Genomic DNA, 55,703 nt, shown 5'->3' on the forward strand with positions numbered 1-55,703 from the left:
ACGTGGCCGTGGACGCGGTCCTTGTGGCCGGGATGGCCGATGCCCAACCGCACCCGCCAGAACTCCGGCGAGCCGAAGGCGCGCTGCATGTCGCGCAACCCGTTATGGCCCGCGGCACCCCCGCCCTTCTTCACGCGCACCTTGCCGGGCGCGAGGTCGAGCTCATCATGGAAGGCCCAGACGCCGTCGGGCGGGATCTTGTGGAAGGCGGCCGCCGGCTGCACCGAGGAACCGCTGTCGTTCATGTAAGTCTGGGGCTTCAGGAGCGTGACGCGCTGGCCGCCGAGGCTGCCCTCGCTGATCTCGCCCTTGAAGCGGTTCCGCCACGGTCCGAAGCCGTGGCGGCGCGCGATGGCGTCGAGTGCCATGAAGCCGATGTTATGGCGCTGCCGCGCATGTTCCCGGCCAGGATTGCCCAGGCCCACCCACAGCAGCACCAGCAGCGGCTCCTTACTATCTTACTATCTTACTATCTTACTTCTTGCCGCCCTTCTTGGCGGGCGCGGCAGGGGCGGGCGCCGGGGCGGCGACCACGACCTCTTCCTCGACCGTCGGCGCGGCCACCGTGGCCACCACGAAGTCGCGGCCCAGCACCGCCTCGGTGCCGAAGCTGTCCTTCACGTTGCTCCAGCGGAAGGTGTCGCCGATCGTGCCGGCGGCCACGTCGATCTCGAAGGCGTCCGGCACCTGGTCCGGGTCGGACAGGACCTCGATCTCACGGCGCACGACGTTCAGCGTGCCGCCTTCCTTGATGCCGGGCGCGTCGGCCTCGTTCAGGAAGTGAGCCGGCACCAGCACGCGGATCTTCTGACCCGGGGCGAGGCGCTGGAAGTCCACGTGCAGCGGCTGATCCGTCACCGGGTGGAACTGGATCTCGCGCATCAGGGTGCGCACCGGCGCGGCATCGCCCACCACGACCTCGTAGAGGTGCGAGCGCCAGCCGCCCTTCTGCAGTTCCTTGATGATGACGCGCGGGTCGAGGCTGAGAAGCGTCGCCTCCTGCTTGGCGCCGTAGATCACGGCGGGAACCTGTCCCGCCCGGCGGGTCGCGCGTGCTGCCCCCTTACCTGCCTGCTCGCGCGCCGCGCCTTCGATCCGGATGGTCTGGACCATGGCCGTGTTTCCTTGACATGAGAAAGGCCCGGCGGAACCGGGCGCAAATAACAGCGCGCCGGCCTCCAGGGGTGCCAGCGTGCGGAGCGGTGCTTAGCGCGCCGCGACGGCTTGGCGCAACCGCTGATCCGGCAGGTCCGATACGCGGCCGGCTTGACCGCACCCCGGCGGCGGCCCCAAGCCGTTTCGCATGGATGACGTCTTCCTGCTGCTCCTGCTCGTGCCGGTCGTGCTGCTGGTGCTCTCGATCGTGGCGATCGCGATGGCGGCCAGGGCGCTGAGCCAGGGGCGGCGGCTGGAGCTGGCGGTGCTGGGGCTGCAGGCGGAGCTGTCGCGGCGCAGCCAGGCCGGCATGGAGAAAGCGGCCGCACCGGCGGCGCCCCGTCCCTGGGAACGGGTTTCTGCGGCAACGTTGCCCGGCACCGGCGCGGGGGATGCGGCCACCCTCCCCGGAGCGGAGGGTGCGACCGGGACGATCCCGCCCGCTGCGGCCCTGGCAATCCCCCGTCCGGCGGAGGCCGTAGAAGGCAGCCACGGCCGGAGCGACTCCGCCGGGGAACGGGGCGCCGGGGACGACGCCCTCCTCGCGGCCCGCGCGGCGCCGGACGGCGGCGACCCGGCCGCCCCGGGCGAGGCGCCCTCACCCGCCGGCGCCGTCCCGCCGCGGCGCGGGCTGGAAGAAGCGATCCTCCTGCGCTGGGGCGTCTGGCTCGGCGCGGCCGCGCTGGCGCTGGCGGCGGTGTTCCTGGTCCGCACGGCGCTGGACGAGGGCTGGCTCGGCCCCGAGGCACGCTGCGCGCTCGCGGCGCTCGGCGGCCTCGCGCTGGTCGGCGGGGCGGAATGGCTGGCGCGCCGCCCGGCGAAGGGCGCCCTGCCGGACTTCGCCCCGGCCGGGCTGGCGGCGGGCGGCGTGGCGACGCTGTTCGCGGCGGGCTACGCCGCCACCGCGCTCTACGGGTTGCTGGGGCCGCTCACCGGGTTCGGGGCGATGTCGGCGGTAGGCGTCGCGGGCATCCTGCTCGCGCTGCGCTTCGGCCCGGCGGTCGGCCTTCTGGGGCTGGCGGGCGCCTTCGTGACGCCGATCCTGGTGCAGACCGAGGCGCCCTCGCTGCCCGGGCTGTTCGGCTACCTGCTGGTGGTGGTGGCGGCCGCGATGGCCGTGGTGCGGCGCACCGCCTGGGCCTGGCTCGGCTGGTGCGCCGTGGCCGGCGGCGCCGCCTGGGTGCTGATCGGCAACGCCCTCGCCGCCGACGAGGCGGGCGGCATGGCCCCCGACACCTGGGCCATCGCCCTCTTCGTGCCGGCCGCCGCGGCGCTGCACCTGTGGAGCCTGCCCGGCGTGGCGCTGGATCGCCCGCTCGGCCGGCGGCTCTCGGTGGTGCCGGTGCTGGCGCTGGGCCTGGCCGCCGGGTTCTTCGCGGTGGACACCGCCTCTGTCTGGCCGGCCGTGGCGATCCTGACCCTGGCGGCGGTGGCGATCGCGCGCGCAGTCGTGGAGCCGAGGCTGATCCTGGCACCCGCCGCCGGGGCGCTGCTGGGGCTTCTGCTGCTGGGCTGGTGGGCCTTGCCCTGGCCGGGCGCGTTCCAGCCTGTCCCGGAAGCGGTGATCGAGCCGGTGGTGCCGTTCCCCGTCATCCCGGAGGCGCTGGATGGCTACGTCGCGGTGGCGGCGATCCTGGCGGCGATGTTCCTGATCTCCGGCACGTGGCTGGAGGGACGTGGCGGCGCGCTGTTCGCAGCGCAGCGCGGCGGTGTGGGCTCGCTGGAGGCTGGTCCGACCCGCGCGGGTGAGGTCACCGAGCAGGCTGGGCGGAACAGCGCCCCTGGGAATGCTGCCGAACCGAGCGGGCCAGCGGTGTCCGAACTACCCGATGCCGGGCCAACGGTTCTCGGGCCACCCGATGCCGGGCCGGCCGCGGAAGCCGCCGCAGGACGACCCGTGCCGGGCGGCGCGGGGGACAGCGGGGCTGTCGCCCACCGTGCGGCCATCGCCTGGGCCGGGCTGGCCGCGGCGGTGCCGGTGCTGGTGCTGCTGATCGCCTATGCGCGCATCGGCGGCTTCGTGGCGGATGGCCGCTGGGCCCTGGGGGCCCTGGCGCTGGCCGCCCTGTCGGTGGGGATGACGGCGCGCGCGATGCGGGCGGGGCGAGAACCCGCGGCCGGCGCCCATGCCGCAGCGGCGGTGGCGGCGGTGGCGCTGGGCTGCGCCATGATCCTGCGCGACCAGTGGCTCAGCGTCGCGGTCTCGCTGACGCTGCCGCCGCTGGCCCTGATCGCCGGGCGCACCGGCCTGCGGGCGCTGCGCGGCGTGGCGGCGGTGGTGGCGGCTGTGGTGCTGGTGCGGCTGCTGCTGAACCCCTCGGTGCTGGACTACGCGCTGGGCGGCCAGGTGGTGCTGAACGGGCTGCTGCCGGCCTACGGCCTGCCGGCGCTGGCCTGCCTGCTGGCCGCTTGGTGGTTCCGGCGCGACGGCGACGACGGCGCGGTGGCGCTGCTGGAGGCCGGCGGGGCGGCGCTGCTCTCGGCGCTGGTGCTGCTGGAGGTCCATCACGGCTTCGACCCCGGCTTCTGGCTGGACGAGGGCGCCTTCCGCTTCCGCGAGCTGGCGATCCACGTGGCGGCGCTGTCGGCCATGGCGCTGGTGGCCTTGTACGTTGCGCGGCGCACGGGCCGCATCGTGGCGTGCTGGGCCTGGCGGCTGCTGGGCGGGGCGGCGGTGCTGCTGGAGGTCTGGCTGATCGTGCTCAACCCCGGCGTCACCGGCGAGGCCGTCGGCGCGACCGCGGTCGCCAACGCGCTGCTGCCCGCCTTTCTCCTGCCCGCGCTGGCCGCTGCCGCGGCGCTGGGGGCACGCGAAACCGCGCGTCCCGCGGCACTGCGGCCGGTGCTCGGCGTGCTGGTGCTGGTGGCGACCCTGGTGTGGAGCACGCTGGAGGTCCGGCACGGTTTTCACGGCGACGCGCTGGAACTCCTGTCCGGCGAGGTGCCGGTGGAGGAAGCGGAGCTCTGGGTCTGGAGCGGCGCCTGGGCGGCGCTGGGCGTGGCGGCGCTGCTGGCCGGGCTGCGGCTCGCGATGCCGGCGCTGCGCTGGGCCGGACTGGCGCTGGTGGCTCTGACGGCGGCCAAGGCCTTCCTGGTGGACATCGCGGCGCTGGGCGGGCTTTGGCGCGTGCTGTCCTTCCTGGGGTTGGGCCTGGTGCTGATCGGGCTGGGCGCGGCCTATCGCCGGCTGCTGCCCGCCGCGCGCGGGGGCGCGGAAGCGGGGGAATGACGCCACCGCGCGGGACTGGTGCGGTGGCCGCGCGGAAGACGGGCTGCGCTTCCGCCGATCGGTCTGACCGGCCGGGCGGCGGCGGCCGTGTCTCCGGCGAAGCACGCCCCGGGCCGCCGGCGTGGCGGCCCAGTCACGGCCCTCCGGCGATGAGGCGCGCCCCGGCGGGTGCCGGGGCGGCCGGGGGGCCTCACAGGAAGGGCGTGCCGCCGGTCACCGGGATGATGGCGCCGGAGATGTAGCTCGCACCCTCGGAGGCCAGCAGCACGTAGGCCGCGGCGAGTTCCGCCGGCTGGCCGGCCCGCTTCATCGGCACCTGCTGGCCGAACTCCTTCACCCGCTCCGGCGGCATGGTGGAGGGGATCAGCGGCGTCCAGATCGGCCCCGGCGCCACGGCGTTCACGCGGATGCCCTTTTCCGCCACCAGCTGCGCCAGCCCTGCGGTGAAGTTGGCGATGGCGCCCTTGGTGGTGGCGTAGGCCAGCAGCGAGGGCGAAGGCTTGTCGGCGTTGATCGAGGTCGTGTTGATGATCGAGGCGCCGGACTGCATGTGCTTCATCGCCGCGCGGGTGATGCGGAACATCGCGAAAACGTTGGTGTCGAAGGTGCGCTGCCAGTCCTCGTCCGAGATGTCGTCGATGCTCTCGTAGGTCTTCTGGAAGGCGGCGTTGTTGACCAGGATGTCGATGCCGCCGAGCTGGGCGACAGCTTCGTCCACGATGCGCTGGCACTGCGCGGCGCCGGTGATATCGCCCGACACCAGCACCGCCTTGCGCCCGGCGGCCTCCACCAGCCTGGCGGTTTCGCGCGCGTCCTCGTCCTCGTTGAGGTAGGCGATCAGCACGTCGGCGCCCTCACGCGCGAAGGCGATGGCGACCGCGCGGCCGATGCCGCTGTCGGCGCCGGTGATGATGGCCCGCTTGCCCTTCAGGCGGTCCGAGCCGCGGTAGCTGTCCTCGCCGTGGTCGGGCTTCGGGGTCATGGCGCCGGTGGTGCCCGGAATCGGCTGCTGCTGCTCGGGCTGGGGCGGCTTGGGACGGTCGGACATGCTGGGTTTTCCCGGTTGCTGGCGGATCGGCGCCCCGCGCTGCCCCGGAGGGTGGCGAGTGCGCAGCTCAACAACGGCGGGAACCCCCAGGGGGTTTACCGAGGGTTCAGCCGGGAGGGGTTCAACCGGACAGGTTCAAAAGGGGGAGGCGAAACGGCGGCGGGATGGACCCCGCCGGCGTCAGCCGCCCAGTTCGGCCGGGGTGAAGCGCCAGGACCGGCCGCCGCCCACCGGGGGCTCGACCCAGAGTGGCAGGGCGTTGGGCGTGCGGACATTGGCCGGCAGTCCCGCCGCCTGGCGGAAGGCGCGCCACAGGGCACCGTGCGCGACCACCAGCACCGGGCCCGGCAGCGCCAGGGCGCGGTCGATGGCGCGGACGGTGCGGCGGCGCAGCTCGGGGAAGCTTTCGGCACCCTCGGGCGTCACGCGGCCCTCGACCCAGTCGTCGAACCATTCCGCCATCGGCTTGCCTTCCTGCACGCCGAAGGACACCTCGCGCAGGTCCGGGTCGGTGGCGAAGGGCAGGTCCAGCGCCTCGGCCACGATGCGGGCGGTGTGCTGGGCGCGGCCCAGTGGCGAGGCCACGACCGTCGCGATGCGCTGCGGACCGCGCAGCGCGCGCAGGGCGGCGGCGGCGCGGTGCGCCTGCTCCACGCCCACGGCGTTGAGCGGGATGTCCACGTTGCCCTGGCTCAGCCCGCGGGCGTTCCAGTCGGTTTCGCCGTGGCGCAGGAACCAGAAGGCCACCTGGCGGGCGGGGACGGAATGGTCCTCGCGCGGCGGGCCCTCGGGGCCGACCGGCGCGGGCTCATTTCCCGTGGCAGGCGGGGCCTTGCCCGCCGGTGCCGCGCCGGCCCCGTTCGGGCCGGCGGACAGGTCATCGGTCACGGGCGGCGCCAGCCGGTCCGCTTCGCCGCCCGCGCCGCTCAAGCCTCCAGGCCTTCGGCCTTCAGGGCGCGCTGCACGGCGGGGCGTGCCAGCATCCGCTCGTAATGCGCGGCGAGCTTCGGCGGCAGCTGGTGGCCCATGCGCTTCACCCACCAGAACTCCACGAAGAAGAGCGCCGCGTCGGCGACGGAATAGCCGCTGGGCAGGACCCAGTCGCCGCCCTTCCAGCCCTTCTCGATCGTGGCGAAGTACTTCTCGGCGTTGCTCTTGCCGACCTCCAACACCTTCGGGTGGTCACCCTCGCTCGGCGCGAAGCGGCCGGGGGCGAAGAGGCGCGAGAAGGCCTGGGGATGCACGGTGCCGATCACGTAGTCGGTCATCTCGAGGCAGCGGACCTGGTCCTCGACCGCCGTGGGCCAGAGCTTCGCCTCGGGCGCGGTGCCGGCCAGCGCGAGCGCGATGGCCGGCCATTCCGTCACCACCGTGCCGTCGTCGCGCTGCAGCGTCGGCACCTTGTGCTTGGGGTTCACCTCGAGGAACTCGGGCCGCAGCTGCGCCTGCTCCTTCAGCGACACCACCACGCCCTCGTAGGGCTTGCCGGTTTCCTCGAGGATCACGTGGATGCCGAGACTGCAGGCACCGGGCGAGTAGAAGAGCTTCACGTCAGGGAACTCCCTCGAGGAACAGGTGGGTCAGTTGAACAGCGTGGAGACCGAGGCTTCCTCGCTGATGCGGCGCATCGCCTCGGCCAGCAGCGGCGCGATGGTGAGCTGGCGGATGTTGGAGCTCACCCGCACGGCCTCGGTGGCCTGGATGCTGTCGGTGATCACCATCTTCTCGATGGGCGAGGCGCCGATGCGCGCCACGGCCCCGCCCGAGAGCACGCCGTGGGTGACGTAGACCGAGGCCGAGCGGGCGCCCATCTTCATCAGCGCTTCCGCCGCGTTGCAGTGCGTGCCGCCGGAATCCACGATGTCGTCGACGATGATGCAGTCGCGCCCGTCCACGTCGCCGATCACGTTCATCACTTCCGACACGCCGGCGCGGGGGCGGCGCTTGTCCACGATCGCGAGGTCGGTGTGCAGCCGGGTCGCGATGGCGCGCGCGCGCACCACGCCGCCGACGTCGGGCGAGACCACCATCAGGTCGCGGCCCTTGAAGCGCTCCATGATGTCGCGGGCGAAGAGCGGGGCGGCGAAAAGGTTGTCGACGGGGATGTCGAAGAAGCCCTGGATCTGCCCGGCGTGCAGGTCCATCGTCAGCACGCGGTTGGCGCCGGCCTCGGTGATGAGGTTGGCGACGAGCTTGGCCGAGATCGGCGTGCGCGAGCCGGACTTACGATCCTGCCGGGCATAGCCGAAATACGGGATCACCGCGGTGATGCGGCGCGCCGAGGCCCGGCGCAGCGCGTCGAGCGTGATCAGCAGCTCCATCAGGTTGTCGTTCGTGGGGTAGCAGGTGGACTGCACCACGAAGACATCCTCGCCACGAACGTTCTCGTGGATCTCGACGAAGATTTCCATGTCGGCGAAGCGCCGCACGGAGGCCTGCGTCAGCGGGAGGTTGAGGGAAGCAGCCACCGCCTCGGCGAGGGGACGGTTGCTGTTGCAGGCGAGGATCTTCATGGGAAAATGCCCTGGTGGGAGGCGCGCTGCGGGATAGCAACCGCGCGCAGTTGTGTCCATGCGAAGCAAGCAGGGCTGAGGCGATGGGCGGTGTTTCAGGTGCCCCTGTGGGGGATTCGCACCGGATGAGGCCCGGACGCCGATCATGGCTTGAGTTATGTTATAACGTACTTGTAGATTGCCCGGCTGAGGCGGGAGTTTTCCGCCCCATGCGGAGGCACCGAGGCTTGGGCAACGACATCTCACCACGCGACGACATCTGGCGCCGCTTCCCGGGCGACGAGTGGGACAGCTTCGACGCCCTGCCCGCCGCCATCCGCCGGCGCCTGCAGCAGCACGCCTACGATGCGTGGAGCAGCAATGCCCTGCTCTTGTGGAGGACCCTGCGTCGTCGCCACGCCTCTTCCGCCCGGGCGGAAACGCTGCTGCTCCGTCACATCGACCATTGCGAGCGGCTGGAGCGCGAGGCTTTCGCCGCGATCTGGCAGGCGCGGCGGGGCACCGTGCTGCCGCACCTCGCGGCCGCGGCCTCGGTGCTGCGCGACAGGTTGCCGGGGGCAGCGCAGGATGGCGGCGCGGCGGCGCGTGATGCTTCCGCCCCTTCCGCCATGGTGCCGGCCCCGCGCGGAGGGCGCCGGCGGGCTCGTTCCTCCCCCCGCCGTGGCGCGACACCGGCGGCGCCCCGGTCCGCTTTCGGACAGAGCGCCGCCACGGTTCTGGCCGCCGCGATGCTGGCGCTGGCGGGCGCGGTGCTTCCCGCCTCCGGCGCATGGGCGCAGGACGACAGTCCGGCGCGCGGCGACCAGCCCTGCGACGAGGGGATCGCGGTCAACACCGGCAGTTGCCTGTCGGGCGAGGTGCTGGCGGACGGCTTCGCCAACACGCGCGGCGGCGTCCATCGCGGCGTGGCAGCGCTGACGCAGCTCAAGCTCGGACTGGGCGTGGACCTCGGCGCGCTGGCGGGCCTCGATGGCTGGAGCTTCCAGTTCTCGGGCTTCGCGATCTACGGGCGGCAGCCGACGCCGACGCTGGTGGGTAGCCTCAGCGCGCTGAGCAATGCCGAGGCGCTGTCCACCGTGCGGCTGGGCGAGCTGTGGCTGCAGCGGACGGTGGACGGCGTGGGCTCCGTGCGCTTCGGGCAGCTGACCGCGGATTCGGAGTTCTTCACGGCGCAGAGCGCGGGCGGCCTCATCAACGGCACCTTCGGCTGGCCGCTGGCGACCTCCACCGCCCTGCCCTCCGGCGGGCCGGGCTATCCCTTCGCGACGCCGGGCGTACGGCTGGCGATCGGCGACCCGGATGACGGCACGGGGCTGCGCGCCGCGATCTTCGCGGGCGATCCGGCAGGCCGGCCGGGCGAGAGCGACCCGCAGCGGCACAATCGCTTCGGCACCAATTTCAGCCTCCAGGGCGGTTCCTTCACCATCGCCGAGGCGGTGACCGGCGGCACCGCGCCGAAGGAAGGGGCGCTGCGCCCCTGGGTGCTCAAGGCCGGTGGCTGGTTCCACAATGGCGGGTTCAGCAGCCAGCGCGGTGATCCCACGATCTACAACAGCGACCCGGCCTCGGCGGGCATCCTTCCCGACACGGAGGGTCCGGCCCCGCGGCTGCGCAACGACTACGGGCTCTACGGCGTGGGCGAGGCGGTGCTCTGGCGCGGCGAGCACGGCAGCCTGGCCACCTTCGCGCGCGGCTCGCTGACGCCGGCCAGCCGCAACCTGCTCGGCGCCTACGTCGATGGCGGCCTGGCCTGGGCGGGTCCCTTCGGGCGGGAAGCGGACACGATCTCGCTCGGCGCCGCCTGGGCGCGCACCGGCTCGGACGGGCGGGCGCTGGACCGGGCGCTGCGGGCGCGGGGCGTGGCCGTGCCGCTGCGCGACCGCGAAATCACGGTGGAAGCGAACTACAATTATGCCGTGGTGGCGGAGCACCTCTCGGTGCAGCCGGTGGTGCAGTACATCTCGCACCCGGGCGCCGGCATCCCGGACGGGCGCGTCAGCACCGGGCGCGGGTTGCGCGACGCTGTGGTGGTGGGACTGCGGCTGCGGGCGACGCTGTAGCGCGCCGCCGCACCCTCAGACCGGCGGCCGTCCCGCCAGGGCCGCGGGCACCGGCAGGCTGTTATCCGGAACCGCCGCGGGGGTCGCGGCACCGGCCACGCCCTTGCCGGCCGGCGCGGCCGGGGTGCTCGCCTCCTCGCGCGCCGGCTTCTTCGCCTCGGCCGGGCCGAAGCCGCCGGCATTGGCGATGATGTCGCGCACGCCCTGCGCCGCTTCCTGCGCCACCACGTAGGCGACGTCGCCCCACTGCCGGTCGAGCGAGTGCGGGGCGATTTCGTTGATCTGCACCGCGCGGCCGAGCTCCTGCCCGTCCTTGCGCTTGACGATCCACTGGATCTCGATGCGCTGCGTGCCGTTGGCGCCCGGGGCCACGGTGACCTCGCCCTGCAGGCTGAACACCGCGCCCTCGGAGCGGTCCTGGATCACGAAGCCCTTGTTGCCCAGGAAGTCCGTCATGCGGTCCGTCAGGGCGCGGTTGCCGTCGCCCGGCGCGCCGGTGACGGGGATGAAGCGCAGCGGCGGCGGGCCGCTGGCCACCAGCGTGGCCGGGTCGGCGGCACGGCGGGCGGCGTCGACGCGGCGCAGCAGGGTGGCCACCGTCTCGGCATCGGCCTGGGCGGAGCGGCGCAGCGTGGCGGGGGATTCGTTGCTCCATGCCTCGATCGGCACCGGCTTGCCGCGCGCCTCGGCCTCGGTCTTGCCGTCGGCATTCTGCAGGGCATAGCGCGGCACGACGTTGCGCCCTTCCGGCTCCGCCCGCACCACCAGCCGCCAGTCGAGCGGCAGCGGCGCGCCGGAGACCGCCGGGATCTCGGCCGCCACGAGCGCCTCGGCCAGGTCGTCGGCGAAGAGGCGGCTGGCGCGGTCGGTCAGCAGCGCGGCACCCGGCGGCGGCACGGCGATGCGGTAGGCCGGCGGCTGCGTCAGCTGCGCCGCCAGCCCGCCCGGCTGGCCGCGATAGGGCTGCGGAAAGTCGCCGCAGCCGGCGAGCGGGAACAGCAGCGCCAGGACGGCCGCGAAGGGGAAGCCGCGCATGGTCAGCCGATCACGCAGGAAGCAAGCAGCGTCAGGAACATCAGGATCACGAAGAGCACCATGTAGGGCATCGCGGCCGCTTATCGCGGGCCAGGGCCTCCGCGTCGAGCACGCAGTTCGTGGCGCGGGCCGGCGAAGACGGCTCCGGGCCGGGGTGTCCGGTTCGAGACGCCCGGTTCAGGGTAGCTGGTTCCGGGCCGCCGGGCGGGGCGCGGTCTGCCGGTAGGGTGCCCCGGCATTGGTTTCCGGCACGGGGCGGCGGCCCAGGGAAAGGGCGACAGGCAACGGCACGAGACCACGGCCGCGCCCCGGCGGCGGAGGCCGTAGCACCGGCCTGCCGCCGGCTGCCCCGCCCCCCCCACAGTCAGCGGCAGGCCGCATCCCTTTCCTGGCGGCCAGCGTGGCAGGGTATGGGGAACGGCCTTGCTGCCGACACGTGGCATGGCGGAACATCGTGCTGCCGCCCGCGGCAAGTTTGGAAAACCCATCCATTCCACCGGCCGCGAGGGGGCCTCATATTCGGAAGCCCTGCCGCACCGGTCACCCTGGTTCGCCCCCTGCGGGCGCCCGCGGCCATGACTTGCCTTGTTCTGGATTGCTGAGAAGGAGTTGCCCCGATGCCCGATGGCCTGATCGCCCGGAAGCCCGACGCGCCGGAAGCCGGCGCCAAGAAGGATTGGCGCAACGAGGGCATCAAGGTGGTGCGCGCCGGCGCCCGCTCCTGCGACACGCCGGAAACCCTGGGCATGAACCGCGAGGTGGCACTCAGCGGCGGCCGCACCGGTTCCACGAAGCTTTGGGCCGGCACCAACCTCCTCAAGCCGGGCCACCCGACCGGGCCGCACCACCACGGTGCGCTGGAAAGCGTGATCTACGTGGTGCACGGCCATGCGATCATGCGCTGGGGCGACCGGCTGGAGTTCATCACCGAGGCCCGCGCCGGCGACTTCCTGCAGGTGCCGCCCTTCATGCCGCACCAGGAGCTCAACGGTTCCGACACCGAGGACCTCCACTGCGTGCTGGTGCGCTCGGGCACGGAGGAGGTGATCGTCAACCTCGACGACCTCGACATCGAGCCGAACCCGGAGTGGATCCGCTTCTGAGCTAACCTCCGCCAGGCAGCCCCCTTCCAATCCGGGGGCTGCCCGCGGGAGGCGCCGCGCCGGTTCCGCGGCCGCGTCGCGAGGCCGCCCGCCCCGCCGCTCAGCGCGGCAGGGCGATGGCCGAGAGCTGGTGGCCGATCGGCCCTTCGCCGCGCAGCGTGCGGCGGCGGTACGAGAAGAACCGGGCCTCGTCGGCGCAGGTATCGGCCTCGATCACCCGCACCAGGCCGGTGCCCGCCCGCTCCAGCCGGGCCGCGATGTAGCCCGCCATGTCGAACTGCCAGTGCGCCGGGCGGTGGCCCGGGGCGAAGAAGGCTTCCGCTTCCTCCAGGCTCGGCAGCACGGCGTCGCGCAGGTCGTCGCCGACCTCGTAGGAGAGTTGGCGGATGCAGGGGCCCAGCACGGCGGTGACCCGTTCGCGCCGAGCGCCGATCCGTTCCATCGCGTCGAGCACCGCTTCGCAGACCCCGGCCACCGCGCCGCGCCAGCCAGCATGGCAGGCGCCGACCACGCCAGCCTCGGCATCCGCGAACAGGACCGGGCCGCAATCGGCGGTGATGATGCCCAGCGCCAGCCCGGGTCGGTCGGTGACCATGCCGTCGGCCTTGGGGCGGTCACCGGTTGTCAGCGGCCCGCGCAGCGTGACCACCGCCGCGCCGTGCACCTGGTGCAGGCCCACCAGCGATGCCGGCTCCAGCCCGATCGCCTGCATGGCGAGGGCGCGGTTCTCTGCCACGTCACCCGGGTCGTCGGCGCCCGAGAGCGCGCAGTTCAGCGAGGCGAAGCCCCCCTGCGAGACCCCGCCGCGCCGGGTGAAGAAGCCGTGCGGCAGGCCGGCCAGCGCGGGCGAGACGAGGAATTCGGCGGTGCTCATGCGTTGGCGAATCCGGGTGGCAGGGGAAAGCCGGGATGGCTGATGGCCAGGACCTGGAACAGCTCGCCCATCGCCTCGGAGGCGGTCAGGCGGTGCAGCGCGGCCATGTGCGCCGCCCCCTGGCGCGGGTTGGCCTGGGCCAGCATCGCCGCGCGCTGCCCGATGCCGATGCGGCGCAGGAACATGCCCTGCGAGAGCGGCCCGTGCGTCGCGGCGCCGGCTGCGGCCGCGGCATGCGCGACGGCGGCGAAATCCACGTGGGCGGTGAGGTCGGCCTCGCCGGGGTCGCGCAGCGGGTCCACCGGGGCGTGCCGTCGCACGGCCTGCAGGCTGTCGCCCGTGCCGCCCTGCGCGGTGCCGTAATCGATGAACAGTGCGACGCCCCCCTCCCCGGCCAGCCGGCGCGCCAGGGCGGCGGTGATCGCCAGGGCGGGTTCGCAGCGTTCCTGCACCGTGCCGTCGGGGAGCGAGGCGTCCTCCGGCGGCGCGTCCTCGGCGTCGCGCAAGAGGAAGCGGCCATCCTCCACCCAGCGTTCGCGCCAGCGCCCGCCCGCCCGCTCGAACTGCCGGATCGGCAGGGCGTCGAGGAACTCGTTGGCCAGGAGGATCGCCGGGCCCGGTGGCAGCGTGTCGATCCCGTCGTGCCAACAGGTGTCCGCGGCTGCGGCGCCCAGCGAGCGCCGCTGCGCCGCGCGCAGGGTGGGCGAGGTTTCCACCAGCTGCAGCCGGGCGGCGGCGGCGAAGGCTGGGATGACCTCGCGGATCGCGCGCAGGGCGTCGGCCATCAGCGTGCCGCGCCCGGGGCCGAGCTCCACCAGCAGCACCGGGTCCGGTGCGCCCATCATCTGCCAGCACACGGCGGCCCAGAGGCCCAGGCACTCGCCGAAGCTCTGGCTGATCTCGGGGGCGGTGGTGAAGTCGCCGGCGCGGCCGAAGGGATCGCGGCCGCCGTAGTAGCGCGCGGTGGCGCGGGCCATGAAGCGGTCGAGGCGCTCGGCCCCCGCCGGTGCGGGCACGGGCGGCGGGGGCAAGGGCGGATGGGCTGCGGCCGTCCCGGCTGGAACAGCCCCGGTTGCGAGCGACCCGGCTAGGCCTGGGCGGGACGGGTCCGGGTGGGGCGGGTCGTCGCTGCTGGGGTGGCCGGGCGGGGTCATCGCGGGTTCAGGCGCGTTCCTGAAGGGGCAGCCCCGTCGCGACCGTGGCGGGGCGGGCACGCAGCATCAGCCACAGCCCGAACAGCACCATCGGCACCGACAGGATCTGCCCCATGGTCACGCCGCCGAGCAGGAAGCCCAGCTGCACGTCGGGCTGGCGGAAGAACTCCGCCGCGATGCGCGCCACGCCGTAGCCCGCCAGGAAGGCGCCCGAGATGAAGCCCTGCCGCGCCCGCAGCGAGGGGACGCGCACCAGCAGCTGCAGCACGGCGAACAGCACCAGCCCTTCCAGCAGCGCCTCGTAGATCTGCGAGGGGTGGCGCGGCTCCGGCCCGGCATTGGGGAAGATCATGCCCCAGGGCACGTCGGTGGCGCGGCCCCAGAGCTCGCCGTTGATGAAGTTGGCGATGCGGCCGAGCAGCAGGCCGATCGGCACCACCGAGGTCACGCGGTCGGAAAAGCCCAGGAAGCTGAGGCCGTTGCGCCAGGTGAACAGCAGCAGCGCCACGATCACGCCGGCGGCCCCGCCGTGGAAGCTCATTCCGCCTTCCCAGAGGTAGAGGGCGCGGATCGGGTTCGCGAGGTAGTGGTCGGGCTGGTAGAACAAGACGTAGCCAATGCGCCCGCCCAGCACGATGCCCAGCGTGGCCCAGGTTACGAAGTCGTCCACCTGCTCGCGCGTCGCGACCTCGGGCGCCAGGCGCACCAGCCGGCGCACCAGCTGCCAGCCGATCACGATGCCCACGATATAGGCCAGCGCGTACCAGCGGATCACGAAGGGGCCGAGCTGCACCGCCACCGGGTCGAAGGCGGGAAAGAGAAGGGCTGGGATCATGCGTCGTCCGGCTGGCTGAGGAGGTGGTGGACGTAGCGGGCCACGCCGTCCTCCAGCGCTGTGGCGGGATGGGGGAAGCCGGCTGCGCGCAGGCGGTCCATCCGGGCCTCGGTGAAGTACTGGTACTTGCCCTTCAGGTCGTCGGGCATGGGAATGTAGCGGATCGCGGGGGCGCGGTTCAGCGCGGCATAGACCGCGAGCACGAGGTCCTCGAAGCTTCGCGCCGTGCCGGAGCCGCAGTTGAACAGGCCGGACACGTGCGGCTGTTCCATCAGCCACAGCATCGCCGCCACGCAGTCGTCCACGTGGACGAAGTCGCGCCGCTGGCCGCCGTCGGGGATGCCGGCGCGGTCGGAGGCGAAAAGGGTGGCGGCCTCGCCCGCGATGATCTGGCGGAACTTGTGCAGCGCCACCGAGGCCATGCGGCCCTTGTGGCCCTCACCGGGCCCGTAAACGTTGAAGAACTTAAGGCCTGCCCAATGCGGCGGCCGGGCCCGCCCGCGGGCCAGCAGGTCCACCACGCGGCGGTCGGTGGCGTGCTTGCTCCAGCCATACAGGTTCAGCGGATGGAGCTTCGCCAGCGCCGCGGGGTCCATGTCGTCATCGAAGCCCTCCGACCCGTCGCCGTAGGTCGCGGCGGAGGAAGCGTAAACCAGCGGCACGCGGTACTCGGCGCACCAGTCCCACAGGCGGAGTGTGAGCGTGAGGTTGCTGCGCGCCACCAGGTCCCCGTCGCGCACCGTGGTGGCGCTGACCGCGCCCAGGTGGAACACGCCCTCGACGTCGGAAGCGTCCGTCAGCCAGCGCTCCAGATCCTCAGGGGGAAGAACACCCGCGATCGGGCAGTCGGCGATGTTGCGCCACTTGCCCCCGTCGCGGAGCCGGTCGCAGACCAGCACCTCGGCGCCCCGGGCGCAAAGGGCGCGGACGAGGTTGGAGCCGATGAAGCCGGCGCCGCCGGTGACCAGGAACATCGCGGAATTGTCCCCATCGATTGCGGGCGGGATTGTGCGAAGCGGCACGGTCATCCCCATATGCCCCGCGTGATGGCAGTGCGCGCGTCGCACGGCAAGGGAGAGTGCTCGATGGATCAGGATCGCGGTTTCGGCAGTGGCTTCGGCGGGTTCGGTGGCGGGCCGCGGGAAGGTGCTGGCACCGGTTCCGGCGCTGGCGGGGGCTTCGGCGGCGGCTTCGGGCGGGGCAGCAAGCTGTTCGACGACCTGGCGGGCGTTGCGGGCGGCGCCTTCTCGGCGCTGACCGGCATCCGCAACGAGGCCGAGGCCGCCTTCCGCGCCCAGGCCGAGGGGGTGCTGCAGCGCCTCGACCTCGTGCGGCGGGAGGATCTGGACGCGGCGATGGAGCTGGCCCGCCGGGCGCGCGAGGAGAACGAGGGCCTGGCCATGCGCGTGGCGGTGCTGGAGAAGCTGGTGGCGACCATGGTGACGACGCCCGCCCCGACGGGTTCCGGCACGACGGGCCCCGCCCCCGCGCAGCCGGCCGAGCCCGTGCCCGGCAAGCCCGCGCCCGGCGCCTCGGTGGCCGATCCGGACACCCTCGGCGGCAGCGGCGGCAGCAGCGAGACCGAGGCGCGGCCGAACCCCACGCCCTGATCCACACCCCCGTCCGGGGCCGGTTGGACCGCGCCCGCCCCGGATTTCGGGCGGACGCCGCGCACGGGCCGGGGCTCGGCCGGGCCTGAAGGGTGCCGGGGCACAGCGGCGGGAGGCCCGATTCCGCCGCCCCCCTTTCCGCGAGCCCGGGTTCAGGGATCGGGCCGGCGCCACAGGCTCGAGCACGGGCTATCGAGCCTGCGGTCCTGGGAGGCCGGGTTCTCGCGGGCGGGGAGGCAGACCGGCCGCGTTTCGCGCCCGCTGACCTGATCTTTCCGGCCGATCCGGCACGGGCAAGGCCGAATCCACGCATGCTAACCGGATTGCAATGTTTTGGGGATCGAAATGGCGGTGGAGAGCGGCCGCCAACCCGCATGATCGTGACGTCGCCGGCTGGTTCTCCGTTTCTTCGCGCAGTTGAGCCTCTGGAGAGCCGCCTTGACGATCAGTCCCATGCTGACCGGAATCGTGCTGAACGATGACCTGAACACCAACGCCGATCAGGTGCAGTTCACCGTCACCTTCTCGGAACACGTCACCGGCCTGTCGGCTGCAAACTTCGCCGTGGCCACGGGGAGCGGCCTTTCAGGGGCGGCGGTCGTCGATGTCGTGTCGCTCGCGGGCGGTGAAGGCGACGGAACCAGCCAGAACAACGGCGAGCAGTTCCTCGTCACCGTCAGCACCGGGACCGGCCAGGGCAGCCTGCAGCTGATGTTCAACGGTGCTGGCGTGCACAACGCCGACGGCGTCCCGCTCGCGGGGTACGAGACCGGGTTCTCCGCGCCGGTCGCCGTCGGCGACGCGACCGGGGACTCGATGTGGGGCGCGGCCATCGGGGACTTCAACGGTGACGGCTTCGGGGACCTCGTTCTCAGCACCGGCCCGAAGGGCGCGGAAGTGTTGCTGAACGATGGACACGGCGGCTTCACCTCCTCCGGCCGCACCATCTGGCCGAGCATGGTTTACACGACCCTGGCCGTTGACGTGAACAATGACGGCTATGCCGACCTGGTGGGCGGCACGGGGCCGGAAGGCACGAACGGGATCACCGTGCTGTTGAGCAACGGGGATGGTACCTTCGCCGAGCCTGCATCCTACGCGGGCGTGAACACCGTGCCGAACCCGGTCGCCATAGCCAGCGGGGACCTGAACAAGGATGGCTACGTCGACGTCGTCGCCACGAACTACGACTCAGCGAGCGTCACGGTTTACCTGAACAAGGGAGACGGGACCTTTGCCGCCGGGGTGAACTACGAGGGGGGGGCCAGTCTTTCCTCCCTCGTGGCCGACTTCGATGGCGACGGCAATCTCGACGTCGCGACGACGTCGAACGGCCAGCTGGTGGTGCTGCACGGCAATGGTGACGGCACCCTGGGCAACGTGACCCAGACCAATCTGGGCGTCCAGCAACTCAACCTCCTGGCCGCGGCGGATCTCAACCATGATGGTGCTGCCGACCTCGTGGTCAGCCTGGGAAACACGTCTGGTGTCGCCGTGGTGATGAGTGACCACCACGGAGGCTTTTCCTCGGTGTCCTCCTACAAGTTGAGCAGCGATGCCGGCTACTTTCAAAGCGCAGCGCTCGCCGACGTTGACGGCGATGGCGTGCTCGACATCGTGGCCAACAGCGGCACGTCGGTCTCGGTGTTGAAAGGCCTGGGCAACGGCAGTTTCGCGCCGCCGGTCAGTTACTCGACGGGCGCCAGCTCCATCCAGATCGCGGCGGGCGACCTGAACAACGACGGCGTCGCGGACATCGTGTCGAGCAACGCCACCGGAGGCCCCGCCAATCTGCTGTTCAGCAACTCGACGCCGACCTTCAGCGATGCTTACGCCATCGACCACGTGGCTCCGTCCGGCAATGTCGTGCCCGACGACGCGGGCAGCGACGCCACGACGATGACCTTTCAGGTCAGCTTCAGCGAGGCCGTGACGGCGCTGAGCGAGAAGAGCTTTTCGCTGTCGGGCACCGGCTCCGCCCGCGGCGTCATCGAGAGCGTCACCGGCTCGGGCAGCAGCTACGTGGTCACCGTCAGCTCGATGGGCGGCTACGGCACGCTCAAGCTGGACCTCGCGCAGGATGCCAAGGTCACCGACACCGCTGGCAATCCCGCCGTCTTCCAGGCCGGCACCCACGAGGTTGCCATCAACTCGGGCTATACCGGCACCGTCACCGTGAAGGGTGATCTTGTGGCGGGCAGCGTTCTGTCGGCCGACAGCACGCTGGCGGATCCCGACGGCATGGGCCCGCTCCATTATCGCTGGGAACGCTTCGAAGGCGAAGGCGTCACCATCGTTGGCGAGGACAAGACCTACACGCTGACCGCCGACGACGTGGGCCACCACATGCGGCTCGTGGTGGCCTACGAAGATGGCCACAACAACATCGAGACCTACCGTACCGAGCAGACGGACACCGTTGCCGCGGACAATGCCGCGCCGGTCGGCGATGTCACGGCAGCGGGCGACCTGGTGCGGGGCGCGGAGCTGAGCGCGAGCAACACGCTCACCGATGCTGACGGCCTGGGGGAGGTCAGCTACCAGTGGCAGCGCGACGATGGCCAGGGGCAGTATGCCGACATCGAGGGCGCGGACGGCGGCACCTACCTGCTGACGCGCGACGACATCGGCCACAGCCTGCGACTGGTGGCGAGCTACACCGATGGCCACGGCGTCGCGGAAAACGTGATCGGCACGCCCACGGGCATCGTGACGGCGCGCGCCATCGCGGTGACGCCGGTGGATGACACGGTGTCGCAGCCCACGGAGGTCCTGACCTCCACCGAGGTGGCGGCGCGGCTGGCGGACGGCGATACCCTCGCCCCTGCCGCCGGCACCACGCAGGTTCACCTCGTGGACGGCACGATCAGCTATGCCGACGACAGCGACGCGGCCTACCTGACCCGCCTTTACGGCGCCGTGCTGGGACGCCAGGGCGAAGCGACGGGCCTGAGCTACTGGGCGCACGCCAGCGATGGCGGGCTCGACAAGCTTCAGGTCGCCGCGGCTTTCCTTGACAGCCCCGAGTACCGGGCGGGTCACGCCGACGAAACCGACGAGCAGTTCGTGGACGACCTGTATCACGACCTGCTGGGCCGTCCGGCCGATGCCGAAGGCGCGGCCTTCTTCAACGGGCTGCTCGCGAACGGCACCTCGCGCGCGCAGGTACTGGCCACGGTGGCGGACTCGTCCGAGGCGCAGAAGCAGTGGAGCGGGGTGACCTCGTCGGGCGTCTTCGTGCCGGACGAGAATATCGGCCTGGTCCGCGCCACCTACGAAACCGCTTTCGGCCGCGACGCCGAGGCCGGCGGGCTCAGCTACCACAGCGCGAACCTGCGGGCCGGGGAAACCCTGAGCCAGCTGGGTGACTCGTTCGAAATCTCGCCCGAGTTCCAGACCATGTACGGCACGCAGAACGATCACGACTACGTGGCAAGCCTGTACGAGCATGGGCTGGGGCGCAGCGGCAGTGAGGCGGAGATCGGCTACTACACCGCCATGCTGGACAGCCACGCCGCCGACCGGGGCGACGTCCTGATGGTCATTGCCACCTCGGCGGAGGCTCAGGCCCACCTGCACTGGAGCCTGTAGCCGCGAAGCACCCGCCGGTCCGGCAGCATCGTCATGCTTCCGGACCGGCCGAAACACCGTGCCCGGCGCGACGAAGGCCGGGCTGCCGTGATCCAGGGCAGCACCCTGTTTTCCGGTCGGCGTGGCGCGCGAAGCGCCACGCCGGCCGGGCCCGCACATCCCGCCTATCGATGGTCCTGCACACGCGCGGGTGATGCCGCCGAATCGCCGGGGGCCTTGCGGTTGCCGCCCGTTTGGCAGCGCAGTATCAACCTGTAGGGGTTACCCCCGCCGAGTCCCGCAAGACCCGGTGGCCATGCCCCCATATCAGGACGGGAAGGACGAGCCACATGACCGCTCCACTCGCCCTCGGACGCCGGGAAAAGGCGTCTAACCCCCTCGACGTGGTGGAACAGATCGTCGCGGCCAATGACTGGGCCTTCGACCGACGTTCCCCCCGCGAAATGGCCGCGGAGGCCCCGGGGAAGTGGTGCGACTACGGGTTGCACTTCGCCTGGTCCAACGAGATCAGCGCCATGCACTTCACCTGCACCTTCGACATGAAGGTGCCGCCCGAAGCGCGGCCCAAGCTGCATGAGTTGCTGGCGCTGGCCAACGAGAAGCTCTGGATCGGCCATTTCGGCCTCGATGCCGAGGACGGCGTGCCGGTATTCCGCCACGCGGTGCTGCTGCGCGGTGCGCCCGGCGCCTCGGCCGAAAGCCTGGAGGACATGGTGGACATCGCCATCACCGAGTGCGAGCGCTTCTTTCCCGCCTTCCAGTTCGTCCTTTGGGGCGGCCGCACGGCCGAGGACGCCCTGCAGGCCTCGCTGCTCGACTGCGCGGGCGAGGCCTGATGACGCGCCTCCCGCCCGTGTTGCTCGTCGGCTGCGGCAAGATGGGCGGGGCCATGCTCGCGGGCTGGCTGGCGCACGGGGTCGAGGCCGCGTTCGCGGTGGACCCCCAGGCCAGCACCGTGCCCGAGGGCGCCCGGCTGGTGCCCGATGCCGCGGCGTTGCCGGCGGAGTTCCGCCCCGCCGCCGTGGTGCTGGCGGTGAAGCCGCAGATGGCGGCCGAAACGCTGCCGCTCTACCGCCGCTTCGCCTCGGATGCGGTGTTCGTGTCGATCATGGCGGGGCAGACCACGGCCGGCATCGCCTCGCTGCTGGGCAGCGGGGCGGCGGTGGTGCGTGCCATGCCCAATACCCCGGCCGCGATCGGGCGCGGCTTCACCGCCGCCTTCGCCGCGCCCGCCGTATCGGAGGCGCAGCGTAGCCTGAGCGGCACGCTGCTGGGCGCGGTGGGCGAGGTCGCCTGGTTGCCGGAAGAAGGGATGCTCGACGCGGTCACCGCCGTGTCCGGCGGCGGCCCTGCCTACGTTTTCCTGCTGGCCGAGCTGCTGGAGGCCGCGGCGGTGGACCAGGGCATCCCGCCCGACCTCGCCCGGCGCATGGCCCGCGCCACGGTGGCGGGCTCCGGCGCCCTGCTGGAACGCAGCCCCGAGGATGCCGCCGTGCTCCGCCGCAACGTCACCAGCCCCAAGGGCACCACGGAACGGGCGCTGGCGGTGCTGATGGCCGACGAAGCCTGGCCGGCGCTGGTGCGGCGCGCGATCGCCGACGCGACGGCGCGGTCAAGGGAACTGGCGTCCTGAGCGCCGCCTCGCCGCATCCCCTCCGTATCGTGATCTTGGCGGAACGGCGGATCACGCCGACATGGGGCGCATGACCGATAAGACCGACGCCGATCCGGCGTTTCTGGATGCATCCGCCGGAACGGCGGTTCTGGATGCCCTGTGGCGCGTGGTGGCTGAGCGCGGCTGGCACGGCGTGACCTTCCGGCTGATCGCCGAGGAGAGCGGCCAGCCGCTGGACGCGCTGCGCACCCGCTACCCCACGCCGCACGCGCTGCTGGCGGCCCATGCCCGGGCGGTGGACGCCGCGGTGCTGACGGGCACCATGGCAAACCAGGGTGGCACGGCGCGCGACCGCATCTTCGACCTGCTGATGCGACGCTTCGACGCGCTGGCCCCGCACCGCGAGGGCATCGTGCGCTTCCAGCGCGACCTGCGGCAGCACCCGATGCTGGCGCTGTCGCTGTCGCCGATGCTGATGGCCTCGATGGCCTGGATGCTGGAAGGGGCGGAGGTCGATACCTCCGGCCTGAAGGGCGCCATGCGCGTGCAGGGCCTGGCCGGGGTGTGGATCGCGGCCTCGCGCGCCTGGGCGGACGACACCACGGTGGACCTGGGGCCCACCATGGCGGCGCTGGACCGGGCGCTGGACCGGGCCGAGCAGGTGGCGCGCACGCTGCGCCTCGACGACGGCGACCTGGGCACCGCGCCGGCGATGGACGAGCCGCTGGCCGATCCCTTTGACGCGCCGCCGGAGGATGGACCCCTATCGGGTGGGCCGCTGGCTGGCGGGCCGGCCGGGGGGGCTTCCGCCGTGCCGCCTTCGGGCCCATCCTCGTCCCCGTCCGAGACGGAGCCGCCGATCATCCCGATCAACCCGGTGGATCCGAAGCACGGACAATAAGGACGGGAAACAGCAAACGGGGATCCCCGCCGCTGTGACGCGACGCCGCTTCCTGCGTTGAACTCCCGCAAGGAAAAACGTTCCGGAGGAAGAACTGTGTCCGACACCCCATTCAACAATCCCGCCAGCGGTACCTCCGGCAGCGGTGGTTCCGACAGCGGCAGTTCCGCCACGTCGGCGGTCAGCGCGGTCATGGACCCGCTGCGGCTCTTCAAGGATATGCGAATGCCCGCCATGCCGGACCTCGAAGCCCTCGCCTCGGCGCAGCGGCGCAACCTCGAGGCACTGAGCGCCGCCAACCGCGTGGCGCTGGAAGGCGCGCAGGCCGTGGCCAAGCGCCACATGGAGATCCTGCAGCAGTCCATGTCGGAAATGACCGACGCCATGCGCTCGGTGGGCGACCTCAGCGACCCGCAGAACAAGGCCAGCAAGCAGGCCGAGGTCCTCAAGAACAGCTATGAGCGCGCGGTGGGCAACATGCGCGAGATCGCCGACCTTATCCAGCGCAGCAACACCGAGGCGATGGGGCTGCTGAACCGCCGCTTCACCGAGGCGATGGAAGAGGTCCGCACCCTGGTGGCACGCAAGGACGGCCAGGGCTGAAGGGCAGGCGCCGAAACCGACGGCGCTGAAGTGGCGGCTGCAGGACGGGGCCGGGCGGCCTCAGCGCTTCGGCGGCTCCCCGGGCTCCAGCCGGGCGCCGTCGAGCAGCGCCTGCCGCTGCTGCTCGACGGCGCGGTCGGCCTTCTTCTGCGCGCCGGTGCGCCCGAAGCTGGCCCGGTTCGCAGCCGCCTGCCGGTCGTGTTCCGCGGCCTTCTTCGCCTTGCGGACGCGGGCGAGATTAATGACTTCCACCATGGCCGCAGGATAGGATGGTGGCAGGGGTTCAGGGAGCCGCTTTCATGCAGATCGAGCTCGAGGCCAGCGACGGCCACAGGTTCGGTGCCTATCGCGTCGGACCGGCCGACGCCACGCGCGGGTTGGTGGTGGTGCAGGAAATCTTCGGGGTGAACCCGCATATGCGCCGAGTCTGCGACCATTACGCCGCCATGGGCTTCGCGGTGGTCTGCCCCGCCCTGTTCGACCGGGCCGAGCGCGGTGTCGAGCTGGGCTACGGCGCCCAGGACCGGCAGCGCGGCATGGCGCTGCGCGCCAAGGTGCCCGATGCCGGCGCGATGGCCGACATCGCCGCCGCGGCCGCGGCCCTGCCCACCGGTGCGCGGCGCGGGATCGTCGGCTACTGCTGGGGGGGCACGATCGCCTGGTGGGGCGCGACGCGGCTGCATGACTTCGCGGCGGCGGTCGGCTACTACGGCGGCGGCATCGCGGCCACGCGCAACGAGGTGCCGAACTGCCCGGTGCAGCTGCATTTCGGGGAAAAGGATGGCGGCATCCCCTTGAGCGACGTGGAGCTGATCCGCGCTGCCCAGCCGGAGGCGGAGATCTACGTGTATGACGGCGCCGGCCACGGTTTCGCCTGCGAGGACCGCGACTCCTACGACCCGCCCTCGACCTCGGTGGCGGAACATCGGACCCGCCTCTTCCTGGACCGGGTGATGCCCGCATGATCAAGCGACTGATCCTCTTCGCCTTCCTGCTGGGCCTGCTGGTCTGGATCCCGATGGTGGCGCCGCACGGCTTCGGGGCGCCGCCGCTGCTGGTGGTGGGCCTGCTCGGCGTGGCGGTGCTGCTGACCTTCTGGCGCCGCACCCAGTACGACGACTGAAGGGCATCGGGCGCGGTTCTGCGGGGCTGACCCCCGGCGAGGTCGCATCGCGGCACTTCGCGAATCGCGCACCGGCAACCATCTCTCCCCCATCCGGTCCCATCGGGGTGCCTGCGCGGTCGCCATCGCACGGGCGCCTCGTCGCCCGGGCCACGAACGGAGAACACGCATGTCCGGCACGATCCCGCGGCTGACCGAACTGGCGCATGGCGGCGGCTGCGGCTGCAAGCTGGCGCCCGCGGTGCTGCAGCAGCTCCTGGCCGACCAGCCGGCGGCGCAGGGCTTCAGCCAGCTCCTGGTGGGCACGGAAACGGCCGACGACGCCGCGGTGTGGCAGGTGGACGAGAACCTCGCGGTGATGGCCACCACCGACTTCTTCATGCCGATGGTGGACGATCCGCGCGACTTCGGCCGGATCGCGGCGACCAATGCCATCTCCGACATCTACGCCATGGGCGGGCGGCCGATCATGGCGCTGGCGATCCTGGGCATGCCGGTGAGCAAGCTGCCGCCCGAGACCGTGCGGGCGATCCTGCAGGGCGGCGCCTCGATCTGCGCCGAGGCCGGCATTCCGGTGGCCGGCGGCCACTCGATCGACGCGCCGGAGCCGATCTACGGGCTGGCGGTGATCGGGCTGATCCGGCCCGACCAGGTGCGGCGCAACGCCGGCGCGCGCGCGGGCGACGCGCTGATCCTGACCAAGGGAATCGGGGTCGGCATCTATTCCGCCGCGATCAAGCGGCAGGCACTGCCCGACGGCGCCTACGGGGAGATGATCGCCTCCACCACCCTGCTCAACCGCGTGGGGGCGGAGCTCGCGGGGGATGCGGCGGTGCACGGCATCACCGACGTCACCGGCTTCGGGCTGCTGGGCCATGCGCTGGAGATGGCGCGGGGCTCAGGCCTGTCGCTGCGCATCCGGCGCGACCGGGTGCCGGTGCTGCAGCAGGCGGCGGCGCTGGCGGAGGCCGGTTTCGTGACCGGCGCTTCGCACCGCAACTGGGCCAGCTACGGCAGCGGCGTGGAACTGCCGGAAGGCTGCCCCGACTGGCAGCGCGCGCTGTTGACCGATCCGCAGACCTCGGGCGGGCTGCTGATCGCCTGCGCCCCCGAAGCGGCCGAGGCGGTGGTGGAGCGAATCCGCGCCGCGGGCTATCCGCTGGTGCGCCAGATCGGCACCGCGGAGGCCGGGCCGGCGCGCGTGGTGGTGACCTGAGGTCGCCCAACGCGTTGAATGGGGGCGCGTTGAGGGATCAGGCGGGCCCGCCGTGACGGCGCCCCGCGGCCGGGTCCGTTCCGCCGGGCTGGATCACCGGGCTGGCGCCGGCGGAACACAGGCCGGCGCGACACAACAGGATAAACGGCGCGGCCGCGTAGCCGGCCGCCGCGAGGAACAACGAGATGCGTTTCCAGGCCAAGATCACGGTTCTGCTGCTGGCGCTGACCGCCGCGCCGCTCCTCCCCGCGCTGGCGGTGGCGCAGGACCATCCGCCCTCGGGGCAGTCCCTCCAGGGACCGGGCGACTGCGGCGGCAGCAACCGGGCACAGCCCGCGACCAACCCGGCGCGCGAGAGCCGCGACGGTACGGCGCCGGGCAATGCCGGCTCCACGGGCTGGACCGGCGGCACCGGCGGCTCGCATATCGGCACCAACACCAACGGCGCGCTGCCCAGCTCGCCCACCTGGCAGCCGCCCACCGCGCGCGGGTTGGACCCGATCGCGGCGCGTCCCCGCGCGGCCTGCTGAGGCCGCCCGGCCGCCTCAGTGCGGCTTGCGCTCCTCGAGGCGCAGCCGCAGCCCGTCGGCGTTGAAGAACTCGCCGTCGCGGATCAGCGAGCGGTCCTCGTGCAGCTTGCGGGTCAGGGCGGCGAGGCGGGCCTTCGCTTCGTCGTCGCGCACCAGCCCTTCGCGCCCGGCGCGGAAGAACACCACGGCCGACCAGTCCACCCGCGCTCCGGCGAAGAGCGACAGCATCTCGGGCCAGCGCGTCTCGTCGCCCACCACGTGCAGGTAGGCGGAGCGCAGCGGCTCCACCGTAGCCTCGGTGATCCGCAGCAGCACGAAGAGCACGGTGAAGGAGCCGGTCTCGGCGTAGGTGTCGGCGAGCCACTCGTCGAAATCGGTGGCGATGGGCGGCGTCACGGCGTGCTCCGGCTCGGCGGGGTGGAGGATGGCTCGCCCCCGGCGGGCGCGGAGGCCGGCTGCCCTGGCTGGGGCGCCTCCCCTTCCCCCGGCGTGCCGAACAGGTCGGCCCGGTGCGGGTTGATGCGGCGCAGGTCGCCGCGCCGCAGCGTCACGCCGAGGCGATCGAAGAAATCGAGGATCTGGATCGCGACCTTGCGGCCGTTGTCCATGCGGTCGCGGAAGCTGGCGGCGGTGAAGATGCCGTCCTCCGCGTGGCGGGCGACGTCGCGGGCGATCTCCACCATCTCGGCGGTGGTGGCGCGCAGGAAGAAGTGGTCGTGCGCCACCTGGTCCACCCGCCCCAGTCGGGCGCAGGCCTTGAGCACGCGCCGGACCTCCGTTTCCGCAACCCCGAACTCGTTGGCGATGTCGCGCACGCGCGGCGGGCGGAAGCGGGCTTCCCCGCCCAGCAGCGGCACGATGCGGCTGAACAGCGCCTCGTCCGCCGGGTCGAGCCGGACCTCGTGCGTCGGCAGGCGCAGGAAGGCACCCTCGGGCACCACGGCGCCGTCGCGCGCCAGCCCGTCCAGCGCGGCGCGAAAGGCCGGCGCCGGCAGGCGGGGCTGCACCAGCAGGCGCAGGCGTTCGCGCCCGATGCCCTGTAGGTCCGGGTTTTCCTCGTGGAAGCGGGCGATCTCGCCGAGGAGGCTGCTGCGGAAGCCTTCCCAATGCGCAAGCGAGAGCGCGACGGGGGTGTCGGCCCCGATCAGCACGGCCCCGGCAGCGGCGGCCATGCGCCGCGCCTCATCGGCGCGCAGGGCGTGGTCGCGCGCGAAGTTGTTGAGCTCCACCTGGAAGGGCGCGACCTCCAGCAGCCGCGCGAAGGCGTCGGCCGGGGTCGGCTGCTGGAGGGCTTCGAGCTGTGCCAGGCGCTCGGGCGCGCGTCGCCGGCGTGCCGGGGGGCGCAGGTCGAGGAACCGGCCGCCGCCGACCGTCCGCTGCGCCGACACGTCGCGCAGGATGAAGCGGTCGCCCGCCGCCGCGGCGATGGGGTGGTCGAGCGCCAGCTGCACGAGGCCCTCCGCACCAAGCTCCAGCGGTCCCGCCAGCGGCATCACCCGCACGCCCACCTCGGCGCTGCCGTGATGGAGGTGCGCCGGAAAGGCGTTGCTCAGCGGGCGCGCCTCGCTGGCGAGGACGCGGAAAACGGCGTCAATGCGGTCGGTCGGCGCGTGCAGCGCCGGGTCGAGCACGGTGTCGCCGCGGCCCACGGCCTCGCGGCTGATGCCGTCGCCCACGAGGTTGAGGGCGCAGCGCTGGCCGGCCACGCCGCGGGTGGCGGGCCGGTTCTGCGCGTGGATGGAGCGGACCCGGGCGGTCAGGCCGCCGGGGCTGACCACCACGTTGTCGCCCACCGCGACGGCACCGGACAGCACCGTGCCGGTGACCACGGTGCCCGCGCCGGCCAGCGTGAAGGAGCGGTCGACCGACAGGCGGAAGGCGCCGCTCTCGCCCGGCGGCGGGGTCGCGGCTTCCGCCTCGGCCAGGGCCTGGCGCAGCGCCTCGATCCCCTCCCCGCTGCGCACCGAAACCGGCACGATCGGCGCATCCGCCAGCCCCGTGCCGCGCAGCAGGGCGCGAAGTTCCACGCTGACGGCCGCGCGCCGGTCCCGGTCCGCGAGGTCGGCCTTGCTCAGCGCCACGATGCCGCGCCGGATGCCGAGCAGGTCCAGGATCGCCAGGTGCTCGCGGGTCTGGGGCATCACGCCGTCATCGGCCGCCACCACCAGCAGGGCGAAGTCGATGCCGCCGGCGCCGGCCAGCATGGTGTGGACGAAGCGCTCATGCCCCGGCACGTCCACGAAGCCCGTGACCTCGCCAGCCTCGCCGGGCAGGTAGGCGAAGCCGAGGTCGATGGTGATGCCGCGCGCCTTTTCTTCCTTCAGGCGGTCGGTATCGACGCCGGTCAGCGCCCGCACCAGCGCGGTCTTGCCGTGGTCGATGTGCCCGGCGGTGCCGACGATCATGCGCCCGCCGCCTCCCGCTGCGCGGTTGGGGCGGCGTCCAGGGGCAGCGCCGCGCGCCGTGCGGCCTCGGCCTGGCCGGCCTCGTCCAGCGTGGCGCGGACGGGGCCGAGAAAGGGGCGCGCCAGCTTGCTGTTGCCGGCCTGGGCGCGCAGCAGCCAGTGCAGCGCTTCCACCGGATCGGCCGCGACGCCGGCGCCCATGTGCAGGGCGGCGCCCAGCATCGCCTGCCCGTCCGCCTCGCCCAGCGCCGCCGCCCGGCGCCACCAGCGCGCGGCCTCGGCCACGTCGCGCTCCACGCCGAGCGCGTGGTGGTGCAGCAGGCCCATCCGCGTCATGGAAGCGGCGATCCCCTGCGCCGCCGCGAGGCCCGCCCAGCGTCGTGCTTCGGTCGGGTCGGAAGGGATCACCTCACCCTCGAGCAGCATCCAGCTCAGCATGTCCTGCGCCAGCGCGTCGCCGGCCTCGGCGGCCTGGCGGTAGAGCGCGGCGGCGCGGGCGGGGTCGGGATCGATGCCCTGCCCCTCGGCGCCGCGCAGCAGGAAGTCGGCCAGGTTGCGCTGCCCGGGGGCGTAGCCAGCCTCCGCCGATAGCGTCAGCCAGCGCAGCGCCAGCGTGGCGTCCACGGGAACGCCGAACCCTTGCGCGAAGCAGGTGCCGATATTGGTCTGCGCCCGCGGGTTGCCGGCGCGGGCCAGCGGTTCCCACAGCCCCAGCGCCGTGGCGTAGTCCCCCTGGCGGAAGGCGGCCAGCGCCTCGGCCATGGGGTCCGGCGCCGGGGTTGGCGCGGGCGGCGCGGCGCGGCGGAAGCGGTCAAGCCAGCGCAAGGCTGGGGTCCCGGGGCAGCGCGGCCACGGTGTCGAGGAGGCCCTCCTCGTCCTCCAGGCAGCGCAGGTCGAGGATCAGTGCGCCGTCATGCACCCGCCCGATCACCGGGCGCGGCAGGGCACGCAGGGCGGCCGCCAGCGCCTCGAGATCGCGCCCGCGCGGCACGGTGAAGCGCAGCGCGAAGCTCGGCAGCGTGTCGGTCGGCAGGGCGCCGGAGCCGACCTGGCTCCGGCAGGCGCAGGGTTCCACCGTGAGGCCGGGCGGCAGGATCGCGGCGACCCGGGGCAGGAGGCGGCGGGACTGCGCCTCGATTTCCGCCGCCGATCGACGCAGCAGCCGCAGCGTCGGCAGGCGGTCGGCCAGCCGGTCCGGGTCGCGGTACAGGCGCAGCGTGGCTTCCAGCGCGGCAAGGCGGATCTTGTCCACCCGCAGCGCCCGCTTCATCGGGTTGCGGTTCACGGCGGCGATCAGGTCGCGCCGCCCGACGATGAAGCCCGCCTGCGGTCCGCCCAGCAGCTTGTCGCCGGAAAAGGTCACGAGGTCCGCGCCCTCGGCCACCGTGTCGCGCACCGTGGGTTCCCGCCGCAGTCCCCAGCGTGACAGGTCCACCAGCGTGCCCGAGCCCAGGTCGTTGAGCAGCGGCACGCCCGCCTCGCGCGCGATGGCGGCCAGGGCGCCGCCGTCCACCTCGGCGGTGAAGCCCTCGATCCGGTAGTTCGAGGTATGCACCTTGAGCACCAGGCCGGTCTCGGGCCCGAGGGCGTTGCGGTAGTCCTTCGGGTGCGTGCGGTTCGTGGTGCCGACCTCGACCAGCCGGACGCCGGCGCGGGCCATGATGTCGGGCATGCGGAAGGCGCCGCCGATCTCGATCAGCTCGCCACGCGACACCACCGCGTCGCGCCCCTGCCCCAGCGTGTTCAGCGCGATCAGCACGGCGGCGGCGTTGTTGTTGACCACCGTGGCGTCCTCCGCCCCGGTCAGTTCGCACAGGAGGGCGCGGAGGTGGTCGTCGCGCTCGCCGCGCCGGCCGGTGTCGAGGTCGAACTCCAGCGCCACCGCGTCGCGCATCGCGGCGGTGGCGGCTTCCACCGCCGCTTCCGCCAGGAGGGCGCGGCCCAGGTTGGTGTGCAGCACCGTGCCGGTGAGGTTAAACAGCGGGCGCAGGTTGGAACGGTCTCGCGCTTCCAGCCGCTCGGTGGCGCGGCGCAGGATCGTGGCGAGGTCGGGCAGCGGACCGGCCAGCGCGGCCCCGGCGCGGAGTTCCGCCAGCACCGCGCGCACCGCGGCGGTCAGTTCCGTGCGACCGAAGCGATCCGCCGCCGCCAGGGCATCCGGCGCGCCCAGAACGCGGTCCACCGAGGGAAGCGCGCGCAGCGCCGCCTTGTCCCCCATCTGGTCGGGCACGGCGTTAGTAGCCGATCAGGAAGGGATCGAAGCCGGCGCGGCGGTACTCGGTTTCGCGCATCAGCAGGTCGAGGCCCAGGCTGCCCACGTCGTCGGCGACGGGCTCCAGCGACGGGTTCCTGTTGGCATAGAAGATCTTCACCCAGCTGTGGCAGGTGTCGCAGGTTTCCGCCTTGACCGTCGGCTCCTCGGGCTTGCCGTTCGCCCCGGGCTCGGCCTCCGGCGCCTTGTAGCCGACGCCCTTGGTGGAGCCGCAGGCGAGGCACTTCACCCGGACCTCGTTCCACTGCGTGCCGCAGAAGGCGCAGGCGGCGTAGCGGGCATTCTCCGCACCCTGCCAGCCGACCACGCGCGAGGACACCGGCGGCCCGCCGCAGCAGGGACACAGCCCCGTTTCCACCGGCACGAGCCGCGCCGCGTCCAGCGTCGCCGCCAGCCGTGCGGCATGGACCTGGATCGCGGCCGACAGGAAAAGGTGCTCCGGCAGCGCCTCGAAGGGCGTGGCATCGGCCATGACGTTGTCGATCATCTCGCGCAGCGCGGCAGGCGCCGCGGCGCGCAGCGTGGCCAAGCCGGCGGCGGCCTGGGCCGGCATCTCGATCGCCGCCGCGGCGTCGAGGAAGCGCGCCACCGTCTCGTGCAGCGCGGGCGAGCCCGCCAGCGCGTTGCGGTCGAGCGGCGGCATGGTGGCGGCGCGGGCGCGCTCCACCTGCGCCGGGTCGATCGGCTCAATGGTCGGGAGAGCGGCCGCGAGCGCCGCCTGCGCCTCGCAGAGCCGGGCCAGGAAACGCAGGTAGGGCGCCAGCGGGTTGCTTTCCGCCAGCAGCGCGAAACGCTCCGCCCGCGTGCGGAACAGCGGCGCGGGGTCGGGCAGGATCGCGAAGGCGGGCTTGATCATGCGCCCGATCATCGAGGGATCGGGCTGGAGGCTGTTGGTGCCGGACATTGATAACCTTTCGGGCCGGACCGGCCACGACGTCTCGGGGGATGACCCGGCCTACTCGGCCGGGCCCACCTTGCGACGCCCGTTCAGTTCACGCAGCCACTTGCGGTGGTGCCGCCAGGCCCAGCCGGCGGTCACGTCGCCGCGCGTCATGGCCCGCAGCGTGCCACGCGTCCAGATGGCGGCGTAGACGTGCAGAATAAAGACGCAGATCGCCAGCACCGCCGAGATGGAATGCACCAGGATCGCGACGCGCTTGGTGGGGACGCTGAAGTACTCGCCGAAATACTGGTCCCAGACCACGATGCCGGTGGCGATCAGCAGCAGGATGAGGCCCGCCATGCTCCAGAAGATGAACTTCTGGCCGGCATTGTACTTGCCGAGCTCCGGCAGGCGTTCCTCGTTGCCCGAGATCAGGTCGCGGAAGCGCGACAGCCACACGATGTCCACCCGCTGCGGCAGGTTGGCCCGCCACAGCTGCAGGAAGAAGACGTAGAAGCTGACGAACAGCACCACGCCGATCCAGGGATGGAAGGCGCGCGTGTTCTGCCCGCCCCCGAACAGGTCGGTCAGGAAGTAGAGCGCCGGCGTGAACAGCGCCAGGCCCGAGATCGCCAGCAGCATCAGGCTTGCCGCCGTGATCCAGTGGTTGAGGCGCGCCAGCGGGCCGTAGCGGCCCACCGTGCTCGGCCGCCCGGGGCGGATCACGTCCCCGGGCTGGATCCGCTCGACCATCAGGTGCGCTCCCCGGGCTCAGCGACGGTGGCGTCGTTGGGCGGCGGCACGGGCTTGCCGGCCACCAGGTCCTCACCGTGCTCGTCATCCTCGTGCGTCACGCGGTTCGGCTTGGCGAAGACGCCGTGCACGATGCTGCCGATCGCCAGCATGCCCATCGCGGCCATGCCGACATACTTGGTGACGCCCTTCCAGCTCTGCACCAGCGGCGAGATCCGGGGGTTGTCGGGCAGCCCGGCATAGATGCTCGGCTTGTCGGCGTGGTGCAGCACGTACATCACGTGCGTGCCGCCGACGCCCGGCGGGTCGTAGAGGCCGGCGTTGCTGTAGCCGCGCGACTTCAGGTCCTCGATCCGCTCCGCCGCGTGCTTCTTCATGTCCTCCTTGGTGCCGAACACGATGGCCTGGGTCGGGCAGGCCTTGGCGCAGGCCGGGCCCTGGCCCACCGCCACGCGGTCGGAGCAGAGGGTGCACTTGTAGGAACGGTGGTCCGTCTTGGACACGCGGGGGATGTTGAAGGGGCAACCCTTCACGCAGTAGCCGCAACCGATGCAGTTCTCGTGGATGAAGTCCACGATGCCGTTGGAATACTGCACGATCGCGCCCGGCGCCGGGCAGGCCTTGAGGCAGCCCGGGTCGGAGCAGTGCATGCAGCCATCCTTGCGGATGAGCCATTCCAGGCTGTCGGTGTCGGGGTTCACCCATTCGGTGAACCGCATCAGCGTGAACATGTTCTCCGTGAGGTCGTGGGGGTTGGTGTAGACCCCCACGTTCTCGCCTACCTCGGGGTTGGTGTCGTTCCACTCGATGCAGGCCGACTGGCAGGCCTTGCAGCCGATGCACTTCGACACGTCGATCAGCTTGGCCACCGGCGTCAGCTGCCGCGTCGGCGGCGGCAGGTCCGCCGTCGCCGAGCGCCGGATCAGGTCCCCATGACCGAGATTGCTGGCCATGGGCTGGGACGGCGGGTTGCTGACCGCCGTGCGTGGACTGTCCATCATGCTGCCACCCTCACGACACCGCCTCGGGCGACGTGGTCGGTTCGATGTTCACCAGGAACGCCTTGGAGCTCGGCGTCTCGATGTTGGCGTCGCCCACGAAGGGCACGAGCGAGTTCGGGCCCCAGCCCTTCTTCGCCGAGCCCGTGAAGCCCCAGTGCAGGGGGATGCCGACCACGTGCACGTCCCGGCCGTCGCAGTGCAACGGGCGGATGCGCTTGGTCACCACCGCCTTGGCCTTGATCGAGCCGCGCTTGTTCCACACGCGCACCCAGCCGCCGGCCTCGATGTTGCGCAGCTTCGCGAGCTCCTCCGAGATCTCGACGAAGAACTCGGGCTGCAGCGCGGAATTCACCCGGTTGTGCTTCGTCCAGTAATGGAAGTGCTCGGTCAGCCGGTACGAGGTCGCCGCGAAGGGGAACTCGGCCGCATTGCCGAAATCCTTCACGTCATTCTGGAAGACGCGGGCGACGGGGTTGCCGCGCATCTTCCGGTTGAAGACGTTCTCGACCGGGCTCTCGAAGGGCTCCATATGCGCCGGGAAGGGTCCGTCGCGCATCATGCCGCGGGCAAAGAGCCGCGACACGCCTTCCTGGTTCATGATGAAGGGACCGACGTCGCCAGGCTTCGCGTTGGGCGCGATGTCCGGCACGTCGTAGCCCGCCCACTTCGCACCGTCCCACTCGATGATCTTGCGGGACGGGTCCCACGGCTTGCCGTTCAGGTCCGCCGAGGCACGGTTGTAGAGCGTTCGGCGGTTGAGCGGCCAGGCGAAGGTCCAGTTGAGATAGGCACCGGTGTTGTCCGGGTCGTGGTTGTCCCGGCGCGCCATGTTGTTGCCCGCCTCGTTGAAGCAGCCGGAATAGATCCAGCAGCCGCTCATGGTCGAACCGTCGTCCGCGAGCTGCGAGAAGTTCAACACCTGCTTGCCGGCCGGCACGAGCACCTTGCCCGGGTTCGCAGGGTCCATGACGTCGGTGAGCGCCCGCCCGTTGATCTCCTTCGCCAGTTCCTCCGGCGTCGGCTCCTCGGGCTCCTTGTACTCCCAGCTCAGGTGCAGGATCGGGTCGGGGAAAGCGCCCCCTTCCGTCTCGTAGAGCTTGCGCATGCGCAGGAAGATCTGCGCCATGATCCAGGTGTCGTGCTGCGCCTCGCCCGGAGGCGAGCCGCCGGCCCAGTGCCACTGCAGCCAGCGACCGGAGTTGACGAGCGAACCCTCCTCCTCCGCGAAGCAGGTGGTGGGCAGCTGGAACACCTCGGTCTGGATGCTCTTGGGATCCACGTCGTTGTAAACGCCGTGGTTTTCCCAGAAGCGCGACGTTTCCGTCTCCAGCGGGTCCATGGTGACGAGGAACTTCAGCTTGCTCAGCGAAGCGGTGATCTTGGCCCGGTTCGGGAAGGCCAGGATCGGGTTGAAGCCCTGGCAGATGTAGCCGTTGACGCGCCCGTCGTTCATCAGCTCGAACATGCGCAGGATGTCGTAGGCCGGCACGTCGAGCTTGGAGAGATAGTCGTAGCCCCAGCCGTTCTCGGCCGTGGCGTGCTCACCCCACATCGCCTTCTGGAAGCTCACCATGAACTTCCGGTAGTTCTGCCAGTAGCTGGTCTGGCCAGGGCGAAGCGGCTTGAACTGCCGCGACTTCATGTAGGTCTCGAAGTCGGGCTCGGTTTCCGTCGGCTGGTTCAGGTAGCCGGGCAGCAGGTGCGACATCAGCCCCAGGTCCGTCAGGCCCTGGATGTTGGAATGCCCGCGAAGCGCGTTCATGCCGCCGCCGCGCACGCCGATATTGCCCAGGATGAGCTGGAGCATCGCCATGGCGCGGATGTTCTGCGAACCGTGCGAGTGCTGCGTCCAGCCGAGCGCGTACATCGACGTCATGGTCTTGGTCGGCGACGAGCACTCCGAGATCATCTGCGCGACGTGGAGGAACTTGTCCTTCGGCGTGCCGCAGATGCGCTCCACCATCTCGGGCGTATAGACCGAGACGTGCTGCTTCAGCAGGTTCCAGACGCAACGGGGGTGTTCGAGCGTCGGGTCGGTGACCGCGAAGCCGTCATCGCCGATGACGTAGTCCCAGCTCGACCGATCGTAGTCGCGCTTTTCCTCGTCGTAGCCCGTGAACAGCCCGTCCGAGTACCCGAAGCCGTCCTTCACGATGTAGGACGCGTTGGTAAAGTTCTTGGTGTATTCCCACTGCACCTTGTTGTTCTGGATGCAGTAGTTGATCACGCCGTTCAGGAACGCGATGTCCGATCCCTGCCGGATGGGCGCGTAGAAATCCGCCACCGACGCGGTACGGGTGTAGCGCGGGTCCACGACGATGAGCTTGGCGCCGCGGTGGGCTTTCGCCTCCGTGACCCACTTGAATCCGCACGGGTGTGCTTCCGCCGCATTGCCGCCCATGACGACGACGAGGTCGGTGTTCTTGATATCGGTCCAGGCATTCGTCATCGCACCACGACCAAAACTCGGGCCCAAACTGGACACCGTGGGGCCGTGTCAGACGCGCGCCTGGTTATCGAATCCTACGATACCGAGGGTCTTGGCGACCTTGAAGGTCAGCCAGGCCGTCTCGTTGGTGGTGGCCGAGGCCGCGAGCATGCCGGTGGTGGTCCAGCGGTTGACCGTCAGCCCGTCATTGTTCTTGGCGAGGAAGTTCGCGTCGCGATCGTCCTTCATCAGGCGCGCGATGCGATCCAGCGCCGCGTCCCAGGAAATCGGCTCGAAGGTGTCGGAGCCCGGCTTGCGGACCCTGGGCTGCGTCAACCGCGTCGGCGAGTGGACGAAGTCCTTCAGCGCCGCGCCCTTGGGGCAGAGCGTGCCGAGGTTCGTGGGGTGGTCCACGTCGCCCTCGATGTGGACGATCTCGGCCTGCTCGCCCTTCCGGACGTCACCCTTGGAATACAGGATGATGCCGCAGGCCACCGAGCAGTACGGGCAGGTGTTTCGGGTTTCGGTGGTGTTCGCGAGCTTGAACGTCCGGACATGGGCGGCGACGGCGGCTTCCGCCTCACCGAAGCCCATCGCCCCCAAGGACGTGGCCGCGACACCCGCACCCGTGGCCTTCAGAAGGCCACGCCGCGAGAGTTCCATAATCGCTGGATCCCCTGTTCAGGCAGAGTGGAGTAACTGACAGCGTAAATGGAAGCGGAACGCTCGGTCGTCAATCCAAAGGGACGGACGGGCCTTCACGATTGTCTTGGTCGACTCAAGTTGACAGCGATTCTCATCTTAATGCTTCCGAAATCCGATTTGATAGTGCAACGGAACTGCCGGTTGTCCTTGTCGCGCTTGCTCCCTCACTTCGACGGCGAGCAGGGCGCAGCCCCCCCCCCCCTTCCTCGGGGTCGGCCGGCGCCGTCAGGGCGCGCCTGTACGATGGACCCGGCGCTGAGCGGCACCGGCCGCCCGCGGAACCGTAGAATGGCTGCTGCCGGCGGGGATCACCCGCCGGCGGCCGCCTCAGCGCAGCATCTCGGCCGGCAGCGGCGTGCCGAAGTAGCGGGTGTAGACCTCGTTGAGCCGCCCGTTCTTCAGGTTCTTGCCCACCCAGTCGTCGAGCCAGGCCTTGAGCTCCGGCTGGTCCTTGCGCAATCCGATGGCGTAGGGATAGGCCGCCAGCACGAACTTCTGCTCGACGTTGCGCGACGGGTTGGCGCGGTTGACCTCGCGGATCACGCTGGGCGCCGCCACGAGGTAGTCCTGCTGGCCCGAGGCCACGGCGGCGTTGGTGGTGGCGTCGTCGTCGTAGCGTACCACGCTGATGCCGGCATTGGCGCGCGCCGCGCGGGTCAGTTCCTGGTCGCTGGTGGTGCCGCGGGTCACGGCGACGGTCTTGCCGACCAGGTCCGTCACGCTGCTCAGCGCCGTGCCCTTGGGGGCGCCCACCATCACCGGCACCACGCCGTAGGGGGCGGAATAGTCGATCACCTTGCGCCGCTCCTCGGTGATCGAGAAGGAGGCGAGCACCAGGTCGGCCTTGTTGGTGAGCAGGAAGGGCACGCGGTTGGGCCCGTTCACCGGCACGATCTCGAGTTTCACGCCGAGGTCCCGGGCCAGCAGCGTCGCGGCCTCCACGTCCGAGCCGGTGGGCTTGGTTTCGGCGTCGAGCATCCCGTAGGGCGGCGCCGTGAGGTCGATGGCCGCGCGCAGCGTGCCGCGGGCCTTGATGGTGTCGGGGGTTTCCGCCCGTGCCGCCCGGCTGCCGAGACCCAGCCCGCCGACCACCGCCAGCCCCAGCGCGGCGCGGCCCAGGCTTCTGCGATCCATCATAACGCTTCCCTTCGGTTCATTGCTTGCCCGCAGCGGTATCAGCATTGGCTTTTGCCTGCAACGACCATAAACTGATGGCAACAGACCAACAGAGGTCTTCCGGAGGTTCCCTTGTCCGCCACCATCGACCCCGTCGCACCCAGTTCCGTGGCCCCGGCCAGCGCCGCCGCCCGCCCGCCCGTCGCCATCCTGCTCAACCCGGCCGACGACGTGGCCGTGGCCTGCGTGGAGCTCGCAGCCGGGCAGGACAGCGGCATCAACGGCGTCCGCCCGCTGACCGCCGTGCCGCGCGGCCACAAATTCGCCCTGCACCCGATCGCGGCGGGCAAGCCGGTGATGAAGTACGGGCAGATGATCGGCTTCGCGCGCCAGGACATCGCGGCGGGCGAGCACGTCCACACCCAGAACCTCGCGATGGGCGAAACGGCGTTGCAGCATGAGTTCTGCGTCGACGCGCGCGACCCCGTGCCGGTGCCGGCCGGGCAGGAAGCGAGCTTCATGGGCTACCTGCGTCCCGACGGGCGGGTGGGCACGCGCAACTACATCGCCATCGTGTCGTCGGTGAACTGCTCGGCCACGGTGTCGCGGGCGGTGGCGGACCACTTCAACAACAAGGGCGGACTCGACGGCTTCCCCAACGTGGACGGGGTGATCGCGCTGACCCATGGCGGCGGCTGCGCCATGAACACCAAAGCCGAGGGCTACCGCTTCCTGACGCGCGTGCTGGCGGGCTACGCCACCAACCCCAACGTGGCGGGTGTGGTGATGATCGGCCTGGGCTGCGAGACCAACCAGATCCCGGCGATCCTGGAAGCGCACGGGCTGCGGGAAGGCGAGTTCTTCCGCACCATGACCATCCAGAACACCGGCGGCACCCGCGCCACCATCGCCGCGGCGCGCGAGGCCATCGAGGCGATGCTGCCGGCGGTGAACGCCCAGGTTCGCACGCCGCAGCCGGTGTCGGGCCTGACGGTGGCGCTGGAATGCGGCGGTTCCGACGGGTATTCGGGCATCACCGCCAACCCGGCGCTGGGCTATGCCGCCGACCTGATCGTGCGGCACGGCGGCACGGCGGTGCTGTCGGAAACCCCTGAGATCTACGGCGCCGAGCACCTGCTGACCCGCCGCGCGGCCAGCCCCGCGGTGGCGCAGAAGCTGCTGGACCGCATCGAGTGGTGGCGCGGCTATGCCGAGCGTGGCGAGGCGGAGCTCGACAACAATCCCTCGCACGGCAACAAGGTCGGCGGCCTCACCACCATCCTGGAAAAGTCGCTGGGTGCCGTGGCCAAGGGTGGCGCGTCGCGCCTGGAGGCCGTGTACGAGTATGCCGAGCCGATCACGACCCATGGCTTCGTGTTCATGGACACGCCCGGCTACGACCCCGCGGCGGTGACCGGCCAGGTGGCGGGCGGCTGCAACATGGTGTGCTTCACCACGGGGCGCGGCTCGACTTCGGGCTTCAAGCCCGCGCCCACCATCAAGATCGCCACCAACACGCCGATGTTCGAGCACATGCGCGACGACATGGACATCAACTGCGGCGGCATCCTGACGGGCGAGGAAACCATCGAGCAGGCGGGCGAGCGGATGTTCCGCCACATCCTGGCCGTCGCCTCGGGCCAGAAGACGTTGAGCGAGGAGTTCGACTACGGCGACAACGAGTTCGTGCCCTGGCACGTCGGCGCGATCATGTAAGGCGGGAGCGGCGGCTTGGACGGCGGAGCGGCAGTTCCAGGGGCGATCCCGGGCGCGGTTCCGGGCACGCCCGGCGCCCCGGCCTATGAGCAGGTGGCGGGCGTGCTGCGCGCGGCGATCGCGGAAGGGCGGCTGCCGCCCGGCACCGTGATCCGCGAAGGGGCGCTCGCCACCCTGCTGCGCGCCGGCCGCTCGCCCGTCCGCCACGCGCTGTCGCGGCTGCTGGCGGAAGGACTGCTGCAGCGCCGCGACGGGCGCGGGCTGGTGGTCGGCTCCGCGGCCGGGTCCTCCGCGTCTTGCGACCTCAGCGCCGCCACGCTCGGCCTGGGGGATGCGCCGGCCACGCTGGGCCGGACCGCCAACTGGCGCCGCGTCTACGACGTGGTGGAGCGCGACCTCGTGCTCCGCTCCGTGCTGGGCTGCTTCCGGGTCAACGAGCTGGAGCTGGCTCGTTTCTACGGGATCGGCCGCTCGGTCGCGGCGCAGGTGCTGCTGCGGGCCGAGGCGCTGGGGCTGATCACCAAGCGCGACACCGGGCACTGGTTCATCGTGCCGCTCGACGAACAGCGCCTCGATAACCTGTATGCCCTGCGGATCCTGCTGGAAGGCGCGGCCGTCGCGGAAGCGGCGCTGCGCGTGCCGGAGGATGTGCTGGATGGCATGTGGCAGCGTTCCACCGCCGCGCGCGAGGCCTACCCGCAGGTCACGGCGCACCAGCTCGACGTGCTGGAGCATGACCTCCATGTGGACGCGCTCGGCTGGGCGCCCAATCCGGAACTGCTGGACGCGCTGGGCCGGACGCGCTGCGTGATCCTGAGCAGCAAGCACCTGCTCGGCGAAGGCGTGCGCTACCCGGCCGACGATCCTTTCCTGGAGGAACACGCGGCCGTGCTGGCGGCGCTGCGGCGGCGCGACGGGGCGGAAGCGCAGCGGGCGATGGTGGCGCACCTGCGCTCGGCGCAACGCAAGGTGTCGGCGCGGCTGAGCAGCTTCCGCGCGAGCTTCGACGCCCCTGCCCTCCCCTACCTGTCCGCCGCGGACAGCCGCGCCGGCTGAGCCGGTCGCGGGCAGCCCGCCCCACCCTCAGCCGCCGAGCGGGCCGACCCGGATCGAGCGCAGCAGGGTTTCGCGGGCGGTGCGCAGGTGCGCCAGGCAGGCCTCGTCGATCGCCTGAGGATCACGGCTGCGCAGCGCCTCGATGTAGCGGAGGTGCTCGCCGATCGCGACGGCGTTGCGCTCCTGCTCGTCGCGCTTGTTCCACTGGTAGTGGTAGTGGAAGATCATCGCCAGCAGCGCGTAATGCTCCACGATGAAGCGGTTGTGCGAGGCGTCGTGGATGAGGCGATGGAAACGCTCGTCCAGCGACGAGAACTCCCGGTAGCGCTCCTCGATCTCCCCCAGCAGGGTCCGGTGCTCCCGCTCCAGCGTGGCGAGCTCCGCCCAGGCCGGCGCCTCCGGCGGCAGGGCCGCGAAGCGTCGGGCCGAGCGCAGCTCGAACATCTCGCGCAGTTCGTAGACCTCGGCCGCGAACTCCTCGGTGATGCCGCGAAACATCCAGTTGCCGCCCGCCCGCCGTTCCAGCAGACCGAAATGCCGGAAATGGCTCAGGTACTCGCGGATCGCGGTGTTGGAGGTGCCGAACTGCCGCGCCAGCTCGGCGATCCGGATCACCTGTCCCGGCCGGCAGTCGCCCAGCAGCACCCACTGCATGAAGCGGCGCTCCACCAGCGCTGCGGCGGTTTCCGTTTGCGCTTCCGGGAAATAGTCGCCGGGCACGGGGCTGCGCCCGAGGCACAGGCGCCCTTCCTGCGACCGCAGGATCCCGGCCTCCACCAGCGGCGGCAGCACCGCGCGCACCGTGGTGCGGCTGACCTCCAGCCGTGCCGCCAGGGCGAGTTCGCTGCCCAGCACCTCGCCCGGGGCCATGCGCGACAGCAGGCCGAGGCAGCGGTTGTGCGCGGCGCGGCGGACCGTGCTGCTCCTCATGGGGCCTTCAGCAAGGGGCGGCCCCGGGCCCGCCGTGACGTTCCATGCCCATCCTCCGATTCAGCCTTGCAAGCGGGATGTTCTTAATGTTTAAAAATCTATAAGACGACTAACTTATAAAAGACAAGACGGGAGGGTGCGGTGGCGGACCAGGGGAAACAGCTGTTGCGGGATGCCGCGGCTTGAGCGGGCAGATCATCCAGTTCGGCACCAGCCGCTTCCTCCAGGCCCACGTGGCCTTCTTCGCGCATGAAGCGCGCGAGTCTGGACAGCATGTCGGTCCGATCACCGTGGTGCAGACCTCCGGCTCGGCCGAGCGGGCCGGGCGCGTGGACGCCTTCGGCACGCCCTACACCGTGATCCTGCGCGGCAGCGAGAACGGCCAGGCGGTTGAGCGCCGGACCACCGTCCGCAGCATCGCGGGCGGCCTCGCTGCCAGCCGGGACTGGGCGGCGCTGGTGGCGCTGTTCGCCGGCGACGCGGAGTTCGTCGTGTCCAACACCGGCGACCGCGGCTACGAGGTCGCCGCGGAAGACCGCTCCGCCGCGCTGCTGGAGGGCGGGGTGCCGCGCTCCTTTCCGGGCAAGCTCACCGCGCTGCTGTGGGAGCGCTGGCGCCGTGGCGGCCGGCCGCTGACGATCCTGCCCTGCGAGCTCATCCCCCGGAACGCGGCGGTGCTGCACGGGCTGGTGCGGGAACTGGCCGATGCGGCCGGTGCGCCGGATGGCTTCCGCGACTGGCTCGACACCTTGGTGATCTGGGCCGACACGCTGGTGGACCGGATCGTGTCCGAGCCGCTGGACCCGATCGGCGCCGTGGCCGAGCCCTACGCGCTGTGGGCCATCGAGGCGCGGCCCGGGCTGGTGCTGCCCTTCACCCACCCGGCTGTGGTGGTGACTGAGGCGCTGGAGCCCTTCGAGCGGCTGAAGCTGCACATCCTCAACCTGGGCCACACGGTGCTGGCGGATCTCTGGCTGCGCGACCGCCGGCCGGAGGGCGAAACGGTGCGCGCGATCCTGAATGACGACGCCGTCCGCGAAGAACTGCTGCGGCTTTACCGCGACGAGGTCCTGCCCGGCTTCGCCCGGCACGGCATGGGCGAGGACGCGGAGCGCTACGTCGCCACCACGATGGACCGCTTCCGCAACCCCTTCCTGGACCATCGCCTCGCCGACATCGCGGGCAACCACGCCGCCAAGGTCGAGCGCCGGCTGGGTGCCTTCCGAGACTGGGTGGCGACCGCGCCCGGCGCGCCGCTGCCGATGCCCGGCATCGAGGCGGTGATCGCGCGGCAGACTGCCCCGGAACTCGTGGGAGGCGCCGCGTGACCTACCAGTTCGACTTCTCGGCGCTGCTGCCCTACTGGCCGGAGTTCCTCCAGGGCGTCTGGCTGACGGTGCAGCTGTCGGCGCTGTCCACCGTGCTGGGCTTCGTGCTCGGCACGTTCTGCGCCATCGGGCGCGCCAGCGGCCCGCCCTGGGTGCAGCGCATCGTCGGCGTCTACGTCGAGACGATCCGCAACACGCCGCTGCTGGTGCAGGTCTTCCTGGTGTATTTCGGCATCGCCACGCTAGGCATCCGCATCCCCGCCAACGCGGCGGCGGTGATCGCGCTGGTGGTCAATGTCGGCGCCTATACCTGCGAGATCGTGCGCGCCGGCATCGAGTCCGTGCACAAGGCGCAGCTCGAGGCCGCGGAATGCCTCGGCATGAGCCGGGCGCAGATCTACTGGTACGTGATCCTCCGCCCCGCGATCGAGCGCGTGTATCCGGCGCTGACCAGCCAGTACGTGCTGCTGATGCTGGCCTCCTCGATCACCTCGCAGATCTCGGCCGAGGAGCTGACGGCGGTGGCGAACCGCATCCAGAGCGACACCTTCCGCTCCTTCGAAACCTATATCGCGGTGGGCCTGCTCTACATCGTGCTGAGCTTCTTGGTGCGGGGTCTCCTCTGGGCCTTCGGGCAGCTCGTCTTCACCCGCCGCCGACGCCTCGGCACGGCGCTCTGAGGGAGGACGGATCATGCCAAGTTTCGGTTGGGTTCACTTCGTCTTCCTGCTGCAGGCCGCCCTCTGGACGCTGGCGCTCTCGGCCATCGCCTGCATTGGCGGCGGTCTGCTGGGCTTCGGCGTGGCGATGGCGCGCATCTCGCCCAGTCGCGTCGTGCGGGCGATCGCCATCTGCTACGTGCAGGTGGTGCAGGGCACGCCGCTGCTGGTGCTGCTGTTCCTGTTCTACTTCGGCTTCAGCGTCTTCGGCCTCGAAGGGCTGCCGGCGCTGGTGGCCGCGGGGGCGGGCCTCGTGATCTATTCCTCCGCCTTCCTGGGCGAGATCTGGCGCGGCGCGATCCAGTCGGTCGCCAAGACGCAGTGGGAAGCGGCGGAATGCCTGGCGATGTCGTCCTGGCAGCGCATGACGCGGGTGATCCTGCCCCAGGCCATGCGCATCGCGACGGCGCCCACGGTAGGCTTCCTGGTGCAGATCGTGAAGAACACCTCGCTCGCCTCGGTGGTCGGCTTCGTGGAGCTGTCGCAGGCCGGCAAGCTCATCAACAACTCCACCTTCCAGCCCTTCCTCGTCTTCATCGTGGTGGCCGCGATCTACTTCGCCATCTGTTACCCGCTCTCATCCTGGAGCCGTGGTCTCGAAAGGAAGCTCAATGTCGGCCGTCGTTAAGCTGTCGCACGTCAACAAGAGCTTCGGCCCGCTGCAGGTGCTGCGCGACGTGAGCTTCGAGGTGAACCGCGGCGAGGTCGTGGCGGTGATCGGCCAGTCCGGCTCGGGCAAGTCCACGGCGCTGCGCTGCATGAACGCGCTGGAAACCATCCAGGGCGGCGAGATCGAGGTTTGCGGCCACAAGGTGCACAGCGACAAGCTGGACCGCCGCGCGCTGCGCCGCGACGTCGGCATCGTGTTCCAGAGCTACAACCTGTTCCCGCACCTCACCGTCGAGCAGAACATCATGCTGGCGCCGACCTGCGTGAAGAAGCTGCCGAAGGGGGAGGCGCGCGACATCGCGCATCGCTGCCTGAGCGATGTGGGCCTGGCGGAAAAGGCCGGCAGCTATCCGGAGCAGCTGTCGGGCGGGCAGCAGCAGCGCGTGGCCATCGCGCGCAGCCTCGCAATGCAGCCCAAGGTGATGCTGTTCGACGAGGTGACCTCGGCGCTCGACCCGCAGCTGACGGGCGAGGTGCTGAAGGTGATCGAGGACCTCGCCCGCAACGGCATGACCATGATCCTGGTGACGCACGAGATGGCCTTCGCGCGGAAGGTAGCCAACACCGTGATCTACATGAACCAGGGCGTGGTCTGGGAAACCGGGCCGGCCGCACTGCTGGATGATCCGCAGACGCCGGAGCTGCGCGGCTTCGTCGGCACGGGCCTTTGACGCTTCGCCGCGGCGGTCAGCGCTGCGGCGGCACGGCTTCGCGGCCGGTGATGCGGCCGCCAGGTTCCGGCACCGGTGCGGGCGATGCCCCGGTGCCCATCTCGATTTGACGTGAAGGCTGGCGGGGCCCCTGCCCCGCCGAGGACAAGGAAAACACCATGAACCGCAGGACATTCCTGGGTGCCGCCGGAATCGCGGCCGCGGCCGCCGCCGGCATCGCGCGGCCCGCCCGGGCCGACGGGCTCGACGCCATCAAGGCGCGCGGCAAGCTGCTGATCGCGGTGGACCTCGGCTCCCCGCCCTTCGGCATGAACGACGCCTCGATGCAGCCCACCGGCTCGGACGTCGAAACGGCGAAGCTGCTGGCCGCCGACTGGAAGCTGCCGCTCGAGATCGTGCAGGTGACCAGCCCCAACCGCGTGCCGGTACTGCTCACCGGCAAGGCGGACATGGTGATCGCTTCCTTCAGCGTGAACGAGGAGCGGCAGAAGGTCATCGACTTTTCCGACCCCTACGGCGTGATCCAGGCGGTGATCGCGGCGCCCAAGGACATGGCGATCAAGGGCTACGAGGACCTGGTGGGCAAGCGCGTCGGCACCACGCGCGGCAGCACCAACGACAAGGAAGGCACCACCCGGGCGCAGGGCGCGACGATGGTGCGCTTCGACGACGACGCGACGCTGGTGGCGGCGCTGGCCTCGGGGCAGATCGACATCATGGCGACCTCGCCGCAGATCATGGCCGCCGCCAACAGCCGCGGCCCGAAGGATCCCTTCGAGATCAAGATCGTGATGCGGACCTTCCCCTACGCCATCGGCATCCGCAAGGGCGAGGCGAAGCTGCAGGCGGCGTTGAACGAGTGGGTCCACATGAACCTGCGCAACGGCAAGCTGAACGACATCTACAAGCGCTACAACGGGGCCGAACTGCCGGCCGAGATGCTGAGCTGACGTGGCTGGCGGGAACGGGAGCCTGAACATGAAGGCGGTGATCTGCGAGGAACCCGGGCGGCTGGCGGTGATCGACCGCCCGCGGCCCGAGCCTGCGGCGGGCGAGGTGCTGGTGCGCATCCGCCGCGTCGGGATCTGCGGCACGGACTACCACATCTTCGGCGGCAAGCAGCCCTTTCTCGCCTATCCGCGCGTCATGGGGCACGAGCTGTCGGGCACCGTGGAGCAGGTGCCTGCCGGCAGCGCGCTGCGGCCCGGGCAGAACGCCTACGTCGTCCCCTACCTGAGCTGCGGGCACTGCGCCGCCTGCCGCAAGGGCTTCACCAACGCCTGCCAGAACATCCGCGTGCTGGGCGTGCACTGCGACGGCGGCATGGCGGAGTACCTCTGCGTGCCGGAAGGCAACGTCGTGCCGGTCGACAACATCTCGCTCGACGACGCGGCGACGATCGAGTTCCTGGCGATCGGCGCGCACGCGGTGAAGCGCGGCGCGGTGACGGCGCAGGACCGGGTGCTGGTGGTGGGCTCCGGCCCCATCGGCATGGCGGCCATCATCTTCAGCAAGGCGCGCGGCGCCGATGTCACGGTGATGGACGTGCGCGAGAACCGTCTCGCCTTCACGGTCGAGCACCTGGGCGCGGACCGCACCCTGCTGGTGGGCGACGACGCGGAAGCGCGGGTCGGCGCACTGACCGGGGGCGACGGCTTCGACGTGGTGTTCGACGCCACCGGCAATGCCCGGGCGATGAGCCGCGGCCTCAACTTCGTCGGGCATGGCGGTCGCTACGTGCTGATCAGCGTGGTGCGCGACGACATCGCCTTCCCCGATCCCGAGTTCCACAAGCGCGAAACCACGCTCTTCGCCAGCCGCAACGCGCAGCCGGACGACTTCGCCGAGGTCGTGCGTCAGATGGAAGCGGGCAAGGTGCCCACGGGGGCGCTGCGCACGCATACCGGCGCGCTGACGGATGCGCCGCAGCTGTTCACCGAATGGCTGCGGCCCGAGGCCGGGGTGATCAAGGCCATCCTGGAGGTGTGAGAACCGCGGGCCGGCGACCCCGGCCCGCACCTCCACTCTTCCTGCGCGTCAGTCCAGGTCGCGGTGGAAGCGCAGGCTTTCCTGCCGAAAACCCGTCGCGTGGTAGAAAGCCTGCGCCCCCAGCCGCGCGGCGCCGGTGGTCAGTTCCAGCCGGCCGCAGCCCCAGTCCCGCGCCTGTTGGACCGCGGCCTCGACCAGTTGCCGGCCGACGCCCCTGCCCTGCGCCGCCTCGGCCACGGCCAGGGTGGTGATGCGGGCCTCGCGCTGCACCCGGTGCAGCATCCGCGTATGGGTGAGCGCCAGCACGCCCAGCAACGGCGCTCCCGCCGCCTCACCGTCCTGCGCGACCAGCACGCACAGGGCCGGGTCGTTCTCGATCAGGTCGCGCACGCCGGAGGCCGGAACCTCCCGTCCCAGCACCGCGATCAGCGGCACCAGGGCGGCGGCGTCCTCCGCGGTCGCGGGGCGGATGGTAACGGTCACGCGCGGTTCAGCACGCGGCCGGCCACGGCGTCGAGCTTGGCGACCAGCGCCGGGTCGCGCTTCTCAGGCGGCGTGATCAGCGCCATCTCCAGCGCCCGGTCGCAGCCCTGCGGGCAAGGGCCGCGCGGCTTGCCCAGCGCCGGGATCACCGCCTTGACCAGCGCCTTGGCCTTGTCGGCATTGGCTTGCATGACCTTGATCACGGCGTCCACGGTGACGTGGTCGTGGTCCGGGTGCCAGCAGTCGAAATCGGTGACCATGGCCACCGTGGCGTAGCAGAGCTCCGCCTCGCGGGCGAGCTTGGCCTCGGGCATGTTGGTCATGCCGATCACGTCGCAGCCCCAGGCGCGGTACAGCTCGCTCTCGGCCTTGGTGGAGAACTGCGGACCTTCCATCACCAGGTAGGTGCCGCCGCGCTTGTGCGGGATCTGCAGGTCGCGCAGCGCCGCTTCCGCCGCGTCGCCCAAGCGGGCACAGACCGGGTGCGCCATGGAGACGTGGGCCACGAGGCCGGTCTCGAAGAAGCTCTTCTTGCGGGCGAAGGAGCGGTCGATGAACTGGTCCACCACCACGAAATGGCCGGGCGGCAGGTCACCGTTGAGGCTGCCCACGGCCGAGATCGACAGCACCTCGGTCACGCCGGCGCGCTTCAGCACGTCGATATTGGCGCGGTAGTTCAGCTCGCTGGGCGGCACGCGGTGGCCGCGGCCGTGGCGGGGCAGGAAGACGCAGCGCACGCCGTCGAGGCGGCCGGTCAGAACCTCGTCCGAGGGCTCGCCCCAAGGGCTCTCGATGCGGCGCCACTGCCGGTCCTCCAGCCCGTCGATGTCGTAGAGGCCGGAACCTCCGATCACGCCGATCACGGGCTCGATGAGGTCGGACATGGAACACTCCGGGGTTCAGGGGCCGGGGAGAGGCCAGGGTCAGGAAGGGGCACGAACGGAAACGGCCGCGCTGGATGCGCGGCCGCTGCATAACCCGGGATCGCCCGCGGGCGCCATGCCCGCCGCGCCCCGCTCAGTGCAGGTCCGCCCAGACCTTGCGCTTCACCGCGTAGGCGAGGCCGGCGAGGATCACCAGGAAGATCACCACCTTGATGCCCAGCGCGCGCCGGACCTCGAGGTTCGGCTCGGCGGCCCAGGCCAGAAAGGTCGCGACGTCGTGCGCCATCTGGTCCGCGGTGGCCTTGGTGCCGTCGGCGAACTGCAGCTGGTCGTCGTTCAGCGGCGGCGGCATGCCGATCAGGTGGCCGGGAAAGTACTTGTTGTAGTGCATGCCCTCCGGCACGTGGACGTCGGCCGGCGGGTCCTCGTAGCCGATCAGCAGGGCGTGGACGTAGTCGGCCCCGCCCTCGCGCGCCTTGACCATCACCGACAGGTCGGGCGGCAGCGCGCCGCCATTGGCGTTGCGCGCCGCGTTCTCGTTGGCGAACGGCGCGCGGAAGCGGTCGGACACGCGGCCGGGACGCTGTTCCACCACACCGGCGTCGTTGGGCGCGGCATCCACCTGAACCGAGGCGGCGATCCCCTCCACCATGCTCATCGGCAGGCCGATCTGCGTCAGGTTGCGGTAGGACAGCTGGTGCAGCGAGTGGCAGTTGGAGCAGACCTGCAGGTAGACCTGCGCGCCCCGCTGCGCCGCGGCCCGGTCAAAGGTGCCGATCGGGCTCTCGAAGGAGAAGTGGCCGCTCGGGAGCTCGATCTCCCCGTGCTCCTGCGCCCAGGCAGCGGCGGGAGCCAAGGCGAGAGCGGCCGCCAGGACCGCTCCCTTCCACGAACGCGGCATCACGCCTTCTCCATCGGGTTGCCGGCGGCACCGGCCGGCAGCGGTCCGCCGCCGCGTCGCAGCACGGGCTCGCTGATGCTTTGCGGCAGCGGCAGGGGCTTTTCCAGCCGTGCCAGCAGCGGCAGCAGCACCAGGAAGTACAGGAAGTAGTAGGCGGCGGCCACGCGGCCGATCGTGACGTAGGGCTCCTCGGGCGGCTTGCCGCCGACCCAGAGCAGCACGAAGAAGGAGATGACCCAGGCGAAGAAGAAGGGACGCGCCAGCGGCCGGAAGCGCATGGACCGCACCGGTGAGCCGTCGAGCCAGGGCAGCACGAACAGGATGGCGATGGAGCCGAACATCAGGATCACGCCGCCGAGCTTGTTCGGCACCGCGCGCAGGATCGCGTAGAAGGGCAGGAAGTACCATTCCGGCACGATGTGCGGCGGCGTCACCAGCGGGTTGGCCGGGATGTAGTTGTCGGCATGGCCCAGGTAGTTCGGCGCGAAGAACACCAGGATGGCGAAGACCAGGAAGTAGACCACGAGGCCCACGCTGTCCTTGGCGGTGTAGTAGGGGTGGAAGGGGATGGTGTCCTGCGGCCCCTTCGGCTGGATGCCCAGCGGGTTGTTGGAGCCCACGATGTGCAGCGCCGCGATATGAAGGAACACCACGCCCGCGATCATGAAGGGCAAGAGGTAGTGCAGCGAGAAGAAGCGGTTCAGCGTGGGATTGTCCACCGCGAAGCCGCCCCATAGCCAGGTCACGATATGCTCGCCGACCAGGGGAATGGCCGAGAACAGGTTGGTGATCACCGTGGCGCCCCAGAAGGACATCTGACCCCAGGGCAGCACGTAGCCCATGAAGGCGGTGGCCATCATCAGGAGGAACAGCACCACGCCCAACATCCACAGCAGCTCGCGCGGGGTCTTGTAGGAACCGTAGTAGAGGCCGCGATAGATGTGGATGTAGACCACGATAAAGAACATCGAGGCGCCGTTGGCGTGCGCGTAGCGCAGCAGCCAGCCGTAGTTCACGTCGCGCATGATGCGCTCGACGCTGTCGAAGGCCAGGTTGGCGTTGGGCGTGTAGTTCATCGCCAGGAAGATGCCGGTGGCCATCATGATGGCCAGCGTCACCATCGCCATGGCGCCGAAGTTCCAGAAGTAGTTGAAGTTCTTCGGCGTCGGGAAGGAGCCGTACTCCTTCTGCATCATCGTGAGGATGGGCAGGCGCTGGTCGACCCAGCGCAGCACGGGGTTCTTGACGTCGCTTTCGATCAGGCCAGGGGCGGCCATGGGGTGCTCCTAAATCCTGGGCGTTGTTGCGGCGGCACGGGTGGATGGCGGTCCCGCATCGTGCAGGCCGCTCAACCGATGCGGATCTTGGTGTCGCCGGTGAAGGCGTAGGTGGGCACGGCGAGGTTCAGCGGCGCTGGTCCCTGTCGGATGCGGCCAGAGGTGTCGTAGGCGCTGCCGTGGCAGGGGCAGAACCAGCCGCCGAAGGGTCCGCGCGGGTCGGTCTGCTTCTGGCCCAGCGGCACGCAGCCGAGATGGGTGCAGATGCCCACCACGATCAGCCACTGGTCCTTGCCCGGCTTCACGCGGCTCTGGTCGGTCTGGGGGTCGCGCAGCTCGCCGACCGGAACCGCCTCGGCGGCTTTGATCTCCTCGGCCGTGCGGTGGCGCACGAAAACGGGCTTGCCGCGCCAGACCACCGTGATCGACTGCCCCTCGGCCACGGGCGCCAGGTCCACGTCGGTGGTGGACAGCGCCAGGGTGTCGGCGGCGGGGTTCATCGACTTGATCAGCGGCCAGGCGATCGCGCCCGCCCCCACCAGCGCGAAGGCGCCGGCGGACAGCTTCAGGAAATCGCGGCGCCCGTCGGGGGACTGGTGAACCGGCGGCAGGCCGGGCCGTTCGCTCTGGGTCTTGGCCGAGCCCGTCAGTCCGGGGATCGACCCCGATGCTCCGGCGGTTGCCAGTTGTTCGGCCATGCGTTCCGTCGCCCCACGTCGAATACCTGGTGTGTCCGGCGTTCCGTCCCGCCGCCCGGCAGTCCGGGGCGACATGGAGGACCGGCAACCATTGTTGTAATAACCCGATCCGCGCGAAATGAAACCGCGTCAAGGGAGTGCCGGGCGCCTGCGCGACCTCCCCTGCCGTTTGATATCTTATAAATCTTTGTGACGGAGGGTGGCAACGCCCGCTGCCGCGAAGCAACACACGGCGTGCCATAATGACATCACCCCCCTCCCCTGCCTCCGACAGCCTCGCCGGCCGTCCCCTGGCCGCGCCCGCCCGCGCCTGGTTCGAGACGCTGCGCGACAGGCTCTGCGCCAGCTTCGAGCGCATCGAGGACGAGCTGGAGGGCGGCCCCCACGGCGCCCTGCCGCCCGGGCGCTTCGAGCGCACCGCCTGGGACCGGCCCCAGGGCGGCGGCGGCGTGATGTCGGTGATGCGCGGCCGGGTCTTCGAGAAGGTGGGCGTCAACGTGTCCACGGTCTGGGGCGAGTTCTCGCCGGAGTTCCGCCGCAACATCCCCGGCGCCGAGGAGGACCCGCGATTCCTCGCCACCGGTGTGTCGCTGGTGTCACATATGCGATCCCCCCGCGTACCGGCGGCGCACATGAACACGCGCTTCATCGTCACGAATCGGGGCTGGTTCGGCGGCGGCGGCGACCTGACCCCGATGGTGCCCGAGGCGCCCGAGGCCCAGGAGGACGCGCGGAGCTTCCACGCCGCCTTCCAGCGCGCCTGCGACCGTCACGACCCCGGCTACTACCCCCGCTTCAAGGCCTGGTGCGACGAGTACTTCTTTCTGCCGCACCGCAACGAGCCGCGGGGCCTGGGCGGCATCTTCTACGACTGGCTGGGGCGCGACGACGCGGCGGATCGCCTGCCGGAGCACTTCAGCTTCACGAAGGACGTCGGCGAGGCGTTCCTCGAGGCCTATCCGGCGATCGTGCGCCGCCGGATGCACGAGCCCTGGACGGAAGCGGAGCGCGAGCACCAGCTGGTCCGGCGCGGCCGCTACGTCGAGTTCAACCTGATCCACGACCGGGGCACGCTGTTCGGCCTGCGCACCGGCGGCAATACCGAGGCCATCCTGATGTCCATGCCGCCGGAAGTGCGCTGGCCCTGACCGGCGCCGCCAGTGAGGGCAGACCATCCGGCCGCGTGACGGGTGGCTGACGTACGCCGGCGGTTCGTCGCACCGACGGCGCGCAAGTCATTCTGCGTCGGCGGTGCGCGGGTCGATCTTCGCGCCAGCGGCCCGGGTTGAGCTTCTTGCGGCGGCGCGCGGGCAGCGCGCCGCCCCCGTGCTCAGGCGGCCTGGTCGGTCGGTCGCCAGGAGCGGTACTTCGGGTGATCCCCCGAGATCGGCATCGTCACGCGCGTGCCGCTGTCGGCCGAATGGTAGATCGCCGTCAGCAGCTCCAGCGACCGGCGCGCATCGGCCAGCGTCACCGGCAGGGGGCCATTGCTGTCGAGCGCGTCGGCATAGGCGCCCATCTGCCCCTGGAAGCGCGACGGGATCGGCTGCCAGTCGCGCAGCGCCTCCTCCACCCGCGCCTTCGCGGCATCGTCGCGCGGCGTGAACTTCCACGGGTCGAGCCCGGGGTTGTAGGGGCTGAGCGTGCTTTCCATCGTGACGTTCTCGAAGCACAGCCGCAGCCGGGTGATCTGCTCGAAGGAGCCCACCGTCACCGCCAGCGACACCAGCGCGCCGCTCTGCATCCGCAGGTTGGCGATGGCGCAGTCCTCGACCTCGATGGTGTTCACCCGCGTCGCGATCTCGGCCGACACGGTGGCGACCTCGCCCATCAGCCCGGTCATCAGGTCATGCGTGTGGATCGCGTGCGTCAGCAGCGTGCCGCCGAGCTCGGTGTCCCACTTCCCGCGCCACGGCACGGCGTAGTAGTCCGGGCCGCGGAACCAGGAGGTTTCCGCCGTGGCGAGGTAGGGCTTGCCGGCCACGCCGGTGCGGATCAGGTGCTGCGCCTTGCCGTAGCCATCGCCCCAGCGGTACTGGAAGATCGGCATGACGCGGCCGCGCGCCTCGCGCTCGGCGGCGATGATCTCGTCCACCTGGGCGAGGTTGCCCACCAGCGGCTTCTCGCAGATCACGTCCTTGCCGACCCGCAGCGCCGCGGTGACCATCGCGTAGTGGACGCCCGGCGGCGTGCACACGTCGATGATGTCGATATCGGCCATGCCCAGCACCTCGTCGAAGGAGGTGGTGCGGCGCGGGATGCCGAACTCGTCAGCGAACTTGTTCAGGCGCTCCTCGTTCAGGTCGCAGACCGCGAGGACCTGAAACCGGTCGCGATGGTTGTTGTAGCCTTCGAGCATGTGGTTGCGGCCGATGCCGCAGCCCACGATGGCAACGTTACGCACGGACATTCCTGGGTTCTTCCGCCTGTTCCTGTGTGGCCGTTCTCAGCGCGACACGCGCGCGTTCCGCTCCGCCATTTCCTGGGCGGCCAGGGCGAGTTCCATGGCCTTGAAGCAGTGCGCCTGCGTCATCGCCGTTTCGGTGCGGTCGCGGATATCGGCCGCCAGCTGGTGCCCGAAGGGCAGTTCCACGCCCGAGCAGTCGATCCGGTGCACGCCCTTGCGATCCACCAGCAGCAGGTGGTCGGTGCCCGGGTGCCCGTCGATGTCCACGTATTTGCGCAGCTCGATGTAGCCCTCGGTGCCCAGGATGGTCAGGCGGCCGTCGCCCCAGGTCGGCAGCCCGTCGGGCGTGTACCAGTCGACCCGGATATAGCCGGTGACGCCGGGGGCCCGCAGGTGCAGGTCACCGAAGTCTTGGAAATCCGGCAGGTCGGGGTTGGCGCGGTTGCCCACCGTGGCGGACAGCACCTCCACCTCCAGCGTGTCGGCGAAGAACAGGAACTGCTCGCACTGGTGGCTGGCGATATCGGCCAGCGGGCCGCCGTTGCGGTCGGTGCGGAAGAACCAGTCCGGCCGGTCGGGCTTGCGGATGCGGTGCGGGCCGAGACCCACGGTGTTCACCACCTGGCCGATGGCGCCGGCGCGCACCAGCTCCCCGGCCTTGACGGTGGAGCGCGTTTCGAAGTGCTCGGAATACAGGATCGAGAAGATGCGCCCGGTTTCCGCCTGGACCTTCCGCACCTCCGCCAATTCCGACAGCGTCAGCATCCCCGGCTTGTCCACCAGGAAGTCCTTGCCGTGCCGCATCACCTCGATGCCCAGCGCAGCGCGGTCGCCCGGAACGATGGAGCTGACCACCAGCGCGATGGAGCGATCCTCGAGGATGCGCTGCCGGTCATCCACGCGCGGGATCTGCGGGAAGGCCTTGCTGAACTCCGCGGCGAGGTCGTCCTCGGGCGCGAAGAAGCCCACCGGTTCCCCGCCCGCGCGCAGCATCGCGCGCACCTGGCCGTAGATGTGGTTGTGGTTGATGCCGATCACGCCGAAGCGGAAGCCGCCCATGGCCCGGTTCTCCTCAGCCACGATCCAGCACGTCCTTGGCGTCCGACACGAACTGCGCCGCGGCCTCGCGCGGCTTCATGCGGCCGAAGCCCACGAGTTCGTTGAAGCGACGGAGCGACAGGGCGATCTCGCCGGCCCCTTTCGGCGGCGGCGGCGGGTTGTCGCCCATCCGGCTCGACACGAGGTCGATGTAGTCCACCTGCGCCTTGCTGATCGGCTCCAGGCTGTCGGCGATGGCCGCGCGCTGCGCCTTGGAGGCCGGCACGCCGCGCTCCACGCCCAGCACCTTGCCGGCTTCCGGGTCGGTCACGCAGAAATCCACGAAGCGCGCCGCTTCCTCCAGCCGCTGCGACCGCGCGTAGATGCTGAGGAACATGGAGGGCTTCAGGTACTGCCCGGGCTTGGCGCCGGCGCCGATGTTGGGGATCATGGTGATCGCCAGCGGGTCGCGCGACAGCTGCTGATAGGCCACGAGCTGGTTGGAATGCGGGAAGTCCAGCGCCGCCTTGCCCAGCGAGAGCGAGCTGGTTTCCACGGAGTCCTTGTAGGCGGCGGCGACGTCGGCGGGCGGGATGGCCTTCCGCTGCCGCATCTCGTGCCACATCGTCAGCCAGGCCTCGATGTCGCCCGCGTCGAAGCCCAGCTTCTCGTCGGCGGTGTAGAGCTGCTTGCCGCGCTGGCGGAGATAAATCTCCAGGATGGCCTCGCGCATGCCCGAATCCGACACGCCGTAGTAGTCGCTGCGGCCCGACTTCTTGGTCATCTCCTCGCCGATGGCGGCGAGCTGGTCCCAGGTGGTGTCAGCATTGGGCGGCGCCACGCCGGCGGTCTCGAAGGCCTTGGTGTTGTACACCGTACCGGCGGAGTTGGAGCCGAAGTTCACGCCGTAGAGCTTGCCGTTCACCCGGCCGACATCGGTGGCCTGCGGGCCGAAATCGGTGATGTCGAGGATCTTGGGCATGAAGGGGTCGAAGGCCGCCAGCGTGCCGCGACGTGCGTACTCGAACAGGTAGCGGTAATCCATCTGGATCACGTCGGGTGCGTTGCGCCCCACCACCTGCGTCGCGAGCTTGGGCCAGTAGTCGCTCCAGCCCAGGCTCTCGCCGTCCACCGTCGCGCCGGGGTGCGACTTCGCGTAAAGCTCGTTCACGCGCATCGT

At 71.0% G+C, this 55,703-nt stretch carries 52 protein-coding genes (2 of these 52 running past the window's edge); 22 read left to right on the forward strand and 30 right to left on the reverse strand.

Annotated elements, in window-relative coordinates:
* Both pth and ACFFGY_RS14950 read right to left on the reverse strand, forming a co-directional pair.
* A protein-coding gene (gene pth / locus ACFFGY_RS14945; RefSeq protein ID WP_377045302.1) for an aminoacyl-tRNA hydrolase crosses the window boundary here: on the reverse strand, positions 1–437 show its 5' portion. Its footprint begins 136 nt before the window's first position; 437 of the gene's 573 nt are visible here — the first part of the coding sequence; its start codon is at positions 435–437; its stop codon lies beyond the left edge, outside the window.
* Positions 438–474: 37 nt separating this feature from the next.
* On the reverse strand, positions 475–1,113 hold the full coding sequence (locus ACFFGY_RS14950) for a 50S ribosomal protein L25/general stress protein Ctc (RefSeq protein WP_377045303.1): 639 nt from the start codon (positions 1,111–1,113) through the stop codon (positions 475–477).
* 190 nt (positions 1,114–1,303) lie between these two features.
* On the opposite strand from ACFFGY_RS14950, the gene ACFFGY_RS14955 reads away from it, so the two are divergent.
* Positions 1,304–4,384 carry a DUF2339 domain-containing protein gene (locus tag ACFFGY_RS14955; RefSeq protein ID WP_377045304.1) on the forward strand — a complete coding sequence of 1,027 codons (3,081 nt, stop codon included), beginning with the start codon at positions 1,304–1,306 and terminating at the stop codon, positions 4,382–4,384.
* Positions 4,385–4,574: 190 nt separating this feature from the next.
* Here the strand turns inward: ACFFGY_RS14955 and ACFFGY_RS14960 are convergent, their stop codons facing one another.
* The 4 genes from ACFFGY_RS14960 to ACFFGY_RS14975 all read right to left on the reverse strand — a co-directional run bounded on the left by ACFFGY_RS14960 (position 4,575) and on the right by ACFFGY_RS14975 (position 7,945).
* A complete protein-coding gene (locus ACFFGY_RS14960; RefSeq protein ID WP_377045305.1) occupies positions 4,575–5,432 on the reverse strand; it encodes a glucose 1-dehydrogenase in 858 nt (285 codons plus the stop codon).
* A 180-nt stretch (positions 5,433–5,612) separates the two neighbouring features.
* Complete coding sequence (locus ACFFGY_RS14965; RefSeq protein WP_377045306.1) at positions 5,613–6,362, reverse strand: histidine phosphatase family protein; 750 nt, start codon at positions 6,360–6,362, stop codon at positions 5,613–5,615.
* Positions 6,359–6,982, reverse strand: a complete 624-nt coding sequence (locus ACFFGY_RS14970) for a glutathione S-transferase family protein (protein ID WP_377045307.1) — start codon at positions 6,980–6,982, stop codon at positions 6,359–6,361. Before ACFFGY_RS14970 ends, ACFFGY_RS14965 begins: the two co-directional genes overlap by 4 nt.
* 30 nt (positions 6,983–7,012) lie before the next feature.
* Complete coding sequence (locus ACFFGY_RS14975; RefSeq protein ID WP_377045308.1) at positions 7,013–7,945, reverse strand: ribose-phosphate pyrophosphokinase; 933 nt, start codon at positions 7,943–7,945, stop codon at positions 7,013–7,015.
* Between the two features lie 227 nt (positions 7,946–8,172).
* Here ACFFGY_RS14975 and ACFFGY_RS14980 point away from each other — a divergent pair, with 227 nt between their 5' ends.
* A complete protein-coding gene (locus tag ACFFGY_RS14980) occupies positions 8,173–10,005 on the forward strand; it encodes a DUF6525 family protein (protein WP_377045309.1) in 1,833 nt (610 codons plus the stop codon).
* A gap of 15 nt (positions 10,006–10,020) precedes the next feature.
* Here the strand turns inward: ACFFGY_RS14980 and ACFFGY_RS14985 are convergent, their stop codons facing one another.
* Positions 10,021–11,040, reverse strand: a complete 1,020-nt coding sequence (locus ACFFGY_RS14985; RefSeq protein ID WP_377045310.1) for a hypothetical protein — start codon at positions 11,038–11,040, stop codon at positions 10,021–10,023.
* A gap of 617 nt (positions 11,041–11,657) precedes the next feature.
* Between ACFFGY_RS14985 and ACFFGY_RS14990 the strand changes: the two genes are divergently transcribed.
* Positions 11,658–12,143, forward strand: a complete 486-nt coding sequence (locus ACFFGY_RS14990; protein WP_377045311.1) for a cupin domain-containing protein — start codon at positions 11,658–11,660, stop codon at positions 12,141–12,143.
* Between the two features lie 100 nt (positions 12,144–12,243).
* Here the strand turns inward: ACFFGY_RS14990 and pgeF are convergent, their stop codons facing one another.
* The 4 genes from pgeF to rfaD all read right to left on the reverse strand — a co-directional run bounded on the left by pgeF (position 12,244) and on the right by rfaD (position 15,980).
* Positions 12,244–13,017 carry a peptidoglycan editing factor PgeF gene (gene pgeF / locus ACFFGY_RS14995; protein WP_377045312.1) on the reverse strand — a complete coding sequence of 258 codons (774 nt, stop codon included), beginning with the start codon at positions 13,015–13,017 and terminating at the stop codon, positions 12,244–12,246.
* A complete protein-coding gene (locus ACFFGY_RS15000) occupies positions 13,014–13,994 on the reverse strand; it encodes a class I SAM-dependent methyltransferase (protein ID WP_377045556.1) in 981 nt (326 codons plus the stop codon). Before ACFFGY_RS15000 ends, pgeF begins: the two co-directional genes overlap by 4 nt.
* 184 nt (positions 13,995–14,178) lie before the next feature.
* Positions 14,179–15,006 (reverse strand): prolipoprotein diacylglyceryl transferase, encoded by an 828-nt coding sequence (gene lgt / locus ACFFGY_RS15005; RefSeq protein WP_377045313.1) that lies wholly within the window; start codon positions 15,004–15,006, stop codon positions 14,179–14,181.
* Entirely contained in the window at positions 15,003–15,980 is a 978-nt protein-coding gene (gene rfaD / locus ACFFGY_RS15010) for an ADP-glyceromanno-heptose 6-epimerase (protein ID WP_377045314.1), read from the reverse strand. Before rfaD ends, lgt begins: the two co-directional genes overlap by 4 nt.
* A gap of 111 nt (positions 15,981–16,091) precedes the next feature.
* Between rfaD and ACFFGY_RS15015 the strand changes: the two genes are divergently transcribed.
* The 6 genes from ACFFGY_RS15015 (at position 16,092) to ACFFGY_RS15040 (ending at position 23,326) form a co-directional block, all read left to right on the forward strand.
* Positions 16,092–16,616: an accessory factor UbiK family protein gene (locus tag ACFFGY_RS15015; RefSeq protein ID WP_377045315.1), complete on the forward strand. Its 525-nt coding sequence runs from the start codon at positions 16,092–16,094 to the stop codon at positions 16,614–16,616.
* Positions 16,617–17,054: 438 nt separating this feature from the next.
* Entirely contained in the window at positions 17,055–20,207 is a 3,153-nt protein-coding gene (locus tag ACFFGY_RS15020; protein WP_377045316.1) for an FG-GAP-like repeat-containing protein, read from the forward strand.
* Between the two features lie 329 nt (positions 20,208–20,536).
* Positions 20,537–21,043 carry a type III secretion system chaperone family protein gene (locus ACFFGY_RS15025; protein WP_377045317.1) on the forward strand — a complete coding sequence of 169 codons (507 nt, stop codon included), beginning with the start codon at positions 20,537–20,539 and terminating at the stop codon, positions 21,041–21,043.
* The gene (proC, locus tag ACFFGY_RS15030; protein WP_377045318.1) at positions 21,043–21,840 is read left to right on the forward strand and encodes a pyrroline-5-carboxylate reductase; all 798 of its coding nucleotides are present in this window, start codon (positions 21,043–21,045) and stop codon (positions 21,838–21,840) included. Before ACFFGY_RS15025 ends, proC begins: the two co-directional genes overlap by 1 nt.
* Before the next feature lie 70 nt (positions 21,841–21,910).
* Complete coding sequence (locus tag ACFFGY_RS15035; RefSeq protein WP_377045319.1) at positions 21,911–22,723, forward strand: TetR family transcriptional regulator; 813 nt, start codon at positions 21,911–21,913, stop codon at positions 22,721–22,723.
* Positions 22,724–22,819: 96 nt separating this feature from the next.
* Positions 22,820–23,326 carry a phasin family protein gene (locus ACFFGY_RS15040; protein WP_377045320.1) on the forward strand — a complete coding sequence of 169 codons (507 nt, stop codon included), beginning with the start codon at positions 22,820–22,822 and terminating at the stop codon, positions 23,324–23,326.
* Between the two features lie 60 nt (positions 23,327–23,386).
* Here ACFFGY_RS15040 and ACFFGY_RS15045 read toward each other — a convergent pair whose 3' ends face one another.
* A complete protein-coding gene (locus ACFFGY_RS15045; protein ID WP_377045321.1) occupies positions 23,387–23,581 on the reverse strand; it encodes a DUF4169 family protein in 195 nt (64 codons plus the stop codon).
* Between the two features lie 44 nt (positions 23,582–23,625).
* Here ACFFGY_RS15045 and ACFFGY_RS15050 point away from each other — a divergent pair, with 44 nt between their 5' ends.
* The 4 genes from ACFFGY_RS15050 (at position 23,626) to ACFFGY_RS15065 (ending at position 26,195) form a co-directional block, all read left to right on the forward strand.
* Complete coding sequence (locus ACFFGY_RS15050; RefSeq protein ID WP_377045322.1) at positions 23,626–24,291, forward strand: dienelactone hydrolase family protein; 666 nt, start codon at positions 23,626–23,628, stop codon at positions 24,289–24,291.
* The gene (locus ACFFGY_RS15055) at positions 24,288–24,449 is read left to right on the forward strand and encodes a hypothetical protein (RefSeq protein ID WP_377045323.1); all 162 of its coding nucleotides are present in this window, start codon (positions 24,288–24,290) and stop codon (positions 24,447–24,449) included. Before ACFFGY_RS15050 ends, ACFFGY_RS15055 begins: the two co-directional genes overlap by 4 nt.
* A 169-nt stretch (positions 24,450–24,618) precedes the next feature.
* Positions 24,619–25,665 carry a selenide, water dikinase SelD gene (gene selD / locus ACFFGY_RS15060; protein ID WP_377045324.1) on the forward strand — a complete coding sequence of 349 codons (1,047 nt, stop codon included), beginning with the start codon at positions 24,619–24,621 and terminating at the stop codon, positions 25,663–25,665.
* A 185-nt stretch (positions 25,666–25,850) separates the two neighbouring features.
* On the forward strand, positions 25,851–26,195 hold the full coding sequence (locus ACFFGY_RS15065) for a hypothetical protein (RefSeq protein WP_377045325.1): 345 nt from the start codon (positions 25,851–25,853) through the stop codon (positions 26,193–26,195).
* Between the two features lie 15 nt (positions 26,196–26,210).
* On the opposite strand, the gene ACFFGY_RS15070 is transcribed toward ACFFGY_RS15065, so the two are convergent.
* The 9 genes from ACFFGY_RS15070 to ACFFGY_RS15110 form a co-directional block, all read right to left on the reverse strand.
* A complete protein-coding gene (locus tag ACFFGY_RS15070) occupies positions 26,211–26,591 on the reverse strand; it encodes a hypothetical protein (RefSeq protein WP_377045326.1) in 381 nt (126 codons plus the stop codon).
* Positions 26,588–28,600: a selenocysteine-specific translation elongation factor gene (gene selB, locus ACFFGY_RS15075; RefSeq protein ID WP_377045327.1), complete on the reverse strand. Its 2,013-nt coding sequence runs from the start codon at positions 28,598–28,600 to the stop codon at positions 26,588–26,590. The genes ACFFGY_RS15070 and selB overlap by 4 nt, the downstream gene beginning before the upstream one ends.
* Positions 28,597–29,424: a tetratricopeptide repeat protein gene (locus tag ACFFGY_RS15080; protein WP_377045328.1), complete on the reverse strand. Its 828-nt coding sequence runs from the start codon at positions 29,422–29,424 to the stop codon at positions 28,597–28,599. Before ACFFGY_RS15080 ends, selB begins: the two co-directional genes overlap by 4 nt.
* A complete protein-coding gene (gene selA / locus ACFFGY_RS15085; protein ID WP_377045329.1) occupies positions 29,411–30,829 on the reverse strand; it encodes an L-seryl-tRNA(Sec) selenium transferase in 1,419 nt (472 codons plus the stop codon). The genes ACFFGY_RS15080 and selA overlap by 14 nt, the downstream gene beginning before the upstream one ends.
* Positions 30,830–30,833: 4 nt before the next feature.
* On the reverse strand, positions 30,834–31,775 hold the full coding sequence (gene fdhE / locus ACFFGY_RS15090) for a formate dehydrogenase accessory protein FdhE (protein ID WP_377045330.1): 942 nt from the start codon (positions 31,773–31,775) through the stop codon (positions 30,834–30,836).
* Positions 31,776–31,826: 51 nt separating this feature from the next.
* The gene (locus ACFFGY_RS15095; RefSeq protein ID WP_377045331.1) at positions 31,827–32,507 is read right to left on the reverse strand and encodes a formate dehydrogenase subunit gamma; all 681 of its coding nucleotides are present in this window, start codon (positions 32,505–32,507) and stop codon (positions 31,827–31,829) included.
* The gene (fdxH, locus tag ACFFGY_RS15100) at positions 32,507–33,460 is read right to left on the reverse strand and encodes a formate dehydrogenase subunit beta (RefSeq protein ID WP_377045557.1); all 954 of its coding nucleotides are present in this window, start codon (positions 33,458–33,460) and stop codon (positions 32,507–32,509) included. The genes ACFFGY_RS15095 and fdxH overlap by 1 nt, the downstream gene beginning before the upstream one ends.
* 58 nt (positions 33,461–33,518) lie before the next feature.
* Positions 33,519–36,599 carry a formate dehydrogenase-N subunit alpha gene (gene fdnG, locus ACFFGY_RS15105; RefSeq protein WP_377045332.1) on the reverse strand — a complete coding sequence of 1,027 codons (3,081 nt, stop codon included), beginning with the start codon at positions 36,597–36,599 and terminating at the stop codon, positions 33,519–33,521.
* A 369-nt stretch (positions 36,600–36,968) separates the two neighbouring features.
* Entirely contained in the window at positions 36,969–37,778 is an 810-nt protein-coding gene (locus ACFFGY_RS15110) for a transporter substrate-binding domain-containing protein (protein WP_377045333.1), read from the reverse strand.
* A 111-nt stretch (positions 37,779–37,889) separates the two neighbouring features.
* On the opposite strand from ACFFGY_RS15110, the gene ACFFGY_RS15115 reads away from it, so the two are divergent.
* Together ACFFGY_RS15115 and ACFFGY_RS15120 are read left to right on the forward strand one after the other, a co-directional pair.
* The gene (locus ACFFGY_RS15115) at positions 37,890–39,473 is read left to right on the forward strand and encodes a UxaA family hydrolase (RefSeq protein ID WP_377045334.1); all 1,584 of its coding nucleotides are present in this window, start codon (positions 37,890–37,892) and stop codon (positions 39,471–39,473) included.
* A gap of 15 nt (positions 39,474–39,488) precedes the next feature.
* Complete coding sequence (locus ACFFGY_RS15120; RefSeq protein ID WP_377045335.1) at positions 39,489–40,529, forward strand: GntR family transcriptional regulator; 1,041 nt, start codon at positions 39,489–39,491, stop codon at positions 40,527–40,529.
* 27 nt (positions 40,530–40,556) lie between these two features.
* On the opposite strand, the gene ACFFGY_RS15125 is transcribed toward ACFFGY_RS15120, so the two are convergent.
* A complete protein-coding gene (locus ACFFGY_RS15125) occupies positions 40,557–41,459 on the reverse strand; it encodes a GntR family transcriptional regulator (RefSeq protein ID WP_377045336.1) in 903 nt (300 codons plus the stop codon).
* A 182-nt stretch (positions 41,460–41,641) separates the two neighbouring features.
* Here ACFFGY_RS15125 and ACFFGY_RS15130 point away from each other — a divergent pair, with 182 nt between their 5' ends.
* The 6 genes from ACFFGY_RS15130 (at position 41,642) to ACFFGY_RS15155 (ending at position 46,835) form a co-directional block, all read left to right on the forward strand.
* Entirely contained in the window at positions 41,642–42,787 is a 1,146-nt protein-coding gene (locus ACFFGY_RS15130; protein ID WP_377045337.1) for a mannitol dehydrogenase family protein, read from the forward strand.
* Complete coding sequence (locus tag ACFFGY_RS15135; RefSeq protein WP_377045338.1) at positions 42,784–43,467, forward strand: amino acid ABC transporter permease; 684 nt, start codon at positions 42,784–42,786, stop codon at positions 43,465–43,467. The genes ACFFGY_RS15130 and ACFFGY_RS15135 overlap by 4 nt, the downstream gene beginning before the upstream one ends.
* A 13-nt stretch (positions 43,468–43,480) precedes the next feature.
* Positions 43,481–44,134 (forward strand): amino acid ABC transporter permease, encoded by a 654-nt coding sequence (locus tag ACFFGY_RS15140; protein ID WP_377045339.1) that lies wholly within the window; start codon positions 43,481–43,483, stop codon positions 44,132–44,134.
* Positions 44,118–44,846, forward strand: coding sequence for an amino acid ABC transporter ATP-binding protein (locus ACFFGY_RS15145; protein WP_377045340.1), 729 nt, complete (start codon positions 44,118–44,120; stop codon positions 44,844–44,846). Before ACFFGY_RS15140 ends, ACFFGY_RS15145 begins: the two co-directional genes overlap by 17 nt.
* A 158-nt stretch (positions 44,847–45,004) precedes the next feature.
* A complete protein-coding gene (locus tag ACFFGY_RS15150; RefSeq protein ID WP_377045341.1) occupies positions 45,005–45,796 on the forward strand; it encodes a transporter substrate-binding domain-containing protein in 792 nt (263 codons plus the stop codon).
* Between the two features lie 28 nt (positions 45,797–45,824).
* Complete coding sequence (locus ACFFGY_RS15155) at positions 45,825–46,835, forward strand: zinc-binding alcohol dehydrogenase family protein (protein ID WP_377045342.1); 1,011 nt, start codon at positions 45,825–45,827, stop codon at positions 46,833–46,835.
* A 48-nt stretch (positions 46,836–46,883) separates the two neighbouring features.
* Here ACFFGY_RS15155 and ACFFGY_RS15160 read toward each other — a convergent pair whose 3' ends face one another.
* The 5 genes from ACFFGY_RS15160 to petA all read right to left on the reverse strand — a co-directional run bounded on the left by ACFFGY_RS15160 (position 46,884) and on the right by petA (position 51,078).
* Positions 46,884–47,318: a GNAT family N-acetyltransferase gene (locus ACFFGY_RS15160; protein ID WP_377045343.1), complete on the reverse strand. Its 435-nt coding sequence runs from the start codon at positions 47,316–47,318 to the stop codon at positions 46,884–46,886.
* On the reverse strand, positions 47,315–48,202 hold the full coding sequence (locus ACFFGY_RS15165; protein WP_377045344.1) for an S-methyl-5'-thioadenosine phosphorylase: 888 nt from the start codon (positions 48,200–48,202) through the stop codon (positions 47,315–47,317). Before ACFFGY_RS15165 ends, ACFFGY_RS15160 begins: the two co-directional genes overlap by 4 nt.
* A 133-nt stretch (positions 48,203–48,335) precedes the next feature.
* Positions 48,336–49,103, reverse strand: a complete 768-nt coding sequence (locus ACFFGY_RS15170; protein ID WP_377045345.1) for a cytochrome c1 — start codon at positions 49,101–49,103, stop codon at positions 48,336–48,338.
* Positions 49,103–50,380, reverse strand: coding sequence for a cytochrome b (locus ACFFGY_RS15175; protein WP_377045346.1), 1,278 nt, complete (start codon positions 50,378–50,380; stop codon positions 49,103–49,105). The genes ACFFGY_RS15170 and ACFFGY_RS15175 overlap by 1 nt, the downstream gene beginning before the upstream one ends.
* Positions 50,381–50,451: 71 nt before the next feature.
* Entirely contained in the window at positions 50,452–51,078 is a 627-nt protein-coding gene (petA, locus tag ACFFGY_RS15180; RefSeq protein ID WP_377045347.1) for a ubiquinol-cytochrome c reductase iron-sulfur subunit, read from the reverse strand.
* Between the two features lie 242 nt (positions 51,079–51,320).
* Here petA and hemF point away from each other — a divergent pair, with 242 nt between their 5' ends.
* Positions 51,321–52,226 carry an oxygen-dependent coproporphyrinogen oxidase gene (hemF, locus tag ACFFGY_RS15185; RefSeq protein ID WP_377045348.1) on the forward strand — a complete coding sequence of 302 codons (906 nt, stop codon included), beginning with the start codon at positions 51,321–51,323 and terminating at the stop codon, positions 52,224–52,226.
* A 182-nt stretch (positions 52,227–52,408) separates the two neighbouring features.
* Here hemF and ACFFGY_RS15190 read toward each other — a convergent pair whose 3' ends face one another.
* The 3 genes in view from ACFFGY_RS15190 to ACFFGY_RS15200 are tightly spaced (at most 36 nt apart) and all read right to left on the reverse strand, a layout consistent with a single transcriptional unit that may run on beyond the window.
* On the reverse strand, positions 52,409–53,488 hold the full coding sequence (locus ACFFGY_RS15190; protein WP_377045349.1) for a Gfo/Idh/MocA family protein: 1,080 nt from the start codon (positions 53,486–53,488) through the stop codon (positions 52,409–52,411).
* Between the two features lie 36 nt (positions 53,489–53,524).
* On the reverse strand, positions 53,525–54,565 hold the full coding sequence (locus tag ACFFGY_RS15195) for a Gfo/Idh/MocA family protein (protein ID WP_377045350.1): 1,041 nt from the start codon (positions 54,563–54,565) through the stop codon (positions 53,525–53,527).
* Positions 54,558–55,703: the 3' portion of an ABC transporter substrate-binding protein gene (locus ACFFGY_RS15200; protein ID WP_377045351.1), read on the reverse strand. Its footprint extends 150 nt past the window's final position; only the last 1,146 of its 1,296 coding nucleotides appear in the window; its start codon lies off the right edge, out of view; it ends in the stop codon at positions 54,558–54,560. The genes ACFFGY_RS15195 and ACFFGY_RS15200 overlap by 8 nt, the downstream gene beginning before the upstream one ends.

Source organism: Roseomonas elaeocarpi, assembly GCF_042433915.1.
Classification (GTDB): Bacteria; Pseudomonadota; Alphaproteobacteria; order Acetobacterales; family Acetobacteraceae; genus Roseomonas; species Roseomonas elaeocarpi.

Excerpts from the sequence above, each read along its gene's own strand:
- rfaD (WP_377045314.1), bottom strand. The coding sequence starts at position 15,980 with ATGTTCCTGGTCACCGGCGGCGCCGGCTTCATCGGCTCCAACCTCGTC.
- ACFFGY_RS15155 (WP_377045342.1), top strand. The coding sequence starts at position 45,825 with ATGAAGGCGGTGATCTGCGAGGAACCCGGGCGGCTGGCGGTGATCGAC.
- ACFFGY_RS15095 (WP_377045331.1), bottom strand. The coding sequence starts at position 32,507 with ATGGTCGAGCGGATCCAGCCCGGGGACGTGATCCGCCCCGGGCGGCCG.
- ACFFGY_RS15145 (WP_377045340.1), top strand. The coding sequence starts at position 44,118 with ATGTCGGCCGTCGTTAAGCTGTCGCACGTCAACAAGAGCTTCGGCCCG.
- ACFFGY_RS15125 (WP_377045336.1), bottom strand. The coding sequence starts at position 41,459 with ATGAGGAGCAGCACGGTCCGCCGCGCCGCGCACAACCGCTGCCTCGGC.
- ACFFGY_RS14955 (WP_377045304.1), top strand. The coding sequence starts at position 1,304 with ATGGATGACGTCTTCCTGCTGCTCCTGCTCGTGCCGGTCGTGCTGCTG.
- selD (WP_377045324.1), top strand. The coding sequence starts at position 24,619 with ATGTCCGGCACGATCCCGCGGCTGACCGAACTGGCGCATGGCGGCGGC.
- ACFFGY_RS15165 (WP_377045344.1), bottom strand. The coding sequence starts at position 48,202 with ATGTCCGACCTCATCGAGCCCGTGATCGGCGTGATCGGAGGTTCCGGC.
- ACFFGY_RS15015 (WP_377045315.1), top strand. The coding sequence starts at position 16,092 with ATGGATCAGGATCGCGGTTTCGGCAGTGGCTTCGGCGGGTTCGGTGGC.
- ACFFGY_RS14975 (WP_377045308.1), bottom strand. The coding sequence starts at position 7,945 with ATGAAGATCCTCGCCTGCAACAGCAACCGTCCCCTCGCCGAGGCGGTG.
- ACFFGY_RS15065 (WP_377045325.1), top strand. The coding sequence starts at position 25,851 with ATGCGTTTCCAGGCCAAGATCACGGTTCTGCTGCTGGCGCTGACCGCC.
- proC (WP_377045318.1), top strand. The coding sequence starts at position 21,043 with ATGACGCGCCTCCCGCCCGTGTTGCTCGTCGGCTGCGGCAAGATGGGC.
- ACFFGY_RS15050 (WP_377045322.1), top strand. The coding sequence starts at position 23,626 with ATGCAGATCGAGCTCGAGGCCAGCGACGGCCACAGGTTCGGTGCCTAT.
- ACFFGY_RS15035 (WP_377045319.1), top strand. The coding sequence starts at position 21,911 with ATGACCGATAAGACCGACGCCGATCCGGCGTTTCTGGATGCATCCGCC.
- ACFFGY_RS14960 (WP_377045305.1), bottom strand. The coding sequence starts at position 5,432 with ATGTCCGACCGTCCCAAGCCGCCCCAGCCCGAGCAGCAGCAGCCGATT.
- ACFFGY_RS15175 (WP_377045346.1), bottom strand. The coding sequence starts at position 50,380 with ATGGCCGCCCCTGGCCTGATCGAAAGCGACGTCAAGAACCCCGTGCTG.
- ACFFGY_RS14985 (WP_377045310.1), bottom strand. The coding sequence starts at position 11,040 with ATGCGCGGCTTCCCCTTCGCGGCCGTCCTGGCGCTGCTGTTCCCGCTC.
- pgeF (WP_377045312.1), bottom strand. The coding sequence starts at position 13,017 with ATGAGCACCGCCGAATTCCTCGTCTCGCCCGCGCTGGCCGGCCTGCCG.
- ACFFGY_RS15170 (WP_377045345.1), bottom strand. The coding sequence starts at position 49,103 with ATGCCGCGTTCGTGGAAGGGAGCGGTCCTGGCGGCCGCTCTCGCCTTG.
- ACFFGY_RS14950 (WP_377045303.1), bottom strand. The coding sequence starts at position 1,113 with ATGGTCCAGACCATCCGGATCGAAGGCGCGGCGCGCGAGCAGGCAGGT.
- ACFFGY_RS15140 (WP_377045339.1), top strand. The coding sequence starts at position 43,481 with ATGCCAAGTTTCGGTTGGGTTCACTTCGTCTTCCTGCTGCAGGCCGCC.
- ACFFGY_RS15055 (WP_377045323.1), top strand. The coding sequence starts at position 24,288 with ATGATCAAGCGACTGATCCTCTTCGCCTTCCTGCTGGGCCTGCTGGTC.
- fdhE (WP_377045330.1), bottom strand. The coding sequence starts at position 31,775 with ATGTCCGGCACCAACAGCCTCCAGCCCGATCCCTCGATGATCGGGCGC.
- ACFFGY_RS15045 (WP_377045321.1), bottom strand. The coding sequence starts at position 23,581 with ATGGTGGAAGTCATTAATCTCGCCCGCGTCCGCAAGGCGAAGAAGGCC.
- lgt (WP_377045313.1), bottom strand. The coding sequence starts at position 15,006 with ATGATCCCAGCCCTTCTCTTTCCCGCCTTCGACCCGGTGGCGGTGCAG.
- ACFFGY_RS14990 (WP_377045311.1), top strand. The coding sequence starts at position 11,658 with ATGCCCGATGGCCTGATCGCCCGGAAGCCCGACGCGCCGGAAGCCGGC.
- ACFFGY_RS15150 (WP_377045341.1), top strand. The coding sequence starts at position 45,005 with ATGAACCGCAGGACATTCCTGGGTGCCGCCGGAATCGCGGCCGCGGCC.
- ACFFGY_RS15110 (WP_377045333.1), bottom strand. The coding sequence starts at position 37,778 with ATGATGGATCGCAGAAGCCTGGGCCGCGCCGCGCTGGGGCTGGCGGTG.
- hemF (WP_377045348.1), top strand. The coding sequence starts at position 51,321 with ATGACATCACCCCCCTCCCCTGCCTCCGACAGCCTCGCCGGCCGTCCC.
- petA (WP_377045347.1), bottom strand. The coding sequence starts at position 51,078 with ATGGCCGAACAACTGGCAACCGCCGGAGCATCGGGGTCGATCCCCGGA.
- ACFFGY_RS15190 (WP_377045349.1), bottom strand. The coding sequence starts at position 53,488 with ATGTCCGTGCGTAACGTTGCCATCGTGGGCTGCGGCATCGGCCGCAAC.
- selB (WP_377045327.1), bottom strand. The coding sequence starts at position 28,600 with ATGATCGTCGGCACCGCCGGGCACATCGACCACGGCAAGACCGCGCTG.
- ACFFGY_RS15025 (WP_377045317.1), top strand. The coding sequence starts at position 20,537 with ATGACCGCTCCACTCGCCCTCGGACGCCGGGAAAAGGCGTCTAACCCC.
- fdxH (WP_377045557.1), bottom strand. The coding sequence starts at position 33,460 with ATGGCCAGCAATCTCGGTCATGGGGACCTGATCCGGCGCTCGGCGACG.
- ACFFGY_RS15000 (WP_377045556.1), bottom strand. The coding sequence starts at position 13,994 with ATGGCCCGCGCCACCGCGCGCTACTACGGCGGCCGCGATCCCTTCGGC.